Source organism: Pseudomonas sp. LB3P25, assembly GCF_054897985.1.
On record NZ_CM142711.1, the window covers coordinates 576100 to 633770 of the forward strand.

Below are 57671 nucleotides of genomic sequence, written 5' to 3' on the forward strand. Positions count from 1 at the left end.
GCAGCAGTTGAAGCTGACGGTGGACGAGCGCGGCGGTGGTTTGGGTGCCGAGGCACCGACTGTGCGGTTCGCCGTGCGCTCCATTCAATTGGTGTTCCTGGCGCGCGGGGCGGGGCCTTATACGCTCGCGCTGGGAAGTGGCACGGTGAAGGCGGCGAACCTGCCGCTGTCGACGTTGATTCCGGATTACAGCGCTACAAAGTTGGCGACGTTGGGCAAGGCAACGGTGGAGGGCGGGGCGGTGGCCACGCCGGTATCGACCGTGACAACGGCTGCGACGATCGATACAAACTGGAAGAAGTTCGGGTTGTGGGCGGTGTTGCTGCTCAGCGTTTTGGTTCTGGCCGCGATGGCGTTCAGTCTGTTGCGCAAGCCGCCGGCCAATTCCTGAGGATGGCTGGCGTTGCGCGCCATTCGCGAGCAAGCCCGCTCCCACAGATGTATGCATTCCAATGTGGGAGCGAGCCTGCTCGCGAAGGCGGTTTATCGGTCGGTAAAAAAGCCGGTTTCGAACTACGCTCAACCGGGCGCATGAACTCTATTGGGTGTAACACGTCTGATAGGAGGAAATGCGCCCCGACTCGCGTTAAACTGCGCGGGTTTTTAGCCCCCCCATTCCACCGGAGCCTTCCATGTCCCGCGTTACCCTGAGTCGCTATTTGATTGAGCAGACCCGTAGCAACAACACCCCTGCCGATCTGCGTTTCCTGATCGAAGTGGTGGCGCGCGCCTGCAAGGAAATCAGCCACGCCGTGTCCAAAGGCGCCCTCGGTGGTGTTCTGGGCAGCATGGGCACCGAAAACGTCCAAGGCGAAGTGCAGAAGAAACTCGACGTGATCTCCAACGAGATCCTGCTCGAAGCCAACGAATGGGGCGGTCACCTGGCCGGCATGGCGTCCGAAGAAATGGACAATGCCTACCAGATCCCGGGCAAATACCCGAAAGGCGCCTACCTGTTGGTATTCGACCCACTGGACGGTTCGTCGAACATCGATATCAACGCACCGGTCGGTACTATCTTCTCGGTGCTGCGTTGCCCGAACGAACACCTGAGCCAGAACGAAGCCTTGAACGAAAAGGCCTTCCTGCAGCCAGGCACCGAGCAGGTAGCCGCCGGTTATGCCATCTACGGCCCGCAGACCATGCTGGTGCTGACCCTGGGTGATGGCGTGAAAGGCTTTACCCTGGACCGTGAAATGGGCAGCTTCGTGCTGACCCATGAAGACATCAAGATTCCGGAGTCCACTCAGGAATTCGCGATCAACGCGTCCAACCAGCGTCACTGGGAAGCCCCGGTACAACGCTACGTCGGCGAATTGCTGGCGGGCGATGAAGGTCCGCTGAAAAAGAACTACAACATGCGCTGGGTCGCCGCGATGGTCGCGGACGTGCACCGCATCCTGACCCGTGGTGGCTTGTTCATGTACCCACGCGACAGCCGCGAGCCGTCCAAGCCGGGCAAGTTGCGTCTGATGTACGAAGCCAACCCGATGTCGTTCCTGGTTGAACAGGCTGGCGGTGCTTCCACCGATGGCCATCAGCGCATCCTCGACATTAAGCCTGACGGCTTGCACCAGCGTGTCGCGGTGTTCCTCGGTTCGAAAGAAGAAGTCGAACGCGTCACGGCTTACCACAAGGAATAAACCATGACCGCGCCCTGGCAGCCGTTGCTCGAATGGTGGTTCGGCTCTCTCGAATCCCCCAACGAAATAGCGGCTGACAAGGGCAAGTTATGGTTTGGCAAGCGCGACAGCCAGGACCTCGAAGCGCGCACGCGTTTCGGGGACTGGGTCGAGCAGGCACTGGCCGGCGGATTGACCGAATGGGCGCAACGCCCCGAAGGTTGGCTGGCTCTGGTGTTGTTACTCGACCAACTTCCGCGAATGATCTTTCGCGACACTCCCAAATCCTTTTCAGGCGATCTCAGGGCTCAGGCACTGGTGGCGCAAGGCATCGCTGCGGATTTCGATCGGCAGTTACGGCCGATCCAGCGGGTATTCATCTACCTGGTGTTTGAGCACTGCGAGAATCTGGCGGTGCAGAACGAAGCGGTTTCGCGGTTTATCGAGCTGGTGGCGCAGCAGCCTGAGGCTGATCGGGCGGTGTTTGCCAATAACCTGGATTATGCCGAGCGGCATCAGAAAGTGATTGCGCGGTTTGGACGGTTTCCGCATCGCAATGCGGTGTTGGGAAGGGAGTCTACGGCCGAGGAGTTGGAGTTTCTTTCGGGACCTGGTTCAAGGTTCTAAATCTTCATCGCGGCTGATGCCGCCTTCGCGAGCAGGCTCGCTCCCACAGGGGATTTGTGAACGACACAGATCAAATGTGGGAGCGTGCCTGCTCGCGAAGGGGCCAGAGAGTTCACTTAGATCCGGAAACTACCCACCAACTGTTTCAACCGCGCCGCCTGCTGCTCAAGATCCGCACACGCGCGCAAGGTCGACTGCAAGTTCTCCACGCCTTCCTGATTCAGCGTGTTGATTTCGGTAATGTCGACATTGATCGACTCCACCACCGCCGTCTGCTCTTCCGTCGCAGTAGCCACCGACTGGTTCATCCCGTCGATCTCACCAATACGCTGAGTCACGCTGCCCAGACGTTCGCCCGCCTGGTTGGCGATGCCGACGCTGCTTTCGCTCTGGCGCTGGCTGTCGGTCATGGTGCTCACGGCTTCCCGGGCGCCGACTTGCAGTTCCTCGATCATCTTCTGCACTTGCTGCGCCGAATCCTGAGTACGGTGCGCGAGGTTACGCACTTCGTCTGCCACCACGGCAAAACCACGACCGGCTTCACCGGCACGGGCCGCTTCGATGGCGGCGTTGAGTGCCAGCAGGTTGGTCTGCTGGGAGATGCTGGTGATCACTTCCAGAATCTGCCCGATGTTGACCGTGTTGCTGTTGAGCGTTTCGATGTTGCCGCACGAATCGCTGATCTTCGCCGAGAGCTGCTGCATCGCCGCGATGGTTTTATCCACGACTTGCTGACCGTCCTCGGCCAATGCGCGAGCATCGCTCGAATGCTGAGAGGCGAGGGCGGCGTTCTGAGCAATTTCCTGTGCGGCGGCGCCCAGTTCGTTGATGGCGGCGGCCACGCTGCTGGTGCGCGAGGCTTGCTGGTCGGAGTTGAACATCGACGAGTTCGACGCGGCAACCACACGCAAGGCGACTTCGTTGACCTGGCCGGTGGCCGAGGACACCTCGCGAATCGACGTGTGAATACGCTCCACAAAGCGGTTGAACGAAGTGCCCAAGGCACCGAATTCGTCCTGGCCGTGGATGGTCAGGCGTTTGGTCAGGTCACCTTCACCTTCGGCGATGTCATGCATGGCGCGGCCCATGGTTAACAGCGGCTGCATCAAGAAGCTGATCAGCATGCCCAGCAACGCGATGATGATCACCACGGCAATGACCATGGCGATGATCGCCGAGGTGCGGAATTCGCTGAGCATCGAGAACGCGGTGTCCTGATCCAGCACCAGCGCCACGTACCAGTCTGCCGAGGGCACACCATTGACGTGTGTAAAGGAGATGAATTGGGTCTTGCCGTCGAGTTCAACTTCTTTCATGCCCGGACTGACTTTCGGCGCGCCGTTCGGGTAGGCGTCGGTCAGGCTCTTGAGTACGAGTTTGCTGTCCGGGTGGATCAGGATCTTGCCCTCGCTGCTGACGATAAAGGCATGGCCGTGGCCGCCGAAGTTCAGCGAGTTGATGATCGCGCTGACACTGGACAGGTCAATGTCTGCCCCGGCGACGCCGATCATTTGACTCTGATATTTCACAGGCGTGGCGACAGTGATCACCAGTTTGCCCGACGACGCGGCGATGTAAGGTTCGGTGACGATGGTCTGTTGCGCGCTGTTGGCCGCCTTGTACCAGCCACGGGCGCGAGGGTCGTAATCCGCCGCACGATTGCCGGCCGGGACCGAGAACATCACGCCGTCGGTGCCACCGAAGTAGCTCAGCTGAAAATTACTGGTGTAGGCGGGCAGGTCGATGGCGCGCTTGAGGTTGGCCTGGGCGCTGCCGTCCACCGCGATCTGCTGGGACAGCGATTGCAGCAACTGAATGCGGCTTTCCAGCCACGTCTGGATGTTGCTGGTGGTCAGGCTGCCGAGTTCCTGCATCGAGGATTCGGTACTGCTGCGCAGGGTTTGCCGCTGGCGGTAGTCGTTGAAGAGGATGAAACAAGCGAATGCAACGGCCACCACGAGGGCGGCAGCCAGCAAGATCTTGTGGCTGAACTTCATGTTTCTGGTCATTAAATGAGCTACCGCGGAGGGGGCTGGTCAAAAAGGGCGTTTTGCGTTGCTTTTATGTCGACCAGCCGGCGCCAAAGATTAGGCGGATTTTGTGAAAATCGACGAAATGCTCAATAGCGAAAGAAAGTTGCTGATTTTTCGAAAAACGGCAGACGAGCGGCCTAATAAATAGCCGGCCGACTCGGGAACCAGAAAGGGGTTTTCTCTTCTAAGCTTCAGCTTGGCAGCCATGCCATTCCCCTTCGCCCCAGGAGCTACACCATGTCGCTGCGTTCTATCGCCCTGCTTTCGTTCTGCGTGTTGTTGGCCGCTTGCAGCAAGATCAATCAGGAAAACTACTCGAAGCTGTCGTCAGGCATGCCCAAGGCCGAGGTAGAAACCTTGCTGGGTAAACCCGCCGATTGCTCGGGCGCGCTTGGCATGTCCAGTTGCACCTGGGGCGACAAGAACAGCTTTATCAGCGTGCAGTACGCCGGTGACAAAGTGCTGATGTTTTCCGGCCAAGGCCTGAAGTAATCCGGGGCTATGCGCCCACGGGAGAAAAACAATGAAACAGTTACTGATAGTCCTTTTAGCCGGCCTGGTATTGGCCGGCTGCGCCACTTCCGGCGTAGATCCTTTGGCACCGAAAACTGTCAACAGCGTCAATCTTAAGAAGTACCAAGGGACCTGGTACGAATTGGCTCGTCTGCCGATGTATTTCCAGCGCAACTGCGCGCAATCCGAAGCCCATTACACGCTCAAGCCTGACGGCAAGGTGTTGGTGCTCAATCGCTGCCTGACGGCGGACTGGCAATGGGAAGAGGCCAAAGGCACGGCTTGGCCGCAAGTGCCGGGCAGAACCGACAAATTGTGGGTCGAGTTCGACACCTGGTTTTCGCGGTTGATACCGGGTACGGCGAAGGGAGAGTACTGGGTGTTGTATGTCAGCGATGACTACAAGACCGCCATTGTTGGCGATCCGAGCCGCAAGTATCTGTGGCTGCTGTCACGGACCCCGACGGTCAATGGCGTAGTGCGTGAAGAACTGCTGAGCAAGGCGCGTCAGCAGGGCTACGACACCACGCGGCTGATCTGGCGCGCGACAGACACGCAGATGGCCAAGACTTCGAACTGACGGTCACTGAAGATCCAATGTGGGAGCGAGCCTGCTCGCGAAAGCGGACTGTCAGTCAACATCTGTGTTGAATTAGACGGCCCCTTCGCGAGCAGGCTCGCTCCCACATTTTTTTGCGTCAGCCCAGGAGGTCGCGCAGGACTTGGGTGAACGCGCGGTTACTTTCTTCTTCACCCGCATGACGCCCGTTGCGCACAACCCACTGGCCATTGACCAGCACATCCCGCACCTGGCGATCGCCACCGGCAAACAACCAACGATTGAGAATCCCGTCGCCACTGGCCGTCGCCAGGTACGGATCGTTGCCATCCAGCACCAGCCAATCCGCACGTTTGCCAACTTCCAGCGCACCAATCGGCTGACCCAGCGCCTGAGCCCCGCCATCCAGCGCTGCGTCGTACAGCGTGCGGCCAACCATCGGCTGATCCGCGCCATACAAACGATTACGTCGTTGATCGCGCAGACGCTGGCCGTATTCCAGCCAACGCAATTCTTCCACCACGCTCAATGACACATGGCTGTCGGAACCGATGCCCATGCGCCCGCCCTGAGCGAGGAAATCCACCGCCGGGAAGATCCCGTCGCCGAGGTTGGCTTCGGTGGTCAGGCACAAACCGGCGATGGCGCGACTCTTGGCCATCAGCGTGACTTCTTCCGGGTTGGCGTGGGTTGCGTGAACCAGGCACCAGCGCTGATCGACCTCGGTGTTTTCGTACAGCCATTGCAGCGGACGGCGGCCGCTCCAGCTCAGGCAGTCGTCGACTTCCTTCTGCTGTTCGGCGATGTGAATGTGCACCGGGCACTGCTGGTCGCTGGCGGCCAGCACTTCGCTGATCTGCTGCGGTGTTACCGCGCGCAACGAGTGGAAACACAAACCCAGCGACTGCGCCGGTTGCTGCGCCAGGATTGGCTGCAAGCGCGATTGAAGCTTGAGGTAGTTTTCAGTGCTGTTGATAAAGCGGCGCTGGCCTTCGTTCGGGGCCTGGCCGCCGAAACCGGAATGGCTGTAGAGCACCGGCAGCAGGGTCAAGCCGATCCCGGCGGAACTGGCAGCCTGGCTGATGCGCAGCGCCAGTTCGGCCGGGTCCGCGTAAGGCTGGCCGTTGGTGTCGTGGTGTACGTAGTGAAATTCCGCGACCGAGGTGTAACCGGCCTTGAGCATTTCGATGTACAGCTGACGGGCGATGACGCCGAGTTGATCCGGGCTGATTTTTCCGACGAGGCGATACATCAAATCGCGCCAGGTCCAGAAACTGTCATTCGGATTACCCGCCACTTCCGCCAGCCCGGCCATGGCCCGCTGGAAGGCGTGGGAGTGTAAATTCGGCATACCCGGCAGCAGCGGACCGCTCAGCCGTTCAGCGCTATCTGCGTTGGAATCGGCCTGGATATGGGTCAACACGCCATCGGCGCTGACCTCAAGACGTACATTGTTGGCCCATCCACTAGGCAGCAGCGCGCGTTCGGCAAAGAAGGCGGACATGGTTCAGCACCCCATCGTGTGTTATTTGTATATACATATACAGACGTTTGCCTGCTCGGTAAACTCCGGCAAGCTAGCAATCTCTAACTGATGATCAAGGATTAACCGTGCCGACTCCGCCCCAAGTGTCACCGTTGGCCGCGAACATGGGCGACAGTCCGGCGCCCTTGTACGCCCGCGTCAAACAGATGATCACCCAGCAAATCGACAGTGGAAACTGGCCGCCGCACTACCGCGTTCCGTCGGAAAGCGAGCTGGTCAACCAGTTGGGTTTCAGCCGCATGACCATCAACCGCGCCCTGCGCGAGATGACCGCCGACGGTCTGCTGGTGCGCATGCAGGGTGTCGGCACGTTCGTCGCCGAGCCGAAAAGTCAGTCCGCGCTGTTTGAAGTCCACAACATCGCCGACGAAATCGCCTCGCGTGGCCATCGCCACACCTGCAAGGTCATCACCCTCGAGGAAGAGGCGGCAGGTTCCGAGCGCGCACTGGCCCTGGACATGCGCGAAGGCCAGAAAGTCTTTCACTCGCTGATCGTGCATTTCGAAAATGATATCCCGGTGCAAATTGAAGACCGTTTCGTCAACGCACTCGTGGCGCCGGACTACCTCAAGCAGGACTTCACCCTGCAAACGCCATACGCCTATCTGAACCAGGTCGCGCCGCTGACCGAAGGCGAACACGTGGTCGAGGCGATTCTGGCGGAGGCCAGCGAGTGCAAGTTGCTGCAGATTGAAAAGGGCGAGCCGTGCCTGCTGATTCGTCGCCGCACCTGGTCCGGCCGTCAGCCAGTGACCGCCGCCCGTTTGATCCACCCCGGTTCCCGTCATCGTCTGGAAGGACGCTTTCATAAATGAATGAGTTGAAGGTTTTACGCGCCGTTGATTACCCGCGCATGCCGTGGAAAAACGGCGGCGGCAGTACCGAAGAAATCACCCGCGATGCGGGCACCGGCCTTGATGGATTTGGCTGGCGCCTGTCGATTGCCGATATTGGCGAGTCGGGCGGGTTTTCCACTTTTGCCGGTTACGAGCGGGTGATCACCGTATTGCAAGGCGACGGTATGACCTTGCGGGTTGATGGTCAGGACACTCGGCCATTGTTACCGCTGGACCCGTTTTCCTTCAGTGGTGAGAGCCAGGTCTCGTGCACCTTGCTCGGCGGACCGATTCGCGATTTCAACCTGATTTATGCGCCACAGCGTTATAGCGCGCGGTTGCAGTGGCTGGACGGCGAGCAGCGATTTTTCAGTTCGGCTGGTACCGTGCTCGTGTTCAGTGTCACCGACGAGCTTGAAGTGAAGGTCGGTAACAGCGCCTCACAACTGGGTCGCCATGATTGCCTGCAGCTCGACGGTAACGCCGGCCTGCTGGAAGTCTCGAGCAATGGCCCATGCTGCGTGATTGAGCTGACTGCACGCTGATTAACTGCTGAACAAATCTAATGTGGCGAGGGGATTTATCCCCGTTGGGTCGCGAAGCGGCCCCAAAAAAGGTCTGCTGCGCAGCCCAACGGGGATAAATCCCCTCACCACAAAAGCAGCCACCTATCCCTGTTCCCCAAAGCGCACCACTTTGTTACCGAACGCCCCAGCGTGGCGCAAAACCTCGCTCAAGTAACAGCTGTAATCCCCCTCGCAAAATCCCCCCGAAAAATTTCATCTTTGCCAGAACCCTTGATCCAGGCGCTCTCCAGCCCTTTCAAAACTTTTCTTGAACACTCATCCAACAAGTTGGCCGCTTGATTGCATATGCTTGTATGTACAAGTAAAGACGTATGCGTATGAGTCGATCGAGACTCCTCGCAACGTCCACTGATTCGCTTGTGTCGCTTTGACGCGCACAGGCTGGCTTACCCACCGCCAGGGTTGGTTTGGATTGATCGCTGAGGAGTCTTTTTCGTGACTGACAATACCCAGAAACCTACTACCGCCTCTTTTACAAAAAGACGTGATGTTGAAATTCGTGCGCAGCGCGGTAACAAGCTGACCGCCAAGAGCTGGCTGACTGAAGCGCCGCTGCGCATGTTGATGAACAACCTCGACCCGGAAGTCGCCGAGAACCCTAAAGAACTGGTGGTTTACGGTGGTATCGGTCGTGCGGCACGTAACTGGGAATGCTACGACAAGATCGTCGAAAGCCTGACCAACCTGAACGACGACGAGACCCTGCTGGTGCAATCCGGCAAGCCGGTCGGCGTGTTCAAGACCCACAGCAACGCCCCGCGCGTACTGATCGCCAACTCCAACCTGGTACCGCACTGGGCGAGCTGGGAACACTTCAACGAACTCGACGCCAAAGGCCTGGCCATGTACGGCCAGATGACCGCCGGCAGCTGGATCTACATCGGTAGCCAGGGCATCGTTCAAGGCACCTACGAAACCTTCGTCGAAGCCGGTCGCCAACACTACAACGATGACCTGACAGGTCGTTGGGTCCTGACCGCAGGCCTCGGCGGCATGGGCGGCGCTCAGCCTCTGGCCGCGACCCTGGCCGGCGCTTGCTCGCTGAACATCGAATGCCAGCAGGTCAGCATCGATTTCCGCCTGAACAGCCGTTATGTCGATGAGCAAGCCACCGACCTCGACGACGCGCTGGCCCGCATCGCCAAATACACCAAGGAAGGCAAAGCGATTTCCATCGCCCTGCTCGGCAACGCGGCTGAAATCCTGCCGGAACTGGTCAAGCGCGGCGTGCGCCCGGACATGGTCACCGACCAGACCAGCGCCCACGACCCGCTCAACGGTTACCTGCCGGCCGGCTGGACCTGGGAAGAGTATCGCGCTCGCGCCAAGACCGAGCCAGCCGCTGTCGTCAAAGCCGCCAAGCAATCCATGGCCGTGCACGTTAAAGCGATGCTGGACTTCCAGAAAATGGGCATTCCGACCTTCGACTACGGCAACAACATCCGTCAGATGGCCCAAGAAGAAGGCGTGGAAAACGCGTTCGACTTCCCAGGCTTCGTACCCGCTTACATCCGTCCGCTGTTCTGCCGTGGTATCGGCCCGTTCCGTTGGGCTGCACTGTCGGGCGATCCGCAAGACATCTACAAAACCGACGCCAAAGTAAAAGAGCTGATCCCGGACGACGCCCACCTGCACAACTGGCTGGACATGGCGCGCGAGCGCATCAGCTTCCAGGGGCTGCCGGCACGTATCTGCTGGGTGGGTCTGGGCCTGCGCGCCAAGCTCGGTCTGGCGTTCAACGAAATGGTGCGCAGTGGTGAATTGTCCGCGCCAATCGTGATCGGTCGCGACCACCTGGACTCCGGTTCGGTAGCCAGCCCGAACCGCGAAACCGAGTCGATGCAGGACGGTTCCGATGCCGTGTCCGACTGGCCACTGCTCAACGCTTTGCTCAACACCGCGAGCGGCGCGACCTGGGTTTCCCTGCACCACGGCGGCGGCGTCGGCATGGGCTTCTCCCAGCACTCGGGCATGGTGATTGTCTGCGACGGTACTGACGAAGCGGCCGAGCGTATCGCTCGCGTCCTGCACAACGACCCGGCTACCGGTGTCATGCGTCACGCCGATGCGGGTTACCAGATCGCGATCGACTGCGCCAAGGAACAGGGTCTGAACCTGCCGATGATTACCGGTAAATAACCCAAACCCGTAGGAGCTGCCGCAGGCTGCGATCTTTTGGCGTCGTTACTGACGCCGAAGATCAAGATCAAAAGATCGCAGCCTCGTTTCACTCGACAGCTCCTACAGGGATCACCAACACCGAATAACAATCCACAGAGGTTGAATCATGGCTGTTAACAGCGATCGTGCAGGCAGTAAACCGTTGATCGAGAAACGTTCGATCGACTACATCCCGGAAGCGGAGAGACACGGTCGTCTGTTGAGCCAGTTCACCCTGTGGATGGGCGCCAACCTGCAAATCACCGCGATTGTCACCGGGGCCCTGGCCGTGGTGCTGGGCGGTGACGTGTTCTGGTCGTTGATCGGTCTGTTGATCGGTCAACTGCTCGGCGGTGGCGTAATGGCGCTGCATGCGGCGCAAGGGCCCAAGCTTGGCCTGCCGCAGATGATCTCCAGCCGGGTACAGTTCGGCGTGTATGGCGCGGCCATCCCGATCGTGCTGGTCTGTCTGATGTACCTCGGTTTCACCGCAACGGGCACCGTGCTTTCCGGCCAGGCGCTGGGCCAGTTGTTTGGCGTCAGCGACAGCGTCGGTATCCTCATCTTCGCCAGTGTCATCGTGCTGGTCACGGTGCTCGGTTATCGGGTGATCCATTTCATTGGCCGTGTCGCCAGCGTCATTGGTGTGATTGCCTTTGTTTACCTGTTCAGCCGTCTGATGAGCCAGACTGACGTTGGCGCACTCCTGCAAATCCGTCACTTCAGCTGGACCAGCTTCCTGCTCGCGGTATCGCTCGCGGCGTCCTGGCAGATCGCCTTCGGCCCCTACGTGGCTGACTATTCACGCTACCTGCCGAGCAAGACTTCCTCGGTGAAAACCTTCTTCGCCGCTGGCGCAGGTTCGGTCATTGGCGCACAGGTGGCGATGATCCTCGGCGTGCTTGCCGCCGCCTCGGCCAACGGGCAGTTTGCCGGCCACGAAGTGGCCTACATCGTGGGTCTGGGCGGTACCGGTGCCACCGCTGCGCTGCTGTACTTCAGCATCGCGTTCGGCAAGGTCACCATCTCCACGCTGAACTCCTACGGCAGCTTCATGTGCATTGCGACCGTCATCAGCGGTTTCCGTGGTGACCTGCGGGTAACGCGCTTGCAGCGTCTGGTCTTCGTGCTGGTCATCGTCGGCACTGCGACCCTGATCGCGTTGCTCGGTCAGCACTCGTTCCTCGGTGCGTTCAAGTCCTTCATCCTGTTTTTGCTGGCTTTTTTCACGCCATGGAGCGCGATCAACCTGGTGGACTACTACTGCATCACTCGCGAGCGCTATGACGTGCCGGCGCTGGCCGATCCGCACGGTCGCTACGGCCGTTGGAACCCCCTCGGTATCAGCGTCTATGTCTTCGGTGTGCTGGTGCAACTGCCGTTTATCTCTACCAAGTTCTACACCGGTCCGCTGGTGGACGCTCTGGGTGGTGTGGATATTTCCTGGATCATCGGTCTGGTGCTTCCCGCAGCCCTGTATTACGTGTGCGCGAAAAAATGGCACAGCGCAGTACCCGATCACCTGATCCTGCCGGTCGAGCAGGACAGCGATGCAGCACCTATAACAAGCGGGGCCGGTCGCGCTGCGGCGCAGGCCTGATTGGACGTGGACAGGGCTGGATGCCTCTTGACTGCCGTAAGCCAACTTATGATTAGGAGCGTCACTACAATGAAATCGAACAAGACCCTGCTGACCACATTGCTTTCCATGGGCCTGCTGGCCAGTGCCGGCGCCACTCAGGCGGCGGGTTGGTGCGAGTCGGGAAAACCGGTGAAATTTGCCGGCCTGAACTGGGAAAGCGCCATGCTGCTGACCGACGTGCTGCAAGTCGTGTTGGAAAAAGGCTACGACTGCAAGACCGACAGCCTGCCGGGCAACTCCATCACTATGGAAAACGCCCTGAGCAGCAACGATATTCAAATCTTCGCCGAAGAATGGGTCGGCCGTAGCGAAGTCTGGAACAAGGCTGAGAAGGCCGGCAAAGTTGTCGGTGTCGGCGCGCCTGTCGTGGGTGCTGTCGAAGGCTGGTACGTGCCGCGTTACGTGATCGAAGGCGACGCCAAGCGCAAGCTGGAGCCTAAAGCTCCGGACCTGAAAGCGATCGCCGATCTGGGCAAATACGCTGCAGTGTTCAAGGATCAGGAAGAGCCATCCAAGGGCCGTTTCTACAACTGCCCGGCGGGCTGGACCTGTGAGCTGGACAACAGCGAAATGCTGAAAAGCTACGGCCTGGAAAGCACCTACACCAACTTCCGTCCGGGCACCGGCCCGGCGCTGGATGCCGCGGTGCTGTCGAGCTACAAGCGTGGCGAGCCGATCCTGTTCTACTACTGGTCGCCAACCCCGCTGATGGGCCAGGTGGACCTGGTCAAACTCGAAGAGAAACCAGGCGTGAACAAGGAAGTGACCATCAAGGTCGGCCTGTCCAAGACTTTCCACGAGCAAGCCCCGGAACTGGTGGCGGTGCTGGAGAAGGTCAACCTGCCAATCGACCTGCTCAACCAGAACCTCGGGCGCATGGCCAAAGAGCGGATCGAGTCACCAAAACTGGCGAAAATCTTCCTCAAGGAACATCCTGAAGTCTGGCACGCATGGGTGAGCGAAGACGCAGCCAAAAAGATCGACGCGGCCTTGTAGGTTGAGCCTCTCCGACTGCCCTGAGCGGCAGTCGGATGCTTGATCGCAACCCCTTGATTGAGAGTCTCTTATGTTTCCCGAAAGCTTTACCTTTTCCATCGCCGACTGGGTCAACAGTTGGGTCGATACGCTGGTCACCAACTACGGCGACGTGTTCCGGCAGATCTCTGACACGCTGCTGTGGGCCATCGTCAACCTTGAAGGCCTGCTGCGTGCGGCACCCTGGTGGTTGATGCTCGCCATCGTCGCGGGCGTTGCCTGGCACGCGACCCGCAAGGTCGTGACCACCGCCGTGATAGTCGGCTTGTTGTTCCTGGTGGGTGCGGTCGGCCTCTGGGACAAGCTGATGCAAACCCTGGCGCTGATGATGGTGGCGACGATCATTTCGGTGCTGATCGGCATTCCGCTGGGCATTCTCTCGGCGCGTAGCAATCGCCTGCGTTCGATATTGATGCCGCTGCTGGACATCATGCAGACCATGCCGAGTTTCGTGTACCTGATCCCGGTGCTGATGCTGTTCGGCCTGGGCAAGGTCCCGGCTATTTTCGCCACCGTGATCTACGCCGCACCACCGCTGATCCGCCTGACAGATCTGGGTATCCGCCAGGTCGACGGCGAAGTGATGGAAGCGATCAATGCCTTCGGTGCCAACCGTTGGCAGCAACTGTTTGGTGTGCAACTTCCGCTGGCCCTGCCGAGCATCATGGCCGGGATTAACCAGACCACCATGATGGCCCTGTCGATGGTAGTGATTGCCTCGATGATCGGTGCCCGTGGCCTGGGTGAAGACGTGTTGGTGGGGATTCAGACCCTCAACGTCGGACGTGGTCTTGAGGCCGGTCTGGCGATCGTGATTCTGGCAGTGGTTATCGACCGTATTACTCAGGCGTATGGTCGGGCACGGCATGAGGTGAGCAAATGAACAACGAAGCCATCAGCAAGATCGAAGTCAAAAACGTCTTCAAGATTTTCGGCAACCGTTCCAAGGATGCGCTGGCCATGATCGGCCAGGGCAAAACCAAGGATCAGGTGCTGTCCGAAACCGGCTGTGTGGTCGGCGTGAACGACTTGTCCCTGAGCATCGGTACCGGCGAGATCTTCGTGATCATGGGCCTGTCGGGTTCCGGCAAGTCGACGCTGGTGCGCCACTTCAATCGCCTGATCGACCCGACCAGCGGCGCGATCCTGGTGGACGGCGTGGACATCCTGCAATACGACATGGAAGCCTTGCGCGAATTTCGCCGGCACAAGATCAGCATGGTGTTCCAGAGCTTTGGCCTGCTGCCGCACAAGACCGTGGTGGATAACGTCGCCTACGGCCTGAAAGTGCGTGGCGAGACCAAGCAAATGTGCTCCGAGCGCGCGCTGCACTGGATCAACACCGTGGGCCTCAAGGGCTACGAAAACAAATACCCGCATCAGCTTTCGGGCGGCATGCGTCAGCGTGTGGGCCTGGCCCGCGCCTTGGCGGCAGACACCGACATCATCCTGATGGACGAAGCCTTCAGTGCTCTCGATCCGCTGATCCGCGCGGAAATGCAGGACCAATTGCTGGAACTGCAAAAGACCCTGCACAAGACCATCGTCTTCATCACCCACGACCTCGATGAGGCCGTCCGTATCGGCAACCGCATTGCGATTCTCAAGGATGGCCGCCTGATTCAGGTCGGCACGCCAAGAGAGATCCTGCATTCGCCGGCGGATGAGTATGTGGACCGGTTCGTACAGCGTCGGGCGGCGGTGGTTTAAGACTGACCGCGTTTGTGGCGAGGGGATTTATCCCCGTTCGACTGCGTAGCAGTCGTAAAACCATTACACGCGTTATGCCTGAGAAACTGTGGTGTTAGGTTTTGGGGCCGCTTCGCTGCCCAACGGGGTGGTGCGGCATTCCGATAAATCCCCTCGCCACAGGGTTTCAGTAGTCAACAGAATTTGTATGAGGCTCCAGATGTCCCAGGCTGAAAAAATCGTTATCGCCGACGCCCCGTTGCGTTGGCAGGATGTGGTCGCCGTAGCCCGCCATGGCGCACAGCTTGAGCTGTCGCCACAGACCTGGGCACGGATCGAAAATGCCCAGGCGATCGTCCAGCGCATCGTCGTCAGCGGCGAGCGCGCCTATGGCGTCAACACCGGCCTCGGCGCGCTGTGCAATGTCTCGCTCAAAGACGAGCAACTCAGCCAGCTGTCGCGTAACACCCTGCTCAGCCACGCCTGTGGCGTTGGCGCACCATTGGCCGACGAACAGACCCGCGCGATCATCTGTGCGGCAATCCGGAATTACAGCCACGGCAAATCCGGCATTCATCGCCGGGTGGTCGAAGCCCTGTTGGCGCTGCTCAATCGCGGCATCACCCCGCAAGTACCGTCCCAGGGATCGGTGGGTTACCTGACTCACATGGCCCACATCAGCATCGCGCTGCTGGGTGTCGGCAATGTCAGCTATCGCGGGCAAATCGTTTCCGCGCAGCAAGCCCTGGCCGAAGAAGGTCTGCAACCGGTTCAGCTCGGTGCCAAAGATGGTTTGTGCCTGGTGAACGGCACGCCGTGCATGACCGGTCTCAGCTGTTTGGCACTCGCCGACGCCACGCGTCTGGTGCAATGGGCCGATGTGATCGGCGCCATGAGCTTCGAGGCCCAGCGCGGTCAGATTGCCGCGTTCGATGCCGAGATCATCGCGCTCAAGCCTCACCCGGGCATGCAGCAAGTCGGCATCAACCTGCGTGCGTTGCTCGATGGCAGTGAAGTGATTGCCAGCAGCAAAGGCATTCGTACTCAGGATGCATTGAGCATCCGCTCGATTCCGCAAGTTCACGGCGCCGCTCGCGATCAGCTTGAACACGCGAAAAAGCAGATCGAAACCGAACTCAACTCGGTCACCGACAACCCGATGCTGCTGGGCACGCCGGACGACTTCCGGGTGGTGTCCCAAGCCAACCCGCATGGCCAGTCGGTCGCGATGGCGGCGGACTTGCTGGCGATTGCCATGGCGGAAATCGGCTCCATCGCCGAGCGTCGTCTGGACCGCCTGATCAACCCTCACGTCAGCGGTCTGCCGGCGTTTCTGGTGGCCAACCCGGGGGTGAACTCCGGGATGATGATCGTCCAGTACGTCGCCGCTTCGCTATGTGCCGAAAACCGTCAGTTGGCGCAACCGGCGGTGCTCGACAACTACGTCACCTCGGGCCTGCAGGAAGACCATCTGAGCCTGGGCACCAACGCCGCGCTGAAACTGCATCGTGCCCTGGAAAACTGCACACAGATCCTTGCCATCGAGTACTTGCTGGCGGCTCAGGCGTTTGAATTCTTGAAAGAGCAACGCTTCGGCGCTGGCACCGATGCCGCCTGGCGTCTGCTGCGTGAGCGAGTCCCGGCCTACGATCAGGACCGCTGGCTGGCACCCGACATCGCCGCCGCTGCCGGTGTGTTGAAAGACCCGATTTTGCTGCACAAGGCTTTACCCAACCTGAACTGATTTCCACCACACCAGCGTGCCAAGGCGCAGCCCCCCAAAAGGCGGGAAGCGACGGACAACGGACATCTCCGGAGCGTCTGGTGAGTTAATGACAAACTCTCAAAAGGAGCACGAAATGACTGCGCTAAACCTGATTCCCGGCCAACTGAGCCTTGCCCAACTGCGTGATGTTTATCAGCAACCGGTCAAAATCACCCTCGACAACAGTGCCTCGGGCCAGATCGAAGCCAGCGTTGCCTGCGTGGAACAGATCCTCGCCGAGAACCGCACCGCTTATGGCATCAACACCGGTTTCGGCCTGCTGGCTTCGACTCGTATCGCCAGCGAAGACCTGGAAAACCTGCAGCGCTCGCTGGTGCTGTCCCACGCCGCTGGTGTCGGCGAGCCGATCAGCGACGCGCTGGTTCGGCTGGTCATGGTGCTCAAGGTCAACAGCCTGAGCCGTGGTTTCTCCGGCATTCGTCGCAAGGTCATCGACGCGCTGATCGCGCTGATCAATGCCGAGGTTTACCCGCACATTCCCTTGAAAGGTTCGGTCGGTGCCTCCGGTGACTTGGCGCCTCTGGCCCATATGTCCCTGGTGCTGCTGGGCGAAGGCAAGGCGCGCTACAAAGGCGAGTGGATGGAAGCAACCGAAGCGCTGAAAGTCGCCGGTCTGACTCCATTGACCCTGGCCGCGAAAGAAGGTCTGGCGCTGCTCAACGGCACTCAGGTTTCTACCGCTTATGCATTGCGCGGTTTGTTCGAAGGCGAAGACCTGTTTGCTGGCGCCCTGGCCATTGGTGGTATGACTGTTGAAGCCGTGCTGGGCTCGCGCTCGCCGTTCGACGCACGCATCCACGCCGCTCGTGGCCAGAAAGGCCAGATCGACGCCGCTGCCGCTTACCGCGACCTGCTGGGTGAGCGCAGCGAAGTGTCCGACTCGCACCAGAACTGCGAAAAGGTTCAGGACCCGTACTCCCTGCGCTGCCAGCCGCAAGTCATGGGCGCCTGCCTGACCCAGTTCCGTCAGGCCGCCGAAGTACTCGCCATCGAAGCCAACGCCGTTTCGGACAACCCGCTGGTATTCGCCGCTGAAGGCGACGTGATCTCCGGCGGTAACTTCCACGCCGAACCGGTGGCCATGGCTGCCGACAACATGGCCTTGGCCATCGCTGAAATCGGCTCCCTGAGCGAACGTCGTATCTCGCTGATGATGGACAAGCACATGTCGCAACTGCCGCCGTTCCTGGTGGCCAATGGCGGCGTGAACTCCGGCTTCATGATCGCCCAGGTGACGGCGGCGGCACTGGCCAGCGAGAACAAGGCGTTGTCCCATCCGCACTCGGTGGACAGCCTGCCGACTTCCGCGAACCAGGAAGACCACGTTTCCATGGCCCCGGCTGCCGGCAAGCGCCTGTGGGAAATGGCCGAAAACACCCGTGGTGTTCTGGCGGTTGAATGGTTGGCGGCCTGCCAGGGTCTGGATTTGCGCGATGGCTTGAAGACCTCGACGAAGCTGGAAAAGGCTCGCGCCATCCTGCGTGCGCAAGTGCCGTTCTATGAGAAGGACCGGTTCTTTGCACCGGATATCAATGCTGCTAGCGAGCTTCTGGCGACTCGTTGCCTGAACGACCTGGTTTCGGCGAAGTTGTTGCCTAGCCTGTAATGGCCTCTTTGCGAGCAGGCTCGCTCCCACAGGGTTTATGCAATCCAATGTGGGAGCGACGGTGCGACGATTCGACCTGCTCGCGATTCGATCATTTGCGCCCATAAAAATAATAAGGACGAGCAATGCAACAGCCAGAAAAGGGTTTGAAACGCGGGCTCTCTGCCCGACATATTCGCTTCATGGCACTGGGGTCGGCGATCGGCACCGGGCTGTTTTACGGTTCTGCCTCGGCCATTCAAATGGCCGGGCCTGCGGTACTGCTCGCTTACCTGATTGGTGGCGCGGCGGTGTTCATGGTCATGCGCGCCCTCGGTGAAATGGCGGTGCACAACCCGGTGGCCGGCTCTTTCGGCCACTACGCCAGCACCTACCTAGGACCGATGGCGGGCTTCATCCTCGGTTGGACCTACGCATTTGAAATGGTCATCGTCGGTATGGCCGACGTCACCGCCTTCGGAATTTACATGGGCTTCTGGTTTCCGGAAGTCGCCCGCTGGATCTGGGTACTGGGCATCGTTTCGGTGGTCGGCGGCTTGAACCTGTGCAACGTCAAAGTCTTTGGTGAAATGGAGTTCTGGCTGTCGTTGCTCAAGGTCGCGGCCATCGTCGCGATGATCCTGGGTGGCTTCGGCATCATGCTGTTCGGTATCAGCACGGCGCCCGGCGCCCAAGCGACCGACATCAGCAATCTCTGGAGCCATGGCGGCTTCATGCCCAATGGCGTGGGCGGCCTGATCGCTTCGTTCGCGGTGGTGATGTTTGCTTTCGGCGGCATTGAAATCATCGGCGTGACCGCTGGTGAAGCCAAAGACCCGCAGCACGTGCTGCCCAGGGCGATCAATGCCGTACCGTTGCGTATCCTGCTGTTCTACGTGCTGACGATGTTCGTACTGATGTCGATTTTTCCATGGCAGCAGATCGGCAGCCAAGGCAGCCCATTCGTGCAGATTTTTGACAACCTGGGGATCAGCTCGGCGGCGACCATTCTCAATATCGTGGTGATCTCGGCGGCGGTGTCGGCGATCAACAGTGACATCTTCGGCGCGGGCCGCATGATGTACGGTCTGGCCCAGCAAGGGCATGCGCCCAAGGGCTTCGCCCGCTTGTCGCGCAACGGCGTGCCATGGATGACCGTGGTGGTCATGAGTGCCGCGCTGCTGTTGGGCGTGCTGCTGAACTACCTGATTCCGGAGAACGTATTTCTGTTGATCGCCTCCATCGCCACCTTTGCGACGGTGTGGGTCTGGTTGATGATTCTGTTCACCCAAGTGGCCATGCGTCGCTCCATGAGTGCCGAGCAGGTCGCCCAACTGAAATTCCCGGTACCGTTCTGGCCATATGCGCCGATGGCGGCGATTGCCTTCATGCTGTTCATCTTTGGCGTGCTGGGCTATTTCCCGGACACCCAGGCGGCTCTGATCGTCGGCGTGGTCTGGATTGTATTGCTGGTGCTGGCCTACCTGACGTGGGTGAAACCGGCGGCAGGGAAGGCAGTACCGGTGGAGCGGGAACCTTCTTTTTCTCATCGATAACCTAACGGAGGCCACGGATGAAAACTCTCTGGCAACACTGCCACGTCGCAACCATGGCGCAAGGCGTCTACTCGATCATCGAGGATGCGGCCATCGTGACGTCAGGAGCGCACATTGAGTGGATCGGCCCACGCGCTGAACTGCCGTCGGGCGAATACCCGGCAGTCAATGATCTTAAAGGGGCCTGGGTGACGCCGGGCCTGATCGACTGCCACACCCACACGGTGTTCGGCGGTAACCGCAGCGGTGAATTCGAACAGCGTCTGCAAGGCGTCAGCTATGCAGAAATCGCAGCGGCCGGTGGTGGCATCGCCAGCACCGTGCGCGCCACTCGTGCGGCCACTGAAGATGAACTGTTCGCCAGCGCCGCCAAGCGTCTGAAGAGCCTGATGCGCGACGGCGTGACCACCGTCGAGATGAAATCCGGCTACGGCCTGGACCTGGCCAGCGAACGCAAGATCCTGCGGGTCATCCGCCGTCTTGGCGCCGAGCTCCCGGTCAGCGTGCGCAGCACTTGCCTGGCCGCTCACGCCTTGCCGCCGGAATACGCGGAGCGTGCCGACGACTACATCGATCACATCTGCGCCGAGATGCTCCCGGCCCTGGCCGCCGAAGGGCTGGTGGATGCGGTGGACGCGTTCTGCGAATACCTGGCGTTTTCGCCGGCGCAGGTCGAGCGGGTGTTCATCGCCGCACAACAACTTGGTCTGCCGGTGAAGCTGCACGCCGAACAGTTGTCGTCGTTGCATGGCTCGAGTCTGGCGGCGCGTTACCACGCACTGTCGGCCGATCACCTGGAATTCATGACCGAAGACGACGCCATCGCCATGGCCAAGTCCGGCACCGTCGCGGTGTTGCTGCCCGGCGCGTTCTACTTTCTGCGGGAAACCCAATTGCCGCCGATGGAAGCTTTGCGCAAACACGGCGTGAAAATCGCCATCGCCACCGACCTCAACCCAGGCACCTCACCGGCACTGTCGTTGCGTTTGATGTTGAACATGGCGTGCACCTGTTTCCGCATGACCCCGGAAGAAGCGCTGGCCGGTGCAACGATTCATGCCGCCACGGCGCTGGGCATGGCCCAGACTCATGGCTCGCTGGAAGTCGGCAAGTTCGCGGATTTCGTCGCCTGGCAAATCGATCGTCCGGCCGACTTGTCGTACTGGCTGAGCGGCGACCTGGAAAAACGCGTCGTGCGTCACGGCGTTGAAGTGAGCATTTAGGAGAACAGTTGTGGATAAGGTTCTGAACTTCAAACAAGGTCGCGTGCCGCTGCTGATCAGCATGCCCCACGCCGGCCTGCGCCTGACCCCGACGGTCGAAGCCGGGTTAATCCCCGACGCGAAAAGCCTGCCGGACACCGATTGGCATATCCCGCAGCTTTACGAATTTGCTGCCGAACTGGGCGCCAGCACCTTGGCCGCCGAGTACTCGCGTTTTGTCATCGACCTGAATCGACCGTCTGACGACAAGCCTTTGTATGTCGGTGCGACCACCGGTCTGTACCCGGCAACACTGTTCGACGGTATTCCATTGTTCCGTGAGGGCATGGAGCCGTCAGGGGCGGAACGAGCGACTTATCTGGAGCAGATCTGGACGCCGTACCACAGCACTTTGCAGAACGAGTTGGCGCGACTGAAGGCCGAGTTCGGCTACGCGCTGTTGTTCGATGCGCACTCGATCCGTTCCGTGATCCCGCACCTGTTCGACGGCAAGCTGCCGGACTTCAACCTCGGGACCTTCAACGGCGCCAGTTGCGATCCACAGTTGGCCACTCAGCTGGAAGCCATCTGCGCGCGCCACGGCGATTACAGCCACGTGCTGAACGGTCGCTTCAAGGGCGGCCACATCACCCGGCATTACGGCAATCCGGCCGAGAACATCCATGCGGTGCAACTGGAGTTGGGCCAGTGCACCTACATGGAAGAGTTCGAGCCGTTCCGTTATCGCCCGGACCTGGCGGCACCGACTCAGGTGGTGCTCAAGGAATTGCTGCAAGGGCTGCTGGCCTGGGGCCAAAAGCACTACAGCGCATAACCCTGTGGGAGCGAGCCTGCTCGCGATGAGGTCATAACATTCAATATCTATGTTGACTGTTACACCGCAATCGCGAGCAGGCTCGCTCCCACAGTTCGGGGTTCTTCTCGATACCTTTCTGGAACTGTCGCCACCGTGCAAATCTCGGTCGCTACAGTTCGCTTTTACCCTCTCGACGCTGCGTAATGTTCTGGGCACGGTGCACGAAGACACCGGTCCTCACAATAATCTGCCGCACGAGATCATCCCCAATGAAAAGACTGTTTACCCGCTGTCTCTCAATCCTCTGCGGCACCGCTCTTTTGAGCACCAACGTCCTGGCCAGTGACGACGCTTCCTGCAAGGCCGTGCGCATGGGCGTGGTCAACTGGACCGACGTGATCGCCACCAGCGGCATGGCCGATGTGTTGCTCAACGGCCTCGGCTACGAAAGCAAGCAAACCAGCGCCGTGCAGCAAATCATCTTCGCCGGCATCCGCGACAAGCGTCTCGATATCTTCCTGGGTTACTGGAAACCGGCGATGGACAAAAATATCGCCCCGTTTGTGGCCGCCAATCAGGTGAAGGTCATGGACAAACCGAGCCTGGCCGACGCCCAGGCAACCCTCGCCGTACCGGAGTACGTCGCCGAAGCGGGCCTGAAAACCTTCGCCGACATCGCCAAATTCAAGGATCAACTCGGCGGCAAGATCTACGGCATCGAGCCCGGCAGTGGCGCCAACACCACCATCAAAACCATGATCGAGACCAATCAATTTGGCTTGAAGGATTTCAAGCTGATCGAGTCGGGTGAGGCCGGCATGCTTGCCGCCGTTCAGCGGGCGGTGAATCGCAAGGAATTCGTGGTGTTCGTCGGCTGGACCCCGCACCCGATGAACATCAACATGAAAATCGCCTACTTGACCGGCAGTGAAGACGTTTACGGCCCGAACGAGGGCGCCGCCACCGTCTCCACCGTGACCGCCCCGGACTACGCCCAGCGCTGCCCGAACGTAAACCGTCTGTTGGAAAACCTGACCTTCACCGCGGCCCAGGAAAGCCAGTTGATGGTGCCGATCATGGAGCGCAAGACGCCTCAGGACGTTGCCAAACAATGGCTGCGCGACCATCCGGACGATCTTCAGCGCTGGTTGGCAGGTGTCAGCAGTTTCGATGGCAAGGATGGCATAACCACCGTTCAGGCCAGTTTGAAACCTTGATGAGTTCCTATCCGTTATCCGAGCAAATGGCGGCATTCGTCGAGAAAACCGTCAGCTTCAACAGCACCGACAGCAGCCTCACTGGTTTGCGTCAGGCCTACAGCGGGATGTGCCGGGCGTTTACCCCGCCGCGTCCCGCCGGGCTTTATGTGGTGGATTTTGAATTGGCCGGCGTGCCGGTGCGGTCTTATCAGCCGCCGGTTTCGCCACCGACCAGCGGTTGCCCGTGCATCGTGTATCTGCACGGCGGCGGTTGGGTGGTGGGGGATCTGGATTCCCACGACTTCATCTGCGCCGAACTGGCGTCGACGCTCGGTGTGCTGGTGATCGCTGTCGATTATCGGTTGGCGCCGGAGCATCCGTTTCCGGCGGCGTTCGAGGATTGTCTGGGTGTCTGGCGCGCGTTACGGGCCGGGCCATTGCGGCTCGATCCCGAGCGAACGCTGGTGGCCGGGGACAGCGCCGGTGGCAACCTTGCGGCTGCGTTGTGTCTGGCGTTGCGCGATGCGGGCGAGCCATTGCCGGCTGCGCAGGTGCTGATTTATCCGGGGCTGGGCGGTGATCACCGATTGCCGTCGCGCAGCGAATGCGTCGATGCTCCCTTGCTCAGCAGCAGTGATCTGGATTGTTATCATGCCCTGTACTTGCGCGGCACTGGACAGCCAGGTGCCTACGCGATGCCGTTGCTCGCCGAGGATTTCAGTGGTTTGCCGCCGGCCTTGATCGCAGTGGCGCAATTCGACCCGCTGCGCGATGACGGCGTGCTCTACGCCGAGCGACTGAACGCAGCAGATGTGGCAGCGACGCTTTACTACGGCGAGGGGTTGGTCCACGGCTGTCTGCGGGCTCGGGGGCAGGTCGCCGAGGTCGACGCACTCTATGAAACGCTGCTCGGCTATTTGTCTGAAAAAACGGGCTGAACAACTCTGGCTCTGCAAGGCATGCTCATTGGCGTAATTCGGGTTTATGATGCCGGACGGCAGAATAATAGAAGTCCCCCCAGGGATGACCTCGACCCCTTACGGAGCGCGCAATGCAGACTTTGTACCCGCAGATCAAACCCCACGCCCGGCACGATCTGGCCGTCGATGAAACCCACACACTGTATGTCGACGAAAGCGGTTCACCGGAAGGCTTGCCGGTGGTGTTCATCCACGGCGGCCCCGGCGCCGGGTGTGATGCCCAGAGTCGTCGGTTTTTCGATCCAAACCTGTATCGCATTGTGACCTTCGACCAGCGCGGTTGCGGTCGTTCAACGCCCCACGCCAGCCTGGAAAACAACACCACCTGGGATCTGGTCGCCGACCTTGAGCGGATTCGCCAGCACCTTGGCATCGATAAATGGGTGTTGTTCGGCGGTTCATGGGGCTCAACCCTGGCGCTGGCCTACGCGCAAACCCACCCGGAGCGCGTGCACGGTCTGATTCTGCGCGGGATTTTTCTCTGCCGTCCGCAGGAAATCGAGTGGTTCTACCAGTGTGGCGCCAGTCGTCTGTTCCCCGATTACTGGCAGGACTACATCGCGCCGATCCCCCTGGACGAACGCGAAGACTTGCTCTCGGCTTTCCACAAGCGCCTGATCGGCAACGATCAGATTGCCCAGATGCACGCGGCCAAGGCCTGGTCCACCTGGGAAGGGCGGACTGCCACCCTGCGCCCGAACCCGATGGTGGTCGATCGTTTCTCCGAACCACAGCGCGCGTTGTCCATCGCCCGCATCGAATGTCACTACTTCACCAACAATGCGTTCCTTGAACCCAACCAGTTGATCCGCGACATGGGCAAGATCGCCCATTTGCCTGGCGTGATCGTCCACGGTCGCTACGACGTGATCTGCCCGCTGGATAACGCCTGGGAACTGCATCAGAACTGGCCCAACAGTGAATTGCAGGTGATCCGTGACGCCGGCCATGCCGCCTCCGAATCAGGGATTACTGATGCACTGGTTCGCGCCGCCGGTCTGATGGCCCGTCGTTTGCTCGACCTGGCCCCTGAAGAAGCATGAAGGGCCTGCTGCAACGCGTGCGTGGCGCGCGAGTCGAGGTAGCGGGGGAGGTGGTTGGCGCAGTCGATCAGGGTTTGCTGGTGTTGGTGGCGGTCGAGCCCGAGGACACTCGGGCCAGCGCCGACAAACTTCTGCAGAAGCTGCTTAACTATCGTGTGTTCAGTGACGCCGAGGGCAAGATGAATCTGTCCCTGGCGGATGTAGGCGGTGGGTTGCTGCTGGTCTCACAGTTCACCCTGGCTGCCGATACCAAGAGCGGGTTGCGTCCGAGTTTTTCGACCGCTGCCCCTCCGGCCCTGGGCGAGGAGCTTTTCGACTATCTATTAGGTAAGGCGAAACAGGTGCATGGCACTGTGGCATCAGGTAGATTCGGCGCGGATATGCAGGTGTACCTGGTCAACGACGGCCCGGTAACCTTCCTGTTACAGACCTGAAAGCACTTGAAACATGTTTTTAAGGGCTTTTCGACTGAAAACAGGCGTTTTTCGCGATAAATACTTTGTTACCCCTGATGCGTTGTAACGCGGCCTACTAGATAATCGCGCGCTACGGGGATCAGCGTTCGTTGGTCCATTTTGACTTAGGTAGAGACTTGTCCTGGACCTGTTGGGGAATCATTTAGCCCCATAGGAGTCGGAACAATGCTCGCCAACTTGGCAAGAGTGGTCTGTGGGGTCGGTTTTTCCATGCCGTATTCCTCACAGGCACTTTAACTGGCCGTTGGTTTTTTGATCTGTTTTCGGCGAGGGTTGCTCGTGATTGTTAGTCCCTGTAATGCAAAATTGTCTGCCAAACGGTTACGAAGCGCTCTGGTAGCGGGCTCTGCACTGCTCTGCCTGCTCAGCGCCGGTCAGCTTTGGGCATTCAATCTGGATGATGTATCGGTCAAGGCAAAAGAGCTGGCCGGGCAGAAATACGAAGCTCCGCGCAGTAACCTGCCGAACGAGTTCCGCGAGATGAAATTCGCGGACTATCAAAAAATTCGCTTCCTGACCGAAAAAGCCGAGTGGGCCGATCAGAAAACCCCGTTCAAGCTGTCGTTCTATCACCAGGGTATGCATTTCGATACGCCGGTGAAAATCAATGAAATCACCGCTAACACCGTCGAAGAGATCAAGTACGACCCAAGTCGTTTCGATTTCGGCGACGTGAAGTTCGATCCTAAAGCCACCGAGCAACTGGGTTATGCCGGTTTCCGTGTGCTGTACCCGATCAACAAGGCCGACAAGCAAGACGAAATCATGACCATGCTCGGCGCGAGTTACTTCCGCGTTGTCGGCAAGGGTCACACCTATGGCTTGTCCGCTCGCGGCATGGCCATCGATACCGCGTTGCCGTCCGGCGAAGAATTCCCGCGTTTCACCGAGTTCTGGATTCAACAGCCAAAACCGGGTGACAAGCACCTGGTGATCTTCGCCCTGCTGGATTCGCCACGCGCTACCGGTGCCTATCGCCTGACCCTGCGTCCGGGCAGCGACACCGTTGTCGACGTCAAGGCCAAGATGTTCCTGCGTGACAAGGTCACCAAGCTTGGCGTTGCGCCGCTGACCAGCATGTTCCTGTTCGGCGCCAATCAGCCGTCGAAAGTGCTGAACTACCGTCGCGAACTGCACGACTCCAGCGGTCTGTCGATCCATGCCGGCAATGGCGAGTGGATCTGGCGCCCACTGAACAACCCGAAACACCTGGCGGTGAGCAACTTCTCGATCGAGAACCCGCGCGGTTTCGGCCTGCTGCAACGTGGCCGCGACTTCAGCCACTACGAAGACCTCGACGACCGCTACGACAAACGCCCAAGTGCCTGGATCGAGCCAAAAGGCGATTGGGGCAAGGGCTCCGTCGATCTGGTAGAGATTCCGACTGCGGACGAAACCAACGACAATATCGTTGCGTTCTGGAGCCCGGAGAAATTGCCTGAGCCGGGCCAGCCGCTGGACGTCGCTTATCGCATGCACTGGACCATCGACGAAGCCGCACTTCACGCGCCGGACAGCGCTTGGGTTCAACAGACCCTGCGTTCCACAGGTGACGTGAAACAGTCCAACCTGATCCGTCAGCCGGACGGCAGCGTCGCTTATCTGGTGGACTTCGAAGGCCCGTCCCTTGCGGTATTGCCGGAAGATACGGATGTTCGCAGCCAGGTCAGCGTTGGCGAGAATGCCGAGCTGGTCGAGAATAGCGTGCGCTACAACCCTGATACCAAGGGCTGGCGTCTGACGCTGCGCATGAAGATCAAGGACCCGGGCAAGCCCACCGAAATGCGGGCTGCACTGGTCAAAAACGCCGTGACTGCCGACCTGGCCAAAACATCGGTACCCGCGTCCAATTCTTCCGTCGCCAAGGCCGACAAGATTGCCGCCCGGCAGCAGGAGAAGCTGGACAAGGAAGCCAAGGAAACCAAGCAAGCTGAGGCCAAGCAGGTTGAAGCCAAACAGGTCGAAGCCAAGCCAGCCGCAGATTCCAAGGACAAGGACAACAAAGACGCCAAGCAGCCAGTCGCTGCCGACGCGGCCCCAGCCACACCGGAATCGGCACCGACTGAAGAAGTCCTGACCGAGACCTGGAGCTATCAGTTGCCTGCCGATGAGTAATTCTCAAGTACAGCCAGAGACTCTTGCCGAGTATCTGGCGCATCTACCGATGACCGACGAGCAGCGCGCGGAACTCGCGGGCTGCAAGTCTTTCAGCGAATTGCATGAGCGCCTGTCGTCCTCGACGTTCGACGCGCCGACCGAGGCTGCTCAAGCTTCGGTGGGCCGGCGCCTGACCCTGAACACTGCCGAAGAACTGGCAGACGCTGAAATGCTGGTGCTCGACGCCAGCGGCCGGGTCTGTCTGCGGGCTACCCCGCCGATTCGTCGAACCAAAGTCGTGCCGGAGCCGTGGCGCACCAACATTCTGGTGCGTGGCTGGCGTCGTCTGACCGGTCGCACCAATCCGCCGGCCCCGCCGAAGGATGAGCGTGTGCTGCCGGCTGCTCGCTGGCGCACCGTCGGTTCGATCCGCCGCTACATTCTGCTGGTGCTGATGCTCGGCCAGACCATCGTCGCCGGCTGGTACATGAAAGGCATCATGCCGTACCAAGGCTGGTCGTTCGTCGACCTGAACGAAGTGCTGCATCAACCGCTGTCGCAAACGGCCACGCAAGTGCTGCCGTATGCACTGCAAACCAGCATCCTGATTTTGTTCGGGATTCTGTTCTGCTGGGTGTCGGCCGGTTTCTGGACCGCGTTGATGGGCTTCCTCGAGTTGCTCACCGGTCACGACAAATACCGCATTTCCGGTAAAAGCGCCGGCAACGAGGCAATTCCCAAAGACGCACGCACCGCACTGGTGATGCCGATCTGCAACGAAGACGTGCCACGGGTGTTTGCCGGTCTGCGTGCGACCTTCGAGTCGGTCGCGGCCACGGGTGACCTGGATCGCTTCGACTTCTTTGTCCTCAGCGACAGTAACGAAGCCGATATCTGCGTCGCCGAGCAGCAAGCCTGGCTGGACGTCTGCCGTGAAGCCAAGGGCTTCGGCAAGATCTTCTATCGCCGCCGTCGCCGTCGCGTTAAACGTAAAAGCGGCAACCTCGACGACTTCTGCCGTCGCTGGGGCGGTGATTACAAATACATGGTCGTGCTCGATGCGGACTCCGTGATGAGCGGCGAATGCCTGACCAGTCTGGTGCGCTTGATGGAAGCCACCCCGGACGCCGGGATCATCCAGACCGCGCCGCGCGCGTCTGGCATGGACACGCTGTATGCGCGCATGCAGCAGTTCGCCACCCGCGTGTACGGTCCGCTGTTTACCGCCGGTCTGCACTTCTGGCAGTTGGGAGAATCCCACTACTGGGGCCACAACGCGATCATCCGCATGAAGCCGTTCATCGAGCACTGCGCCCTGGCGCCGTTGCCCGGTAAAGGCGCGTTCGCCGGTGCAATTCTGTCCCACGACTTCGTTGAAGCGGCGCTGATGCGCCGTGCCGGCTGGGGCGTGTGGATTGCCTACGATTTGCCGGGCAGCTACGAAGAATTGCCGCCGAACCTGCTGGACGAACTCAAGCGTGACCGTCGCTGGTGCCACGGCAACCTGATGAACTTCCGGCTGTTCCTGGTCAAGGGCATGCACCCGGTGCACCGTGCAGTGTTCCTGACGGGCGTGATGTCATATCTGTCGGCGCCGTTGTGGTTCTTCTTCCTTGTGCTATCGACGGCGCTGCTGGCGGTCAACACGCTGATGGAGCCGCAGTACTTCCTTGAGCCACGTCAGCTCTATCCGCTGTGGCCACAATGGCACCCGGACAAGGCGATTGCGCTGTTCTCGACCACCGTCGTGCTGCTGTTCCTGCCGAAGTTGTTGAGCATCATCCTGATCTGGGCCAAGGGCGCGAAAGAGTTCGGTGGCAAGTTCAAGGTGACCCTGTCGATGCTGCTGGAGATGCTGTTCTCCATGCTGCTGGCGCCGGTGCGGATGATTTTCCACACCCGTTTCGTACTCGCCGCGTTCCTCGGCTGGGCCGCGACCTGGAACTCGCCGCAACGTGACGACGACTCCACACCATGGAGCGAAGCGGTCAAACGCCACGGTCCGCAAACCTTGCTGGGCTTCTTCTGGGCCCTGCTGGTGATCTGGCTGAACCCGAGCTTTCTCTGGTGGCTGGTGCCGATCGTCGGTTCGTTGATGCTGTCGATTCCGGTGTCGGTGATCTCCAGTCGAGTCGGCCTGGGCCTCAAGTCCCGTGACGAAAGCCTGTTCCTGATCCCTGAGGAATACAATCCGCCACAGGCGTTGCTGGCAACCGACCAGTACACCCACGAAAACCGTTGGCATGCGCTGAACGACGGCTTCATCCGGGCAGTGGTCGATCCACAGCAGAACGCCTTGGCGTGCTCGCTGGCGACGTCTCGCCACCGTGAGGCCGAACCGATCGAGTGGCTGCGGATCGAACGGGTTCGTCATGCGCTGAAAGCCGGGCCTGAGGGTCTGAACAACAATGAGCGCGTGCAACTGCTCAGTGATCCGGTAGCACTGGGTCGTCTGCATGAGCAGATCTGGAACGAAGGTCACCCCGAGTGGCTGGAGGCGTGGCGTACATCGGTGAAAGCCGATCCCCATGCGCCGCTGTTGCCGCTCAAGCCGCTGAGTGCGCAGCCTCAGTTGGCATAAAGAAAAGCCCCGCTAAATTAGCGGGGTTTTTTGTTTGTGGTGGGGCTGGAATTTAGATCGACCTTCAGATCCACCCCTCACCCTAACCCTCCCGAAACGTCGGACCGCCCCAGAGGGTAGAGGGGACTGACCGAGGTGTTCTTTAGAGCTACATCGACCTGGAACATCGAGTCGAGCTCAGGTTTTGAAACGTCCCCGATCGGCTCCCTTTCCCCCTCTCCCCCGTGGGGAGAGGGCTGGGGTGAGGGGTGGCTCTTGAATTCACAACAAATCCCAACCAAACCCTTGTGCAAACGAACGAGTGCGTTAGGATCCGTCCCCGAATTGGTGCGCCCGGACAACTTTCTGTTCGTATCTGCCGGTTTCCTAAGGGAAATCAGCCGTTTGCGCGCCTCACAACGCGATGGTTTTGGGGACTTGATGATGAAGAAGTATCTCTCGATGCTGCTGGTTGGCGTCACGGCATTGGTTGCAGTCAACGCGGCGCAGGCTGGTGCCATCGATGACGCGGTCAAGCGCGGCACGCTGAAAGTCGGCATGGACCCGACCTACATGCCGTTCGAAATGACCAACAAGCGCGGCGAGATCATCGGCTTCGAAGTCGACATCCTCAAAGCCATGACCAAGGCCATGGGCGTCAAGCTGGAGATGGTTTCCACCGGCTACGACGGCATCATCCCGGCCTTGCTCACCGACAAGTTCGACATGATCGGCAGCGGCATGACCCTGACTCAGGAACGCAACCTGCGCCTGAACTTCAGCGAACCGTTCATTGTGGTGGGCCAGACCCTGCTGATCCGCAAGGAACTGGAAGGCACCATCAAATCCTATAAAGACCTGAACACCGCCGACTACCGCATCACTTCCAAGCTCGGCACCACCGGCGAGATGGTCGCCAAAAAGCTTATCTCCAAAGCCAACTACCACGGCTACGACAACGAGCAGGAAGCCGTGCTCGACGTGGTCAACGGCAAGGCCGACGCCTTCATCTACGACGCGCCTTACAACGTCGTGGCCGTGAACAAGGTCGGTGCCGGCAAACTGGTGTTCCTCGACAAGCCGTTCACCTACGAACCGCTGGCCTTCGGTCTGAAGAAGGGTGACTACGACAGCCTCAACTTCATCAACAACTTCCTGCGCCAGATCCACGAAGACGGCACCTACGATCGCATCCATGACAAGTGGTTTAAAGAAACCGCCTGGCTCAAGGACATGGAATAAGGCTCGGTCAGTTAGACCGCGTCGCTCCATTCGCGAGCAGGCTCGCTCCCACAATTGACCGCGTACATGCTGACGACTCGGTCCACTGTGGGAGCGAGCCTGCTCGCGAAGACGGCCTCCCTGGCGATACAGAATTCGGAACCTGATTACCCAATGAAACAGAAAAAAGCCCAATGGCCGTGGCACGTGTTAACCGTGCTGGTGCTGATCGGCCTGGCCGGCGCGTTGTATTACGCCACCTCGCTGATGTCTTACGAATGGCGCTGGAACCGCGTGCCGCAATACTTCGCCTACCACGCCGAAGAATCCCAGCGCGCCGCCGACATCTCCACCGTCAGCGAACTGGTGCGCAAGGTCGACAAGGCTGAAGTCACCCTGCGCAATGATGCCGGCGTCGAGCAGCACCTGACTGTCGACAACAACAGCCTGCAAGTCGCCCAAGGTGATGACGTGGCCGAAGGCGATGTGATCGGCGTGACCCGCCATTGGGCCGCCGGACCGCTGATGTGGGGGCTCTGGACCACCTTGTGGCTGTCCGGGGTTTCAGGCGTGCTCGGTCTGCTGATCGGCCTCGCCACGGGCCTGTGCCGACTGTCGAACAACCCGACCCTGCGCGATCTCTCGACGATCTACGTCGAACTGGTCCGCGGTACGCCGCTGCTGGTGCAAATCTTCATTTTTTACTTCTTCATCGGCACCGTGATGAACCTGTCCCGGGAGTTCGCCGGGATCGCCGCGCTGTCGCTGTTCACCGGTGCTTATGTGGCGGAAATCATCCGTTCCGGCGTGCAATCCATCGCCCGTGGCCAGAACGAAGCCGCGCGCTCCCTGGGCCTGAGCGCTGGTCAGTCGATGCGCCACGTAGTGCTGCCGCAAGCGTTCAAACGGGTGCTGCCACCGCTGGCCGGTCAATTCATCAGTCTGGTCAAGGACACCTCGCTGGTGTCGGTGATCGCCATTACCGAGCTGCTCAAAAGCGGTCGCGAAGTCATCACCACCTCGTTCTCGCCGTTCGAAATCCTGTTCTGCGTGGCCGGTCTGTACCTGTTGATCAACCTGCCGCTGTCGAAAATCGCCAGCCGGCTTGAGCGGAGGCTCGCGCAAAGTGATTGAAGTCCGCGATCTGGTAAAAGTTTTCGACACCCGCGGCCACGTGGTTCGCGCGGTGGATAACGTTTCGACGCACGTGGCCAAGGGCGAAGTGCTGGTGGTGATCGGCCCGTCCGGTTCCGGCAAGTCGACTTTCCTGCGCTGCCTCAACGGCCTGGAAGCGTTCGACTCGGGCTCTGTGAGCATCGACGGCCTGCAACTGGCCGACCCGAAAACCGATGTGAATGCCTACCGCCGTGAAGTCGGCATGGTGTTCCAGCATTTCAACCTGTTCCCGCACATGACCGTGCTGGAAAACCTCTGCCTGGCCCAGAAAGTCGTGCGCAAGCGCGGCAAGAAGGAGCGCGAGGCCAAGGCGTTGGCGTTGCTGGAGAAGGTTGGTATTGCGCAGAAGGCCAACGAGTTTCCGTCGCGCCTGTCCGGCGGTCAGCAACAGCGCGTGGCCATCGCCCGGGCATTGGCCATGGAACCGAAGGTCATGCTGTTCGATGAACCGACCTCGGCGCTCGATCCGGAAATGGTCGGTGAAGTGCTGGATGTGATGAAAGCGTTAGCCGTGGAAGGCATGACCATGGTCTGCGTCACCCACGAAATGGGCTTCGCGCGGGAAGTGGCGGATCGGGTGCTGTTCTTCGATCACGGCAAATTGCTCGAAGACGCCTCACCGGCCGAATTCTTCGATGCGCCGAAGGATCCGCGGGCTCAGGCCTTCTTGCGGCAGGTCCTCTAACTTCAGCGCCTGACGAACCGCATTCGCGAGCAGGCTCGCTCCCACATTGACCGGCGGCGCACACAAAACTTGTGTCCGACGCCTAACCCCTGTGGGAGCGAGCCTGCTCGCAAATGCATCACCTCGGTCCCGAGCGAACCGAGGTTATTGAATCACCTCAAACCTTAAACCGTCCCACCAGCATCTGTAGATGCGTCCCCAGCCGCGCCAGCTCGACGCTGGAAGCCGCGGTCTCTTCACTGGCTGCCGAGGTTTGCTCGGACACGTCGCGCACGTTCAGCACGCTACGGTTGATCTCTTCAGCCACCGCGCTTTGCTGTTCTGCCGCTGCGGCAATCTGCTGGTTCATCGACTGAATCGCCGAGACGGTGCGGGTAATACTTTCCAGCGAGCCACCGGCGCGGCGGGTCAGTTCGACGCTGCTGTCGGTCAGGCTGCGGCTATTGTCCATGATGGTCGCCACTTGCTGAGTGCCGGTTTGCAGGCCGACGATCAGCTCTTCGATTTCTTCGGTGGACTTCTGGGTACGCTGGGCCAGGCTGCGGACTTCGTCGGCGACCACCGCAAAACCACGTCCGGCCTCACCGGCACGGGCGGCCTCGATGGCGGCGTTGAGGGCCAGCAGGTTGGTTTGCTGGGCCACGGATTTGATCACGTCGAGCACGCTGCCGATCTTGTCGCTTTCGCGTTTGAGATGACCCATGGCCTCGGTGGAGTTGCCGACTTCTTTGGCCAGGCGCTCGATTTGGGCGATGGCTTCGCCGACCACTTTGTCACCTTCGCGGGCCTGCTGGTCAGCGGCGACGGCGGCTTCGGACGCTTCTTCGGCGTTACGCGCGACTTCCTGCACGGTAGCGGTCATTTCGTTCATGGCGGTGGCCACCTGGTCGGTCTCGACCTTCTGGCTGTTGACCCCGGCGCTGGTCTGCTCAGTGACTGCCGACAGCTCCTCGGCGGCACTGGCGATTTGCGTGACGCCGTCACTGATACCGCCGATCAACTCGCGCAGGCCCAGGGTCATGCTTTGCATGGCGCGCTGTAGCTGACCGAGTTCGTCCTGACGCTCAGAGATAAGGTTTTGGGTCAGGTCGCCGGCAGCAACACGCTCCGCCACTTTGAGGGTCTGGCTCAGGGGGATCACGATCTGGCGAGTGATGGCCCACGCGGCAAGCATGCCGAAGGCGAGCGCCAGGACGGTGGCCAGCAGCAGCAGGTTTTTGGCGTGCGCGGCGTCAGTGTCACGGACGATGGTTTGCGACACGGTGAGTTTTTTGCTGACGTCGAGCAGGATGTCGCCTTGTACGGCCATGCGTTTGAGCGCGGCAGCGCTGGCAACCTGAGAGTCACGGAACTGGCTGACGGCCGCGCGATAGGCCTTGAGCGAGTCAGTGGCCTGTTGCAGGTTGGCGATGTGCTGTTCCGGCAGTTTGGAGGGCAGGCTCTCGAGGTTTTTCAACGCGTTGTCGATGGCGTCCAGAGCCGGTTGCTCGGCCTCGGTTTTGCCGCTGTAGGTATAACCGCGCACCTGGAAGCGCGCTTGCTGGATCAGTTTGCTCAGGTCGATCACGCTATTGAAATCGGCGACGCTGTCACCTTGCAGCATGGATTTCTCGACTTCGGCGACACGGGCCACGGCGTTGTCGGCGGTGGCGCCGAGTTTGCCGCGGGCGTCTTCGCGGGTGGCGCCGGCCTGGGTCATGGCAGTGAAGGCTTGTTTGTACTCACTGACGGCGGCCAGTTGCTGGTCGATCATGGCCACGTCGGCCGGTTGTTCAATCAACGTGCGCGCGGTTTTCAGGCCGGTATCGAGTTGACCGAGCAGGTCGTTGACCGCGCCGGGGCCTTGTTCGCCGCGACGCATTTCGTATTCCAGGCGGGCCACGCGCAGGTCTTTGGTCAGGTCATTGAGGCTGGCAATAAACCCCAGCTTATCGCCACGGCTCATCACACCGCTCAGGCCGGTCCAACCGGTGAAGGTGATCAACAAGGTAAGCAGCAGTACCAGACCGAAGCCGACACCCAGTTTGCGGTTGACGCTGACGTTCCCCAGTTTCTCGGCTAGCCATCGGTACATGCTGCTACTCCCTCGAACCATTTGTTGGTTTTATGGGGACTGTATCGGCAGGCAGCCGGGAATCTGAAGGTGCAGCAAGATGCTCAGGGGAGTAAATACCTGTGGCGAGGGGATTTATCCCCGTTGGGCTGCGAAGCGGCCCCCAGCGTCTTTTCAGACAAACCAAGTTGTCTGGATTTACGACTGCTTCGCAGCCGAACGGGGATAAATCCCCTCGCCACAGTGGAGCGTGTTTGACCTTAGAAAAGGCGTGCGAGAAGCGCAGTGACGGCGGTTTCGACCCGCAGGATGCGGTCGCCGAGCTGCACCGGTTGCAGGCCGGCCTTGCCCAGCAGGTCGATTTCGTAAGGAATCCAGCCGCCTTCGGGGCCGATGGCCAGGGTCACCGGTTCGTCCAGGCCACGGGGGCAGGGCGGGTAATGGCCGGGGTGGCCAACGAGGCCGAGGGTGCCGTCGGTGATCGCCGGCAGACGGTCCTCGACGAACGGCTTGAAGCGCTTTTCGATGACGATTTCCGGCAGCACGCTGTCCCGGGCCTGTTCGAGGCCGAGGATCAGTTGCTCACGAATCGCCTCGGGCTCCAGGAACGGCGTTTGCCAGAAGCTCTTCTCGACGCGATAGCTGTTCACCAGAATGATTCGTGGCACACCCATGGCCGCCACGGTCTGAAACACCCTACGCAGCATTTTCGGCCGCGGCAGGGCCAGCACCAGGGTCAGCGGCAGCTTGGCCGGGGGTGGCTGGTCGAGGGTGACGCGCAATTCGGCTTCATCGGCGTCCAGGCGCAGCAGTTCGGCCGACCCCATCAGCCCGCCGATGCGCCCGACCCGCAGGCTGTCGCCGACAATGGAACGGTGGACTTCTTGCATGTGCGTCAACCGGCGATCACGCAGGATCGCCCGGTCGGCCGCAATGAAATCGGCCTCTTCGAGCAGCAGCAGGTTCACGGTTGAGTCGCTGGCGGCTGGTCGTTGTGATCGTCGGCCGGTTGGTCGTCCGGGTGCTCGCCGCGCTTGCTGATCAGGCTGCCGAACAGGATGCCGATTTCAAACAGCAGCCACATCGGTACGGCCAACAGTGTCTGCGAGAAGATGTCCGGTGGCGTCAGGATCATGCCGACCACGAAGCAGCCAATGACCACGTACGGGCGGATTTTCTTCAGGTATTTGACGTCGACCACGCCGATCCACACCAGCAGCACCACAGCCACCGGGATCTCGAACGCCACGCCGAAGGCGAAGAACAGCGTCATCACGAAATCGAGGTAGCTGGTGATGTCGGTCATCATTTCCACGCCGACCGGGGTGGCGGCGGCGAAGAATTTGAAGATCAATGGGAACACCAGGTAATAGGCGAACGCCATGCCGGTGTAGAACAGCACGATGCTGGACATCAGCAATGGCACCGCGATGCGCTTCTCATGCTTGTACAGGCCCGGTGCGATGAAGCCCCAGATCTGATGCAGGATCACCGGAATCGCCAGGAACAGCGAAACCATCATGGTCAACTTCAGCGGCGTCAGGAACGGCGACGACACATCGGTGGCGATCATCGTCGCGCCGGCCGGCAGGTACGCGCGCAGCGGCGTGGAGACGAAGGTGTATATCTGCTGGGTGAAGGCAAACAACCCGGCGAAGATGATGAAGATCGCCGCTACACAACGCAGCAGACGGGTACGCAACTCGGTGAGGTGCGAAACCAGCGGCATGTGCTGGTCGTTTTCAGGGAGATCGCTCATGAGACTCGCGGCGGCAATGTTGGGTCATGTGGGGTCGGCGCAACAGGCGCAGCCGCAGGCGTAACGGGTTCAACCGGGGGCGCTGCAACAACGGGCGCGGATTCGACAGCCGCTACCACAGGTGCTGGCTCGGCGACTGGAGCATGAATCGTCTGCTCCGCCACCGGTTCAACCGGCTGAACCGGTGTGGCCTCCTGCTGAGTCGGCGTGAAAATCTTCCGCGCCTCCTGCTCCAGCGACAGAATGTGCTCGTTGTGCAGTTGCCGACGAATCTCGTCGGCACCGATTTCACGTTCAACTTCCTGTTTGATCGCGTTGAAGCTGCGCTTCAGACGCCCGACCCACAGGCCGGCGGTGCGCGCAGCACCCGGCAGACGCTCGGGGCCCAGCACCAGCAGGGCCACGAGGCCGACGAGCAGCAGTTCAGAGAAGCTGATACCAAACATTAGTCAGTGCTCACACGTCTTTGCGGATCGGCTCTTCGACTTTTTGCGCCTGCACATCGATGGTGTGCGGCTGGTTCACGGACTGCGTGGTCTGTGGCTGAACCGGTGGAACCGGTTGTGCCGGGGTAACGGTCGGATCGGCCGGTTTTTCGTCATCGTTCATGGCTTTCTTGAAACCCTTGATCGACTCGCCCACGTCAGTGCCGAGATTTTTCAGTTTCTTGGTGCCGAACACCAATACGACAACAACCAGGATGACGATCCAGTGTTTCCAGTCAAAAATGCCCATGTTGCTGCTCCTCTCTAATAATTGTTCAGGCGGACGGGCGCGAGGCTTTCTCGGCGTGTCCGGACAGACCGAAACGACGGTCCAGTTCATCGAGTACAGCCTGTGGATGCTGCCCCAATTGGGCGAGCATGACCATGCTGTGGAACCACAAATCGGCGGTTTCGTAGATCACATCGCTGCAGTCACCGCTGATGGCGGCATCCTTGGCGGCAATGATGGTTTCGACCGACTCTTCGCCGACTTTTTCCAGAATCTTGTTCAAACCCTTGTGATACAGGCTGGCGACATACGAGCTGTCGGCGGCGGCGCCTTTGCGCTCTTCCAGCACTTGGGCCAGACGGGTCAGAGTGTCACTCATGTGTGTGTCCTGCGGAATAGATTGCGTGCGGGTCTTTGAGTACCGGGTCGACGGTTTTCCAGTCGCCGTTCTCGAAGGCGCGGTAGAAGCAGCTCTGACGGCCGGTATGGCAAGCGATGTCGCCGATCTGCTCGACCATCAGGATGATCACGTCGGCGTCACAGTCCAGGCGCATCTCATGCAGGGTTTGCACGTGGCCGGACTCTTCGCCCTTGCGCCACAGCTTACCGCGAGAGCGTGACCAGTAAATGGCGCGGTTCTCGGCAGCGGTCAGTTCCAGCGCTTCACGGTTCATCCAGGCCATCATCAGGACTCGCCCGGTCTTGTGATCCTGGGCAATCGCCGGCACCAGGCCATCGGCGTCCCACTTGATCTCGTCCAGCCAGTTTTTCATCTTCGACTCCGACAGCGGGTTCCACACCTCATGAGTAGAACCCAAGCGTTGAAACAGTGTGCCAGCGTGCGGGGGCGCTGGCTATCGGCGAACGACCAGATACAAACCGACCGCCACCATGATGCCGGCCGGCCAATGCCCCAGTTCGTTCAACGGCCCACCGGCAGCGAGTATGGTGCCGCCGGCCAGGTGCGCACAGCCGAGCAGTCGCAGCAGCCAATCGTCCTTGCGCTGATGCCATGGTGGCGGCGGGTCGTAGGCGTGAGGCTGGGACATGCGCTCGAGCAGGTCGCGGGCCATGTTGGCCAGGTGCGGCAGCTGTTCGAACTGGCTCTGCACGTTGCCGATCAAGGCTTTGGGGCTGACGCGCTCACGCATCCAGCGCTCGAGGAACGGCTGGGCGGTGTTCCACAAATCGAGGTCCGGGTACAACTGACGACCCAGGCCTTCGATGTTCAACAGGGTTTTTTGCAGCAGCACGAGCTGCGGCTGCACTTCCATGTTGAAGCGCCGGGCGGTCTGGAACAGGCGCATCAGCACCTGGCCGAAGGAAATATCTTTTAACGGTTTTTCGAAGATCGGCTCGCACACGGTGCGGATCGCCGCCTCGAATTCGTTGAGTTTGGTTTCCGCCGGCACCCAGCCCGAGTCGATGTGCAGCTGCGCGACACGACGGTAATCACGCTTGAAAAACGCGAACAGGTTGCGCGCCAGGTAGTCCTGGTCTTCCGGGGTCAGGCTGCCGACGATACCGCAGTCGATCGCGATGTACTGCGGGCTCCATGGCTGCACGGTGCTGACGAAGATGTTGCCGGGGTGCATGTCGGCGTGGAAGAAGCTGTCGCGGAATACCTGGGTGAAGAAGATCTCGACGCCGCGCTCGGCGAGCATTTTCATGTCGGTGCGCTGGTCGGCCAGGGTTGCGAGGTCAGTGACCTGAATGCCGTAGATGCGCTCCATCACCAGCACTTTCGGCCGGCACCAGTCCCAATAGACTTGCGGCACGTAGAGCAGCGGCGAGCCGTCGAAGTTACGCCGCAACTGGCTGGCGTTGGCCGCCTCACGCAGCAGGTCGAGTTCGTCGTAGATGGTTTTTTCGTAGTCCTGGACCACGTCCACCGGGTGCAGCAGGCGCGCGTCAGCCGAGAGCTTTTCGGCGGCGCGGGCGAGGATGAACAGCCACGCCAGGTCCTGCGCGATGATCGGTTTGAGGCCCGGGCGGATGACCTTGACCACCACTTCTTCGCCGGTTTTCAGCTGCGCGGCATGCACCTGCGCCACCGAGGCCGAGGCCAGTGGTTCGACGTCGAAGCGGCTGAAGACTTCACTGATCTTTTTGCCGAGCTGTTCTTCGATCAGATTGACCGACACTTGCGAGTCGAACGGCGGCACGCGGTCCTGCAGCTTCATCAGCTCATCGGCGATGTCTTCCGGCAGCAAGTCGCGGCGGGTGGACAGGATTTGCCCGAACTTGATGAAAATCGGTCCCAGGTCCTGCAATGCCAGACGCAATCGCGCACCACGGCTCAGGTCCAGCGTCTTGCGCGGGAACCAGCGCCACGGCAAGGCGTAGCGCAGCGCCAACAGAAACCACGGCAGTGGCAGGGCGAACAACAGGTCATCGAGGCGGTAGCGAATCACAACGCGCTGGATGCGCAACAAACGGCGGACGGCAAGCAGCTTCATGCGTTATCGCTTGGGTCGAGGGATCGGGAGAGGCGCTCGAAACGCGCCTCGAGACGTTCCAGATCGAGTTTGATCTGGTCCAGTTCACTGAAACGGGCTTCGGCTTCGCGTTGACCGACGAGGGTGCGCGATTCTTCGGCCAGGTATTCGCCAAGATTCTGATTCAGGCTGGCGAACCCTTGCTGATAAAAGCGTGCGCGGCTGCGCAGATGACCGCCGAGCAGGTGCGTGGCGACAGGTCCCAACCAGCGCGAGAGTTCGTACTCCCAGTCCAGCTCAAGGTCCTGAAGGATCGCCGCCAGTTCCAGCAGCACGCCGCTGTCGCCGTCGAGTTCGACTTCAGGGCTGTGCAGGACAGAGGCCTTGTCCTTGCTTGTCGCCAGTTTCAGCAGGCTTGAGGCCGGTGCGCGCAAGGTGCAGTCGGCGCCGGTTTCCCAGTGGGAAGCCAGCATCAAGCCTTCGTCGCTGGGCAGGATGAACACTTGCAGCGCCGGGCTGCGGCAGTCGACGGCAATCACCTTGCCACTCAAATGCGCCAGCCGCGGCAGCGCCGTGCTGTCGAGACGCAGTACCCGGTTCAGGCCGAGTTCAACGCTGGCGAGCAGGCCGGCCAGCAACATCAGGGTTTGATGCCGCGGTGCAGGGCGACGATGCCCGCAGTCATGTTGTGGTAGGTCACGCGGTCGAAACCGGCCTCGACCATCATCGACTTCAGGGTTTCCTGATTCGGGTGCATGCGGATCGATTCGGCCAGGTAGCGATAGCTTTCCGAGTCGTTGGTGATCAGCTTGCCCATCAGCGGCATGAAGGCGAACGAGTAGGCGTCGTAGGCTTTGGACATCAGCGCATTGGTCGGCTTGGAGAACTCCAGCACCAGCAAACGGCCGCCCGGTTTCAGCACGCGCAGCATCGAGCGCAGGGCGTCTTCTTTGTGCGTGACGTTGCGCAAGCCGAAAGCGATGCTCACGCAGTCGAAATGGTTGTCCGGGAACGGCAGCTTTTCAGCATCGGCCTGAACGAATTCGACGTTGCCGGCGACACCCAGATCCAGCAGGCGGTCACGACCGACCTTGAGCATGGATTCGTTGATGTCGGCCAACACCACCTGGCCAGTCGGGCCAACGAGGTGCGAGAACTTCTTGGTCAGATCGCCCGTGCCGCCGGCGATGTCCAGCACGCGGTTACCGGTGCGAACGCCCGACAGCTCGATCGCAAAACGCTTCCACAGACGGTGCATGCCGCCCGACAGGAGGTCGTTCATCAAGTCGTACTTGGCGGCTACCGAGTGGAAAACTTCAGCGACTTTTTCCGCTTTCTGGCTTTCCGGAACGTTTTTGAAGCCGAAGTGAGTGGTGGGTTCGGCATCGCTGCCTTTGCGCTGATCAGTCATATCGCTGTCACCAAAAGAGAATGCGGGACATTCTAATCCCGGTGGCCTGCTTTGTCTTGGCAAGGCTGCAGGTAAGATAGGTAACCACCGGGACGTTTTGCCGCAGCAGCGGTCAGGATGCTTCGGGAAAGTATTCATAAAGCAGGAGTCATTCGATGGCCCGTATTAGTGTTGAGCGTTCCCACGGCCTGGGTAAGGAAGCGGCCCGCGAGAAGGCCGACAAGTTGGCGCAGAAACTGTCCGAGCAATATGGCCTGGAGCCGCAATGGTCCGGCGACACCCTGAACCTCAAACGTTCCGGTGTGAAAGGTGCGGTGTATGTGGGCGAGGATTCGATCAAGGTCGATGTCGAACTGGGCCTGTTGATGTCGGCCATGAGCGGCACCATCAAATCGGAAATCGAAAAGGCCCTCGATAAAGCGTTGGCTTAACTCGATCTTGTTTTGGAATGCGATCACTGTGGGAGCGAGCCTGCTCGCGAAAGCGGTCATTCAGTTGACAGCAATGTTGAATGTGCCGGCCTCTTCGCGAGCGGGCTCGCTCCCACATTTGTTTTGTGGTGTGCCCAAGGTTTTATGTCAGTTGTTAGGGTGCCGTTTCTAATTATTCTCCCTACTTTGTGCCTGAGCCCGACTCTTTCGCGGGCAGTTCCTCAAACCTTCTGCGCGTGAGGTGCACCATGGCCAAAGTTATTTTGAAGAAAAAAATCGACGCTTCGACGACTGCTCTGAGCGACGTTAAATCGTATGCCCGCAAGATCTGGCTGGCAGGCCTGGGTGCCTACACCAAGGTCGGCCAAGAGGGCAATGAGTACTTCCAAGAGTTGATCAAAGCTGGTCAAGACGTTGAAAAGAAAGGCAAAAAAGTAGTTGCCGAGAAACTTGAAGCGGCCAATGCCGAGATCGATGAAGCCAAGAGTGAAGTGAGCACTTTCAAAGGCAAAGTCGAACTTCAACTCGACAAGGTCGAGAAGGCTTTTGACTCGCGTGTCGCAAGTACCTTGAATCGTATCGGCATTCCGTCTAAACATGACGTTGAGACACTCTCTGCCAAGCTCGATGAGCTGACGGCATTGCTCGAACGCGTCGCGCGTAAATCTTAAGGAGAACGGGATGGCTGGCAAAAAGAATACTGAAAAAGAAGGCAGCTCGTGGATCGGGAAAGTCGAAGACTACTCCCGCAAAATCTGGCTGGCTGGTTTAGGCGTGTACTCGAAGATCGACACTGACGGCAGCAAACTCTTCGATACATTGGTTAAAGACGGCGAGAAAGCCGAGAAGCTCACCAAGAGCGCTGTCGGCAAGAAAGTCGATGCTGCCAAGGACTCTGCTTCGTCGGCCAAGTCGCGCATCAGCGGCGTGAAAGATCGCGCACTGGGCAAGTGGGATGAGCTGGAAGGGGCTTTCGACAAGCGTCTGAACAGCGCCATTTCGCGCTTGGGTGTACCGAGCCGCAATGAAGTCAAAGCGCTGCACAGCAAGGTCGATACCCTGACCAAGCAAATCGAAAGACTCACCGGTGCCAAGGTGGCGCCTGTTGCGGCGAAAACCGCGGCGGCCAAACCTGCGGCGAAGTCCGCTGCCAAACCACTGGCTAAGGCTGCCGCTAAACCGGCTGCCAAAACTGCCGCAGCGAAACCTGCAGCAGCCAAGCCAGCGGTCAAGGCGGTAGCAAAACCAGCCGCTAAACCGGCTGCCAAAACTGCAGCGGCCAAATCAGCAACCAAGCCAGCGGCAAAACCTGCCGCAGCGAAGAAGCCCGCGGTGAAAAAGCCGGCAGCTCCGAAAGCGGCTGCACCAAAACCAGCAGTGGCTGCCGCCAAACCGGCAACCCCGGTCAGCGCATCGAACTCCGCTGCTGCACCGACCCCTGCTGTAACCCCGACTGTCGCGCCAGCTCCTTCGACGCCAACCAGTCAGTCCTGATTTTCAGGGCTCAAGAAAACGCCCGGCCTGCAAAGGTCGGGCGTTTTTTGTTTGGGTAGTCGGCAGGGGAATAAGGTGAATTCCAGAGCCACCCCTCACCCCAGCCCTCCCGAAACGTCGGACCGCCCCAGTGGGGAGAGGGGGAAAGGGAGCCAATTGGGGATAATTCCAGACCTGAGTTCGACTCGGTAATTCAGGTCGATGTAGCTCCAAGAACACCTCGGTCAGTCCCCTCTACCCCCTGGGGAGAGGGTTAGGGTGAGGGGTGGTTCCAACTGATTCACTCGTGTTCTTCCAGGTATTGAAGCGCCATCTGCTCGGTCGCGACCTTGATCGGCGGCAACAAATGCGGCGCCACCAGCATCATGATCTGGTACACCACCAATCTCACCTCACCCTCGCGATCAAGAATCCGCTGATAGTCCAGCGAGAACAGCAGCGTCATGGTGATCTGCTCCACCAGTTGTCCCAGTGCCTGGGTCTCGCTGACCAATTGCCCCTGAGCCTTCAATCGAGCGAGCAACGAAGCCAGCGTGCGCTTCAACGCATTGAGCAGGTTGCGTATGCCCTTGGCCAGTTTCGGCAAGCGCCCGGCGAGATTCGACAGGTCCTGGAACAGAAACCGGTAATGGGCCAGGCGTTCGACGATCAGGTGCAGGAACAGCCAGTAATCTTCCGGTGCAAGTTCCACGTCGGCCGGCGGATCGAGCAGGGGCGTCAGTTCGGCCTGGAAGCGCTCGAACAGTCCGAGAATCAGAGGCTCCTTGCCGTGGAAATGGTAGTAGAGGTTGCCCGGGCTGATGCCCATTTCGTTGGCAACCTCCATGGTGGAGACGTTCGGTTCGCCCTTCTGATTGAACAACTGCAAAGCACATTCGAGAATCCGGTCGCGGGTTTTCATCCAGTCTTCTTAATGGTTCGTTGAACGTCAGCGCACACGCACGTAAGTACCGGGTGCTGCCTCCATCGGTGGATAGTTCTGGTTGCCGAGCGCCATGTGGGTTTCTTTTTGCGCACCTGAACGTTCTTGAATCCAACCCAGCCATTGGGTCCACCAACTGCCGTCTACTTGCTTGGCGTCGTAATACCAGGCCCGTGGGTCACTACTCAGCTTCGTGCTTTCGACGAAATTGGCTTTCGGTTTGGAGGGTGGGTTGAGAATGCTTTGTACATGCCCGCTGTTGGACAGCACGAAGCGCCGCTCGCCACCCAGCAGCAAGGTCGAGCGATACACTGCATCCCACGGGGTGATGTGGTCATTGATGCCCGCCACGCTGAAGCTGTCGACGGTGACTTTCTGCAAGTCGATCGGCGTGCCGCACACCTCCAGACCACCCGGATGACTCAGCGGGTTGTGTTTGAAGAAGTCCAGCAAATCGCCATGCAAGGCTGCCGGCAAACGTGTGTTGTCGTTGTTCCAGTAGAGGATGTCGAACGCCGGCGGCTCCTTTCCCAACAGGTAGTTGTTGACGAAGTAACTCCAGATCAAATCGTTGGGGCGCATCCAGGCGAAGACCCTGGCCATGTCGCGACCCTCCAGCACGCCTTTCTGATAGGAGCGACGCTTGGCTGCCTCGAGGGTCTGTTCGTCGGCAAAGAGGGTCGCAGGCGTGTCCATCTGACTGTCGAGCAGGCTCACCAGGTACGTTGCGCTAGACACCCGCCGCAGTTGCCGCTTGGCCTGTAAGTGACCTTGCAGGGCGGCGATGGTCAGCCCGCCCGCGCAGGCGCCCATCAGGTTGACCTCACGAGCACCGGTGATTTCCCGGCACACATTCATCGCTTCTTCCACGGCTTCGACGTACGTCGACAGCCCCCATTCGCGATGACGCACATCCGGGTTGCGCCAACTGATCATGAAGGTTTGCAGGCCGTTCTTCAGGGCGAACTGGACGAAGCTGTTGTGCGGGCTCAGGTCGAAAATGTAGTACTTGTTGATCTGTGGCGGCACCACCAGCAGCGGTTTGGAATACTGCTTTTCGCTCATTGGCTTGTACTGGATCAACTCCAGCAGCTCATTGCGAAACACCACGGAGCCCGTGGTGGTGGCGACCGTTTTGCCGACCTCGAAAGCTTGCTTGGTGACTTGTCTGGGCAGGCCGTCGTTGTGCAGGAAGTCGTCGACCAGGTGGCTGATACCTCGCACCAGGCTGTTGCCGCCGGAGTTGAAAATCTCCTTGATCGCCAGCGGATTAAGCAAGCTGTTGGACGGTGCCATGGCATCGTTGAGCAAGGCGAACGCGAAGTGCGCGCGGGCGCGATCGTCCGGGCTCATGCTGCTCTCGTCGATCCAGTGTTTGACCTGCTTCTGCCAGCTCAGGTAGGCCTGCAAACTGCGGCGATAAAAAGGGTTGAGGCTCCACGCCGGGTCGGCAAAGCGATTGTCCTGCGGGTTGGTCGGGTGCAGGGTTTCGCCCAGCAGCACGCGGCCCAGTTGACCGCCCAGTTTCAAGGCGTGGCGGGCGCTGTGCACCGGGTGGCGCAAGCCATGGGCGGCAACGCTGCGCAGGGTGGAAAACAGATCCCGACCACGCAGGCCGGTAATCGCACTCTGTGCGTTGATGAACGCGGCGGGAGTGGGCAAAAATTCCCTCGCTGGTTTTTCGCGCATGAATCAACACTCCTTCGTCTTCAGGCCAAATACAGATACACCGAACCAGAACACCATAGACGTTGTTACGGGTTGTTGCGCGGCGCGGTGTCCTGCCGCCCCCTTTTTGTTAACAAAAGCCGGGGCCGATTAGCCGCCCAATGGCGCCGGATGCGGATGCATCACGGCACGCTGACGTTCTTCCTCGAGAAACTTCATGATGATCGGTGCCACCGCTTCGGCCCTGGTAATCAAAAACAGATGCCCGTCATCGATGATGTGCAACTGGGCGTTGGGAATCCGCCAGGCCAGTAACCGCATGTTGACCAACGGGATCAGTGGATCGTCGTCACCGGCCAGTACCAAGGTTGGCTGGTGGATCTTGTGCAACCAGTGAATGCTGGTCCAGCCGAGGCCGGCGAACAGCTGCCAGTAGTAACCGAGTTTGCCGGCCGAGCGGACCTTCGCCGCATGGCTCGCGGCCAGGGTCGGATCGCGACGGAACGCACCGCCATAGATCATCGGCGCAATGCGAATCACGTGAGACGGCTGGATATAGCGTCGTGGGCTGGCCATCATCCACAGGACTCTCGGCTTGCCTGGCACCATCACAGTGCCAGCCGCCGTAGCCGCCAGAACGAGTTTCTTGCAGCGCTCGGGATAGTCGTAAGCGAACTGCTGGGCGAGGGCGCCCCCCCAGGAAACGCCGATTACGTTCACTTGCCCGTAGTCGAGATAGTCGAGCATCCGCGCTGTGAGTTTTGCCAGGCCCGGAAAGCGATACGGTCGCCTTGGCGTCGACGAACCGCCGACCCCGGGGACGTCGAAAGCGATGACTTCCAGGTCCGGGTCCAGCGCGTCGACAAACGGAAACACCAGCTCCAGGTTGGCGCCAATGCCGTTGAAAATCAGCAAGGGCGTCAAGTGAGGCTTGCCGGGGCGTACCGCCGTGCGGAGGGTCTGGCCATCCAGGTCGACGGTACGAAATATGAACGGTTGCGGCATGCTTCAAGCCCTGTGGGTCGCTCTCTCAAATTCATCCTCGATCCCCTGTAGGAGCTGAGCTTGTGTGGCGAGGGGATTTATCCCCGTTCGACTGCGAAGCAGTCGTAAAACCAATGCACTCGGTGTACCTGATACTCCGAGGTTGCTAGGTTTCGGGGCGGCTTCGCCACCCAACGGGGATAAATCCCCTCACCACAAAGCTCGCTCCCACAGTGGGGTGAGGTGTTTCAGTTACCGCTCATGCACATAGGTGCCCGGCGCAGCTTCGCCTACCGGATAAGCCTTGTTGCCCAGACTGCCCGGAGCCTTCTTCAGCTTGCCCGAACGCTCGGCTTGCCATGCCTGCCAGTGCAGCCACCAGGAATCGGTGTGCTTGGTGGAGTTTTCTTGCCACTCCTCAGCCTTGACCGGCATCTCGGTGCTGGTCATGTAGCGCGATTTCGGATTGCCCGGCGGGTTCAGAATGCTCTGGATATGCCCGCTGCTGGACAGCACGAATTCAACCTTGCCACCGAACAGTTGGGCCGACTTGTAGCAGGATTTCCACGGGGTGATGTGGTCGTTGGTGCCGGCCAGGGAGAAGATGTCGGCAGTGACCTGCTTCAGGTTGATCGGCGTGCCGCACACTTCCAGTGCATCGGGGCGGATCAGTGGGTTGGTTTTGAACATCTCGATCAGGTCGCCGTGGAACGCTGCGGGCAACCGTGTGGTGTCGTTGTTCCAGAACAGGATGTCGAACACCGGTGGCTCGTTGCCCAGCAGGTAGTTGTTGACCCAGTAGTTCCAGATGAGGTCGTTGGGGCGCATCCAGGCGAAGATTTTCGCCATGTCCCGGCCTTCCAGCACGCCGGCCTGATAGGAGTGGCGCTTGGCGGCCTCGAGGGTCTGTTCGTCGACGAACAGTGCCACGTCGCTTTCCAGGGTGGTGTCCAGCACGCTGACCAGCAGCGTCAGGGCGTTGACCTTGTTCTCACCGATCGCGGCGTAGTGGCCCAGCAGGGCGGTGCAGGTGATGCCGCCGGAGCAGGCGCCGAGCATGTTTATATCTTTGCTGCCGGTGATTGCGGTGACCACGTCGACCGCTTCCTTGAGCGCTTCGATGTAGGTCGACAGACCCCACTCGCGTTGCTCCTTGGTCGGGTTGCGCCAGCTGACGATGAAGGTCTGCACATTGTTGCGCAGGCAGAAGCGCGCCAGGCTCTTGTCCGGGCTCAAGTCGAAAACATAGAACTTGTTGATCTGCGGTGGCACCACCAACAGTGGGCGCTCGTGCACCTGCTCGGTGGTCGGCCGGTACTGGATCAGCTCCAGTACATCATTGCGAAAGACCACCGCGCCTTCGGTGACGCCCAGGGTCTTGCCGACCTCGAACGCGCCCATGTTGACCTGGCTCGGCATGCCGCCGTTGTGCACCAGATCCTTGGCCAGATGGGAGAGGCCGTCGAGCAGGCTTTTGCCGCCGGTTTCGAAGAAGCGTTTGACCGCCGCCGGGTTGGCCGCACTGTTGGTCGGGGCCATGGCTTCGGTCATGAGATTGATCACGAAATGCCCGCGTGCGACGTCCTTGGGCGAGAGGTTGCTGTCGCCGATCCAGTCGTGAAGCTCCTTGCGCCATGCCAGGTAAGTTTGCAAATAACGTTTGTAGAGCGGGTTCTGGCTCCAGGCCGGATCGGCGAAGCGACGGTCATCGCTTGTCGGTAGAAGCTCGGATTTGCCGAACAACACGTTTTTCAGTTCAAGGCCGAAATGCGCAACATGCCTGGCACTGTGAATCGGTTGCTTGATGGCCTGTCTCAGCACCATGCGAGCAGAAGCCAGTAAATCCTTTCCACGCAGCCCAACGACAGGATTCAGCCCCAAGGTGTTTTCCGAGGCCTGATACTTCAAGTCATCGTTATTCTTGTTACTCATCTACGACGCTCCATTGTCCTGAGACGAGTACCTGAGCCCAGCGGTGCATTCACACAGCCAATGCCAGGTACTACTGCTCGGGTGACCGTTAATTCTGCATCGCTGCTTTTTAGTTCAGAGAGCACTGCAGGTACCTTGCCAGCTCCATTGGTTACCCGAGTTTAATTTTTTTCGCAAGCAGGCTAATCGTTTGCCCGGACGCGGAGCATTCAAACAGATGGAATTAGAAAATGCCCTCTAATGAGCGAAAGGCCTGAGCTAGAGCATCAGCTTGACGATGGATTCGTTCGGATCGCGGGTCTTTCCGGCGGCTTTGAGTTCGGCAAGATAATCGTTCCAGAGATCCTCTTGGCGCACCCCCAGCTGGTACAGATATTCCCAGGTGAACAGGCCGCTGTCGTGGCCGTCATCGAAGGTCAATTTCAGTGCGTACTGACCGGCCGGTTCGACCTTGGTCAGGCCTACGCCGATCTTGCCAAATTGCAGGATAGGTTTGCCGTGGCCCTGGACCTCGGCGGAAGGAGAGTGCACGCGCAGGAACTCGGCGGGCAGGTGATGTTCCTCGCCGGACGCGTATTTCAGCGACAGGGTTTTCGAGGCTTTGTGCAGTTTGATATCGGTGGGGAGTTGGGTCGTCATGGGGCCGGTCGTCCGTCTTAATGGAGGCCCTGTGTCGGCGAGTGATTCTGTGGCGAGGGAGCTTGCTCCCGCTCGGCTGCGCAGCAGTCGTAAATCCGGCGAATGGGTCTTGCTGATAATCCGCATTCGCCGATTTTGGGGCCGCTTCGCGACCCAGCGGGAGCAAGCTCCCTCGCCACAGAAGCCCGCTCACACAGAATGTGACCTACAGGATATAACGGGACAGGTCTTCGTTCTGCGCCAATTCGCCCAAGTGGCTGTTGACGTAATCGGCGTCAATCAGGATCGCCTTGTCGTCGTGGGCACTGGCCAGATCACCGGCGCTGAACGACACCTCTTCAAGCAGACGCTCAAGCAGCGTGTGCAGGCGACGGGCACCGATGTTCTCGGTCTTCTCGTTGACCTGCCAGGCGATCTCGGCAATACGCTTGATACCGTCTGGCTGGAACTCGATCACCAAGCCTTCGGTTTTCAGCAAGGCACAATACTGCTCGGTGAGCGAGGCATGCGGTTCGCTGAGAATGCGTTCGAAATCTTCAGGCGTCAGCGCCTTGAGTTCGACACGAATCGGCAGACGACCTTGCAACTCAGGCACCAGATCGCTCGGCTTGCTCAGGTGGAACGCACCGGACGCAATGAACAGGATATGGTCGGTCTTGACCATGCCCAGTTTGGTGTTGACGGTGCAGCCTTCGATCAGCGGCAGCAAGTCGCGCTGCACGCCTTCACGGGAGACGTCGATGCCACCGGAGTTGCCGCGCTTGGCGACCTTGTCGATTTCGTCGATGAACACGATGCCGTGCTGCTCGACGGCTTCCAGCGCCTTGGCCTTCAGCTCTTCTTCGTTGACCAGGCGACCGGCTTCTTCGTCACGCACCAGTCTCAGCGCTTCCTTGACCTTGATCTTGCGGCTCTTGCGTTTGCCCTTGCCCATGTTGGCGAACAGGCTCTGCAGCTGGTTGGTCATCTCTTCCATGCCCGGTGGCGCGGAGATATCGACACCGGTCACTTCGGCAACTTCGATTTCGATCTCTTTGTCATCCAGCTGACCTTCGCGCAGGCGCTTGCGGAACAGCTGACGGGTGTTGGAGTCGGCCGACGGTGCGGCGTCTTCGTTGCTGAAGCCCATGCGTGCCGGTGGCAGCAGGGCGTCGAGGATGCGCTCTTCGGCGGCGTCTTCGGCGCGGTGGCGAACCTTGGTCATTTCCTGTTCGCGCAGCAGCTTGATCGCCGCGTCGGCCAGGTCACGAATGATTGATTCAACGTCGCGGCCGACATAGCCGACTTCGGTGAACTTGGTCGCTTCGACCTTGATGAACGGCGCGTTGGCCAGTTTCGCCAGACGACGAGCAATCTCGGTTTTACCGACACCGGTCGGGCCGATCATCAGGATGTTCTTTGGCGTGACTTCAACGCGCAGCTCTTCGGGCAGCTGCATCCGGCGCCAGCGGTTACGCAAGGCGATGGCGACGGCGCGCTTGGCATCGTCCTGGCCGATGATATGGCGATTGAGTTCGTGGACGATTTCACGGGGAGTCATGGACATAGTAATTGGCGGTCCTCAGGTAAAAGTGAGCCGTGGCGTGGTGGCCAAAACAGGCTTACTCAGCGAGGTCCTGCTCCTCAATGGTGAAGGTGTGGTTGGTGAATACACAGATGTCGCCGGCGATGCCGAGGGCGGTTTCGACGATTTCCCGGGCCGACAGATCGGTTTTCTTCAGCAGTGCGCTGGCGGCGGCCTGGGCGTAACCGCCGCCGGAGCCCATGGCGATCAGACCTTCTTCGGGTTCGACCACGTCGCCGTTGCCGGTGATGATCAGAGAGGCGTCTTTGTTCGCGACCGCGAGCATGGCTTCGAGGCGGCTGAGGGAGCGGTCAGTGCGCCATTCTTTGGCGAGTTCGACAGCGGCGCGAACCAGGTGACCTTGATGTTTCTCAAGCTGGCCTTCGAAACGCTCGAAGAGGGTGAAGGCGTCAGCGGTGGCCCCGGCAAAACCGGCGATCACCTGGCCGTGGTACAGGCGACGAACTTTCTTCGCGTTGCCTTTCATCACGGTATTGCCGAGAGAAACCTGGCCGTCGCCGCCCATGACGACTTTGCCGTGGCGGCGAACTGAAACGATGGTGGTCAAGGGAGAGTCTCCACGCAGCGGGGCGAAAATGCCTTATGCCAACTCATATGGGGGTGGTGGCGCGTATTTCAACTGCGGGATGGGAGAGGGGACGAGCGGTGTGTCGTTCGCGAAGGAGGATGTAAGTGAATCGCCTGTGGCGAGGGAGCTTGCTCCCGTTCGGCTGCGAAGCAGTCGTAAATCCGGGCGTCGCGGTTTGTCTGGCATACCGCGATGGCCGGATTGGGAGCGCTTCGCACTGGAGCGCCAGCCCGGTCCCGCGGGAGCAAGCTCCCTCGCCACAGAGGAAGGTCAGCGGCTCTGGCGTTGTTGTAACAACAGGTTGCTGAACCCGCTGCCGGCCAGTTGTTTCTGGGCCGTGGTCAGCTGTTCGCGGTTGCTGAACGGTCCGACCAACACCCGATACCAGGTCTCGTCTTTCACGGTGCCGGATTCAACCGCCACGGCTTGTCCCAGCAAAATAATCTGCGCTCGAACCTTGTCCGCGTCAGCTTCCTTGCGGAACGAACCGGCTTGCAGGAAGAACTTGGTGACGGGTGCTGCTTTGGACACCGGTGGCGCTGGCGGCGGAGTAATCCCGGCCAGTGCGGCCTGAGCCCGTGCGGTATCGATCTTCGCCGCTTGCTCTGGCGTGACCGGCGTTGTCGGAATCGTCGGCACTTGTGGCGTCGGCAGGGTTTTCTCCGGCACGGCATCCGGCGGCACGATGACTTCCGATTCCGGCAACAGGGTGTAGAAGTCGTACTTCGGCTTCACCGGTTGCGTCGGGCTCGGCGGGGTCTTGTTGGCCTCGGCGATCTTGGTGGCTTTCTGCTGCTCGATCTTCTCGCGCTTGACGCTCTCGCTGCCCTTGCCCGGTTCCAGCTTCATCAGGAAAACGACGAACGCACCGACTGTCAGGCCGATGGCCATCCACAGCCAACCCGGGATCGGTTGCTTTGCAGGAGCTTGGTAACGGCTGGCGCCACGCTTGGGTGCAGGTTTTTTCTTGGCAGCCAACTTACATACGCTCCAGAGTTTCCAGACCCAAGAGTTCCAGGCCTTGCTTGAGAGTGCGGCCGGTCAGCGCGGCGAGGCGCAGACGGCTCTGCATTTGCGCCGGGGTGTCCGCGCTGAGGATCGGGCAGTTCTCGTAGAAGCTGGAGAACAGGCCGGCAACATCGTACAGGTAGGTGCACAGGATGTGCGGCGTGCCTTTGTCGGAAACGTTGTTCAGCACTTCGCCGAACTGCGCGAGCTTCGCCGCCAATTCGTGTTCGTGCGCCGCTTCGAGGACGATCTGGCCTTCGACTTCGCTGAAGTCCTTGCCGAGTTTGCGGAACACGCCGGCCACGCGGGTGTAGGCGTACAGCAGGTACGGCGCGGTGTTGCCTTCGAAGTTCAGCATCAGGTCGAAGTTGAAGCTGTAGTCGCTGGTGCGGTGCTTGGACAGGTCGGCGTATTTCACCGCGCCAATGCCCACGACCTTGGCGATGTTGCGCAGTTCGTCTTCAGCCAGTTCCGGGTTCTTGTCCTTCACCAGGGTGTAGGCACGTTCCTGGGCTTCGGTCAGCAGGTCGATCAGTTTCACGGTGCCGCCGTCTCGCGTCTTGAACGGACGGCCGTCGGCGCCGTTCATGGTGCCGAAGCCCATGTGTTCCATGTCCATCGGGTGCGTCACAAAACCGGCCAGGCGCGCGACCTGGAACACTTGCTGGAAGTGCAGGGCTTGACGCTGGTCGACGAAGTACAGCGCGCGATCAGCCTTCAACTTGCCGCTGCGATAACGCACGGCCGCCAGGTCGGTGGTGGCGTAGAGGTAGCCGCCGTCAGCCTTGACGATAATCACCGGCAGCGGGTCGCCGTCGGCGTTCTTGAATTCGTCGAGGAACACGCACTGCGCGCCGTTGCTCTCGACCAGCATGCCCGCTGCCTTGAGGTCGTTGACCACGTTGATCAGGTCGTCGTTGTAGGCGCTTTCGCCCATCACGTCGGCCATGGTCAGTTTGACGTTCAGCAGTTCGTAGATTTTCTGGCAGTGGGACAGCGAGATGTCTTTGAACTTGGTCCACAACGCCAGGCAGTCCGGGTCGCCGGCTTGTAGCTTGACCACCAGGCCACGGGCGCGGTCAGCGAACTCTTCGGATTCGTCGAAGCGTTGCTTGGCGGCGCGGTAGAAGTTTTCCAGGTCCGACAGCTCGTCGCTGGTGATCGGGTTTTCCTGAAGGTAAGCCATCAGCATGCCGAACTGGGTGCCCCAGTCGCCGACGTGGTTCTGCCGGATCACTTCGTCGCCGAGGAATTCCAGTACGCGCGCCACGCCATCACCGATGATGGTCGAGCGCAAGTGGCCGACGTGCATCTCTTTGGCCAGGTTTGGTGCCGACAGATCAACCACGGTGCGCTGCACCGGGCCGGCCTTGCGCACGCCGATGTGGGCGTCGGCCAGGGCGGCGTCCAGGCGAGAGGCCAGGGCCTGGGTGTTCTGGAAGAAGTTCAGGAAGCCGGGACCGGCGATTTCGGTCTTGGTGACGTTTTCGTCGGCCGGCAGCGCGGCGATGATTTTCTCTGCCAGATCGCGCGGCTTCATGCCGGCCGGTTTGGCCAGCATCATCGCGATGTTGCTGGCGAAGTCACCGTGAGTCTTGTCACGGGAGTTTTCCACCTGGATCGCCGGCGACAGGCCTTCAGGCAACACACCTTCGTTGACGAGTTGGGTGATGGCTTGTTGGATCAGCTGGCGAATGGTGTCTTTCATGGTGTTCTCTTTCGACCGCAAGCGCGGCGGCGCTTCGATGCGCTAGTGGAAAAACTGGGCATTATCCGTGGCGAAGACGGGCTTGCCAACTATAGCGGGCAGGTTATGGATATGTGGTGACTAATCAACCGCCTTCGCGAGCAGGCTCGCTCCCACATTGACGGGGTGAGCGCCGCAGATCCCCCGTGGGAGCGAGCCTGCTCGCGAAAGCGATCTCAAAATCAATACAAATCCACTGGATCGACATCCAGCGACCAACGCACCGCCCGCCCGCTCGGCATCTGCTCCAGCGCCAGCAACCAACTGCTCAACAACCGATGCAGCGGCGCCCGAGCCGTCGCTTGCAGCAACAGCTGCGCACGATAACGCCCGGCGCGGCGTTCCATCGGCGCCGGCACCGGCCCCAGCAATTCGATCCCGGTCAGGTTCTGTTCGGCCAGCAAACGCTCAGCCTCACTGCACGCCTCATCAAGAAAACCTTCGGCTTGCCCCGGCTTGTGCGCTTCAGCCCGCAGCAGCGCCAGGTGCGCAAACGGCGGTAGACCCGCCGAGCGCCGTTCGCTCAACGCCTGTTCGGCAAAGGCGAAATAGCCCTGTTCAGTCAATTGCACCAGCAGCGGATGGTCGGCCAAGTGGGTCTGGATGATCACTTTGCCCGGCTCCTCAGCCCGGCCCGCGCGTCCGGCAACCTGGACGATCAGCTGCGCCATGCGCTCGCTGGCGCGAAAATCGCCGGAGAACAGCCCGCCATCGGCATCGAGAATCGACACCAGGGTCACCCGTGGGAAGTGATGCCCTTTGGCAAGCATTTGTGTGCCCACCAGAATGCACGGTTGGCCCTTCTGGATGGTCGCGAACAATTGATTCATCGCGTCCTTGCGCGAAGTGCTATCGCGGTCGACCCGCAGCACCGGGACGTCCGGGAATAGAATCCCCAGCCGTTCCTCGGCGCGCTCGGTGCCGGCGCCGACTGGCCGCAAATCGACTTTGCCGCACTTCGGACAATGCCGAGGGACGCGTTCGACGTAGCCGCAATGGTGGCAGCGCAGTTCGCCGGAGCGCTGGTGCACGGTCATGCGCGCATCGCAGCGCTGGCACTCGGACATCCAGCCGCAGTCGTGACACAGCAAGGTCGGCGCAAAACCGCGGCGGTTGAGGAACACCAAAACTTGTTGGCCAGCGGCCAGCGTCTGACCGATGGCCTGCTGCATCGGCCCGGAAATGCCGCTGTCCAGCGGACGGCTTTTCACGTCCAAGCGCAGGAAGCGCGGTTGCTTGGCGCCACCGGCCCGCTCGTTCAGGCGTAAGAGCCCGTATCGACCGGTGTAGGCGTTGTGCAGGCTTTCCAGCGAAGGTGTGGCGGATCCGAGGACAATCGGGATATTTTCCTGGCGTGCGCGGACCAATGCCAGGTCGCGGGCGTGATAGCGCAGGCCTTCCTGCTGTTTATAGGAGCCGTCGTGCTCTTCATCGATGATGATCAGGCCGGGGTTCTTCATCGGCGTGAACAGCGCCGAGCGGGTGCCGATGATGATGTCGGCGTCACCGTCGCGGGCGGCGAGCCAGGCTTCGAGGCGCTCGCGGTCGTTGACCGCCGAGTGGATCAGCGCGATGCGTGCATTGAAGCGCTGCTCGAAGCGCGCCAGGGTCTGCGGGCCGAGGTTGATCTCCGGGATCAGCACCAGCGCCTGCTTGCCGGCCTCAAGGGTTTCGCGGATCAGTTGCAAATAGACTTCGGTCTTACCGCTGCCGGTGACGCCGGCCAGAAGGAACGCGTGATAACTGTCGAAGCCGGCGCGAATCGCCTCATAGGCCGCACGCTGCTCCGGGTTGAGCGGCAATTCCGGCTGCGCCAGCCAGTGTTCGTGGCGGGCGCCGGGGGCGTGCTTGCGGATTTCGACTTGCACCAGATTCTTGGCCAGCAGCAAATCCAGGCTGTCCTTGCTCAGCATCAGTTTGCTCAACAACTGATGGGCGACGCCGTGGGGATGTTGGGCCAGGGTCGCCAGGGCGTCCCGTTGACGCGGCGCGCGAGCGATGCGCGGGTCATCAAGGCTGGCGCCGGGCGCGGCGGACCAGAAACGTTCCTGTCGTGCTTCGGCCAGTTCGCCCTGGCGCAGCAACACCGGCAGCGCCCAGCTCAAGGTGTCGCCCAGGCTGTGCTGGTAATACTGGGACGTCCACAGGCACAGTTTGAACAGCGCTGGCGGCAAAGGAGGCGTGGCATCAAGCAGGGCCAGGGCGGGCTTGAGTTTTTCCACCGGGACTTCGCTGGTGTCGGTGACCTCCACCAGAATCCCGATCATCTCCCTCCGGCCGAACGGCACCCGCAAGCGCATGCCGGGGTGCAACTGGGCGCGCAGGACACCGGCCGGGGCACGGTAATCGAACAGGCGGCGCAGTGGCGAGGGCAGGGCGAGGCGCAAAATGGCGTCGGGCACGCGGGGGGATCTCGATCAGCGGGAAATAAACAGCAGGGCCATGACCTGTGGGAGCGAGCCTGTGTGGCGAGGGGATTTATTCCCGTTCGGCTGCGAAGCAGTCGCAAACCAGGTGAATACGGTTTTTCTGAAACACCGTAATCACAGGTTCAGGGCCGCTTCGCGACCCAACGGGGATGAATCCCCTCGCCACAGTTCGCTCCCACAGGGACGGCGCTTTGGGTCGGGAGCCTAGCAGACGGCCGGTGTAAGGGACAGCTTGCGTGATCAGCATTGTCTGGTAGAATCCGCGGCCTAATTACGTGCGGTATTCAACAATGGTGTTGAGTGGCGGCACGCTAGCCTGAGGAATCACCATGAAAGCCGATATCCATCCAACATACGAAATCACCGCAGTTACCTGCAGCTGTGGCAACAAGTTCGAAACTCGTTCGAACCTGGCCAAGCCTCTGGCGATCGACGTATGCAATGAGTGCCACCCGTTCTACACCGGTAAGCAGAAGACTCTGGATACTGGCGGCCGTGTACAGCGCTTCGCAGACCGTTTCGGTGCTTTTGGCAAAGCCAAAGCTCCTGCTGCTGCAGAGTAAGGTTGCAAAGCCCCATGGGCTTTACCTTGCTGATGAAAAAGGCGTCCCTTGCGGGCGCCTTTTTTGTGTCTGCGATTTGGCTTTCCGCTGCCCA

At 60.1% G+C, this 57671-nt stretch carries 53 protein-coding genes and 2 pseudogenes (2 of these 55 only partly in view); 31 read left to right on the forward strand and 24 right to left on the reverse strand.

Going from position 1 to position 57671, the window contains the following annotated elements; translation table 11 throughout:
* The 3 genes from ACYZTW_RS02590 to ACYZTW_RS02600 form a co-directional block, all read left to right on the forward strand.
* Positions 1-391, forward strand: partial view of a DUF3999 domain-containing protein gene (locus ACYZTW_RS02590; RefSeq protein WP_462003615.1) — the end only. Its footprint begins 983 nt before the window's first position; 391 of the gene's 1374 nt are visible here — the last part of the coding sequence; the start codon falls outside the window, past its left edge; its stop codon occupies positions 389-391.
* Positions 392-632: 241 nt separating this feature from the next.
* Complete coding sequence (locus ACYZTW_RS02595) at positions 633-1643, forward strand: class 1 fructose-bisphosphatase (RefSeq protein WP_462003616.1); 1011 nt, start codon at positions 633-635, stop codon at positions 1641-1643.
* Positions 1644-1646: 3 nt separating this feature from the next.
* A complete protein-coding gene (locus tag ACYZTW_RS02600) occupies positions 1647-2249 on the forward strand; it encodes a DUF924 family protein (protein WP_462003617.1) in 603 nt (200 codons plus the stop codon).
* Between the two features lie 116 nt (positions 2250-2365).
* On the opposite strand, the gene ACYZTW_RS02605 is transcribed toward ACYZTW_RS02600, so the two are convergent.
* Both ACYZTW_RS02605 and ACYZTW_RS02610 read right to left on the reverse strand, forming a co-directional pair.
* On the reverse strand, positions 2366-3130 hold the full coding sequence (locus ACYZTW_RS02605) for a methyl-accepting chemotaxis protein (protein ID WP_370694726.1): 765 nt from the start codon (positions 3128-3130) through the stop codon (positions 2366-2368).
* Between the two features lie 93 nt (positions 3131-3223).
* Positions 3224-4258 (reverse strand): annotated as a pseudogene (locus tag ACYZTW_RS02610) (HAMP domain-containing protein); the annotation flags it as partial.
* A gap of 261 nt (positions 4259-4519) precedes the next feature.
* Between ACYZTW_RS02610 and ACYZTW_RS02615 the strand changes: the two are divergent.
* The gene (locus tag ACYZTW_RS02615) at positions 4520-4774 is read left to right on the forward strand and encodes a lipoprotein (protein WP_033055306.1); all 255 of its coding nucleotides are present in this window, start codon (positions 4520-4522) and stop codon (positions 4772-4774) included.
* A 31-nt stretch (positions 4775-4805) separates the two neighbouring features.
* The gene (locus ACYZTW_RS02620) at positions 4806-5375 is read left to right on the forward strand and encodes a lipocalin family protein (protein WP_462003618.1); all 570 of its coding nucleotides are present in this window, start codon (positions 4806-4808) and stop codon (positions 5373-5375) included.
* A 118-nt stretch (positions 5376-5493) separates the two neighbouring features.
* Here ACYZTW_RS02620 and ACYZTW_RS02625 read toward each other — a convergent pair whose 3' ends face one another.
* Positions 5494-6858 (reverse strand): formimidoylglutamate deiminase, encoded by a 1365-nt coding sequence (locus tag ACYZTW_RS02625; protein WP_462003619.1) that lies wholly within the window; start codon positions 6856-6858, stop codon positions 5494-5496.
* A gap of 146 nt (positions 6859-7004) precedes the next feature.
* On the opposite strand from ACYZTW_RS02625, the gene hutC reads away from it, so the two are divergent.
* The 21 genes from hutC to ACYZTW_RS02730 all read left to right on the forward strand — a co-directional run bounded on the left by hutC (position 7005) and on the right by ACYZTW_RS02730 (position 33232).
* A complete protein-coding gene (gene hutC, locus ACYZTW_RS02630; RefSeq protein WP_177326944.1) occupies positions 7005-7715 on the forward strand; it encodes a histidine utilization repressor in 711 nt (236 codons plus the stop codon).
* A complete protein-coding gene (locus tag ACYZTW_RS02635) occupies positions 7712-8281 on the forward strand; it encodes a HutD/Ves family protein (protein ID WP_462003620.1) in 570 nt (189 codons plus the stop codon). Before hutC ends, ACYZTW_RS02635 begins: the two co-directional genes overlap by 4 nt.
* Positions 8282-8758: 477 nt before the next feature.
* Positions 8759-10462 (forward strand): urocanate hydratase, encoded by a 1704-nt coding sequence (gene hutU, locus ACYZTW_RS02640; RefSeq protein WP_462003621.1) that lies wholly within the window; start codon positions 8759-8761, stop codon positions 10460-10462.
* 148 nt (positions 10463-10610) lie between these two features.
* A complete protein-coding gene (locus ACYZTW_RS02645) occupies positions 10611-12083 on the forward strand; it encodes a purine-cytosine permease family protein (RefSeq protein ID WP_462003622.1) in 1473 nt (490 codons plus the stop codon).
* A 69-nt stretch (positions 12084-12152) separates the two neighbouring features.
* Positions 12153-13121, forward strand: coding sequence for an ABC transporter substrate-binding protein (locus ACYZTW_RS02650; protein ID WP_123361141.1), 969 nt, complete (start codon positions 12153-12155; stop codon positions 13119-13121).
* Positions 13122-13191: 70 nt separating this feature from the next.
* On the forward strand, positions 13192-14043 hold the full coding sequence (locus ACYZTW_RS02655; protein ID WP_095127535.1) for an ABC transporter permease: 852 nt from the start codon (positions 13192-13194) through the stop codon (positions 14041-14043).
* Entirely contained in the window at positions 14040-14870 is an 831-nt protein-coding gene (locus ACYZTW_RS02660; RefSeq protein ID WP_008149478.1) for a quaternary amine ABC transporter ATP-binding protein, read from the forward strand. Before ACYZTW_RS02655 ends, ACYZTW_RS02660 begins: the two co-directional genes overlap by 4 nt.
* Positions 14871-15069: 199 nt before the next feature.
* Positions 15070-16593 (forward strand): histidine ammonia-lyase, encoded by a 1524-nt coding sequence (gene hutH, locus ACYZTW_RS02665; protein ID WP_462003623.1) that lies wholly within the window; start codon positions 15070-15072, stop codon positions 16591-16593.
* 115 nt (positions 16594-16708) lie between these two features.
* The gene (gene hutH / locus ACYZTW_RS02670; protein WP_462003624.1) at positions 16709-18241 is read left to right on the forward strand and encodes a histidine ammonia-lyase; all 1533 of its coding nucleotides are present in this window, start codon (positions 16709-16711) and stop codon (positions 18239-18241) included.
* A gap of 125 nt (positions 18242-18366) precedes the next feature.
* A complete protein-coding gene (locus tag ACYZTW_RS02675; protein ID WP_462003625.1) occupies positions 18367-19776 on the forward strand; it encodes an amino acid permease in 1410 nt (469 codons plus the stop codon).
* A gap of 17 nt (positions 19777-19793) precedes the next feature.
* The gene (hutI, locus tag ACYZTW_RS02680) at positions 19794-20999 is read left to right on the forward strand and encodes an imidazolonepropionase (protein WP_462003626.1); all 1206 of its coding nucleotides are present in this window, start codon (positions 19794-19796) and stop codon (positions 20997-20999) included.
* A gap of 10 nt (positions 21000-21009) precedes the next feature.
* Positions 21010-21813: an N-formylglutamate deformylase gene (hutG, locus tag ACYZTW_RS02685; RefSeq protein WP_462003627.1), complete on the forward strand. Its 804-nt coding sequence runs from the start codon at positions 21010-21012 to the stop codon at positions 21811-21813.
* Between the two features lie 251 nt (positions 21814-22064).
* Entirely contained in the window at positions 22065-23012 is a 948-nt protein-coding gene (locus tag ACYZTW_RS02690; RefSeq protein WP_462003628.1) for a choline ABC transporter substrate-binding protein, read from the forward strand.
* A complete protein-coding gene (locus ACYZTW_RS02695) occupies positions 23012-23932 on the forward strand; it encodes an alpha/beta hydrolase (protein WP_462003629.1) in 921 nt (306 codons plus the stop codon). The genes ACYZTW_RS02690 and ACYZTW_RS02695 overlap by 1 nt, the downstream gene beginning before the upstream one ends.
* A gap of 113 nt (positions 23933-24045) precedes the next feature.
* Positions 24046-25017, forward strand: coding sequence for a prolyl aminopeptidase (pip, locus tag ACYZTW_RS02700; RefSeq protein ID WP_462003630.1), 972 nt, complete (start codon positions 24046-24048; stop codon positions 25015-25017).
* Positions 25014-25451 carry a D-aminoacyl-tRNA deacylase gene (gene dtd, locus ACYZTW_RS02705; RefSeq protein WP_462003631.1) on the forward strand — a complete coding sequence of 146 codons (438 nt, stop codon included), beginning with the start codon at positions 25014-25016 and terminating at the stop codon, positions 25449-25451. Before pip ends, dtd begins: the two co-directional genes overlap by 4 nt.
* Before the next feature lie 321 nt (positions 25452-25772).
* Positions 25773-27608 carry a glucan biosynthesis protein G gene (locus tag ACYZTW_RS02710; protein WP_462003632.1) on the forward strand — a complete coding sequence of 612 codons (1836 nt, stop codon included), beginning with the start codon at positions 25773-25775 and terminating at the stop codon, positions 27606-27608.
* Entirely contained in the window at positions 27601-30171 is a 2571-nt protein-coding gene (mdoH, locus tag ACYZTW_RS02715; RefSeq protein ID WP_462003633.1) for a glucans biosynthesis glucosyltransferase MdoH, read from the forward strand. The genes ACYZTW_RS02710 and mdoH overlap by 8 nt, the downstream gene beginning before the upstream one ends.
* Positions 30172-30594: 423 nt before the next feature.
* Positions 30595-31392, forward strand: coding sequence for a transporter substrate-binding domain-containing protein (locus ACYZTW_RS02720; protein ID WP_462005690.1), 798 nt, complete (start codon positions 30595-30597; stop codon positions 31390-31392).
* Between the two features lie 153 nt (positions 31393-31545).
* Positions 31546-32505, forward strand: a complete 960-nt coding sequence (locus ACYZTW_RS02725; RefSeq protein ID WP_462003634.1) for an amino acid ABC transporter permease — start codon at positions 31546-31548, stop codon at positions 32503-32505.
* A complete protein-coding gene (locus ACYZTW_RS02730) occupies positions 32498-33232 on the forward strand; it encodes an amino acid ABC transporter ATP-binding protein (protein ID WP_462003635.1) in 735 nt (244 codons plus the stop codon). Before ACYZTW_RS02725 ends, ACYZTW_RS02730 begins: the two co-directional genes overlap by 8 nt.
* Positions 33233-33389: 157 nt before the next feature.
* Here the strand turns inward: ACYZTW_RS02730 and ACYZTW_RS02735 are convergent, their stop codons facing one another.
* The 11 genes and pseudogenes from ACYZTW_RS02735 to ubiE all read right to left on the reverse strand — a co-directional run bounded on the left by ACYZTW_RS02735 (position 33390) and on the right by ubiE (position 41607).
* On the reverse strand, positions 33390-34262 hold the full coding sequence (locus ACYZTW_RS02735) for a methyl-accepting chemotaxis protein (RefSeq protein WP_375154712.1): 873 nt from the start codon (positions 34260-34262) through the stop codon (positions 33390-33392).
* Positions 34248-35327 (reverse strand): annotated as a pseudogene (locus tag ACYZTW_RS02740) (methyl-accepting chemotaxis protein); the annotation flags it as partial. The pseudogene ACYZTW_RS02740 and the gene ACYZTW_RS02735, both read right to left, overlap by 15 nt.
* Positions 35328-35545: 218 nt before the next feature.
* Complete coding sequence (locus ACYZTW_RS02745; RefSeq protein WP_462003636.1) at positions 35546-36253, reverse strand: 16S rRNA (uracil(1498)-N(3))-methyltransferase; 708 nt, start codon at positions 36251-36253, stop codon at positions 35546-35548.
* Entirely contained in the window at positions 36250-37044 is a 795-nt protein-coding gene (gene tatC, locus ACYZTW_RS02750) for a twin-arginine translocase subunit TatC (protein ID WP_462003637.1), read from the reverse strand. The genes ACYZTW_RS02745 and tatC overlap by 4 nt, the downstream gene beginning before the upstream one ends.
* Entirely contained in the window at positions 37041-37490 is a 450-nt protein-coding gene (gene tatB / locus ACYZTW_RS02755; RefSeq protein WP_462003638.1) for a Sec-independent protein translocase protein TatB, read from the reverse strand. The genes tatC and tatB overlap by 4 nt, the downstream gene beginning before the upstream one ends.
* A 10-nt stretch (positions 37491-37500) precedes the next feature.
* Complete coding sequence (locus tag ACYZTW_RS02760) at positions 37501-37779, reverse strand: twin-arginine translocase TatA/TatE family subunit (protein ID WP_010464483.1); 279 nt, start codon at positions 37777-37779, stop codon at positions 37501-37503.
* Between the two features lie 25 nt (positions 37780-37804).
* Positions 37805-38137 (reverse strand): phosphoribosyl-ATP diphosphatase, encoded by a 333-nt coding sequence (locus ACYZTW_RS02765; protein ID WP_007899279.1) that lies wholly within the window; start codon positions 38135-38137, stop codon positions 37805-37807.
* Entirely contained in the window at positions 38130-38531 is a 402-nt protein-coding gene (hisI, locus tag ACYZTW_RS02770) for a phosphoribosyl-AMP cyclohydrolase (RefSeq protein ID WP_462003639.1), read from the reverse strand. Before hisI ends, ACYZTW_RS02765 begins: the two co-directional genes overlap by 8 nt.
* A gap of 81 nt (positions 38532-38612) precedes the next feature.
* Positions 38613-40217 (reverse strand): ubiquinone biosynthesis regulatory protein kinase UbiB, encoded by a 1605-nt coding sequence (ubiB, locus tag ACYZTW_RS02775; RefSeq protein ID WP_462003640.1) that lies wholly within the window; start codon positions 40215-40217, stop codon positions 38613-38615.
* Positions 40214-40837 carry a ubiquinone biosynthesis accessory factor UbiJ gene (locus ACYZTW_RS02780; protein ID WP_462003641.1) on the reverse strand — a complete coding sequence of 208 codons (624 nt, stop codon included), beginning with the start codon at positions 40835-40837 and terminating at the stop codon, positions 40214-40216. Before ACYZTW_RS02780 ends, ubiB begins: the two co-directional genes overlap by 4 nt.
* Entirely contained in the window at positions 40837-41607 is a 771-nt protein-coding gene (ubiE, locus tag ACYZTW_RS02785) for a bifunctional demethylmenaquinone methyltransferase/2-methoxy-6-polyprenyl-1,4-benzoquinol methylase UbiE (protein ID WP_462003642.1), read from the reverse strand. The genes ACYZTW_RS02780 and ubiE overlap by 1 nt, the downstream gene beginning before the upstream one ends.
* Before the next feature lie 155 nt (positions 41608-41762).
* Between ubiE and ACYZTW_RS02790 the strand changes: the two genes are divergently transcribed.
* The 3 genes from ACYZTW_RS02790 (at position 41763) to ACYZTW_RS02800 (ending at position 43532) form a co-directional block, all read left to right on the forward strand.
* Positions 41763-42038, forward strand: coding sequence for a polyhydroxyalkanoic acid system family protein (locus tag ACYZTW_RS02790; protein WP_415766244.1), 276 nt, complete (start codon positions 41763-41765; stop codon positions 42036-42038).
* A 248-nt stretch (positions 42039-42286) separates the two neighbouring features.
* Positions 42287-42709, forward strand: coding sequence for a phasin family protein (locus ACYZTW_RS02795; RefSeq protein ID WP_462003643.1), 423 nt, complete (start codon positions 42287-42289; stop codon positions 42707-42709).
* Positions 42710-42719: 10 nt separating this feature from the next.
* Positions 42720-43532, forward strand: a complete 813-nt coding sequence (locus ACYZTW_RS02800) for a phasin family protein (protein WP_462003644.1) — start codon at positions 42720-42722, stop codon at positions 43530-43532.
* Between the two features lie 280 nt (positions 43533-43812).
* Here ACYZTW_RS02800 and ACYZTW_RS02805 read toward each other — a convergent pair whose 3' ends face one another.
* From ACYZTW_RS02805 to ACYZTW_RS02850, 10 genes are all read right to left on the reverse strand, one after another.
* Positions 43813-44433: a TetR/AcrR family transcriptional regulator gene (locus ACYZTW_RS02805; protein WP_462003645.1), complete on the reverse strand. Its 621-nt coding sequence runs from the start codon at positions 44431-44433 to the stop codon at positions 43813-43815.
* A gap of 27 nt (positions 44434-44460) precedes the next feature.
* Positions 44461-46143, reverse strand: coding sequence for a class II poly(R)-hydroxyalkanoic acid synthase (gene phaC / locus ACYZTW_RS02810; RefSeq protein WP_462003646.1), 1683 nt, complete (start codon positions 46141-46143; stop codon positions 44461-44463).
* Positions 46144-46272: 129 nt separating this feature from the next.
* Positions 46273-47127: a poly(3-hydroxyalkanoate) depolymerase gene (phaZ, locus tag ACYZTW_RS02815; RefSeq protein ID WP_462003647.1), complete on the reverse strand. Its 855-nt coding sequence runs from the start codon at positions 47125-47127 to the stop codon at positions 46273-46275.
* Between the two features lie 231 nt (positions 47128-47358).
* Positions 47359-49038, reverse strand: a complete 1680-nt coding sequence (gene phaC, locus ACYZTW_RS02820) for a class II poly(R)-hydroxyalkanoic acid synthase (RefSeq protein ID WP_462003648.1) — start codon at positions 49036-49038, stop codon at positions 47359-47361.
* A gap of 258 nt (positions 49039-49296) precedes the next feature.
* Entirely contained in the window at positions 49297-49677 is a 381-nt protein-coding gene (locus tag ACYZTW_RS02825; RefSeq protein ID WP_033055352.1) for a gamma-butyrobetaine hydroxylase family protein, read from the reverse strand.
* A 205-nt stretch (positions 49678-49882) separates the two neighbouring features.
* Positions 49883-51223 (reverse strand): ATP-dependent protease ATPase subunit HslU, encoded by a 1341-nt coding sequence (hslU, locus tag ACYZTW_RS02830; protein WP_462003649.1) that lies wholly within the window; start codon positions 51221-51223, stop codon positions 49883-49885.
* A gap of 55 nt (positions 51224-51278) precedes the next feature.
* Entirely contained in the window at positions 51279-51809 is a 531-nt protein-coding gene (hslV, locus tag ACYZTW_RS02835; protein ID WP_007899242.1) for an ATP-dependent protease subunit HslV, read from the reverse strand.
* 291 nt (positions 51810-52100) lie between these two features.
* Positions 52101-52808, reverse strand: a complete 708-nt coding sequence (locus ACYZTW_RS02840; protein ID WP_462003650.1) for an SPOR domain-containing protein — start codon at positions 52806-52808, stop codon at positions 52101-52103.
* A gap of 1 nt (position 52809) precedes the next feature.
* Positions 52810-54546, reverse strand: a complete 1737-nt coding sequence (gene argS / locus ACYZTW_RS02845) for an arginine--tRNA ligase (protein WP_462003651.1) — start codon at positions 54544-54546, stop codon at positions 52810-52812.
* Positions 54547-54767: 221 nt separating this feature from the next.
* Positions 54768-56987, reverse strand: coding sequence for a primosomal protein N' (locus ACYZTW_RS02850; protein ID WP_462003652.1), 2220 nt, complete (start codon positions 56985-56987; stop codon positions 54768-54770).
* A gap of 356 nt (positions 56988-57343) precedes the next feature.
* On the opposite strand from ACYZTW_RS02850, the gene rpmE reads away from it, so the two are divergent.
* Together rpmE and ACYZTW_RS02860 are read left to right on the forward strand one after the other, a co-directional pair.
* Positions 57344-57577 carry a 50S ribosomal protein L31 gene (gene rpmE, locus ACYZTW_RS02855; RefSeq protein ID WP_071552309.1) on the forward strand — a complete coding sequence of 78 codons (234 nt, stop codon included), beginning with the start codon at positions 57344-57346 and terminating at the stop codon, positions 57575-57577.
* A 26-nt stretch (positions 57578-57603) separates the two neighbouring features.
* A protein-coding gene (locus ACYZTW_RS02860) for a thermonuclease family protein (protein WP_462005691.1) crosses the window boundary here: on the forward strand, positions 57604-57671 show its start. 721 nt of this gene lie beyond the right edge of the window; the window shows 68 of its 789 coding nt (coding positions 1-68); it begins with the start codon at positions 57604-57606; its stop codon lies beyond the right edge, outside the window.

Coding starts and splice junctions, on each gene's coding strand:
- ACYZTW_RS02595 (WP_462003616.1), top strand. CDS start 633: ATGTCCCGCGTTACCCTGAGTCGCTATTTGATTGAGCAGACCCGTAGC.
- ACYZTW_RS02600 (WP_462003617.1), top strand. CDS start 1,647: ATGACCGCGCCCTGGCAGCCGTTGCTCGAATGGTGGTTCGGCTCTCTC.
- ACYZTW_RS02605 (WP_370694726.1), bottom strand. CDS start 3,130: ATGTTCAACTCCGACCAGCAAGCCTCGCGCACCAGCAGCGTGGCCGCC.
- ACYZTW_RS02615 (WP_033055306.1), top strand. CDS start 4,520: ATGTCGCTGCGTTCTATCGCCCTGCTTTCGTTCTGCGTGTTGTTGGCC.
- ACYZTW_RS02620 (WP_462003618.1), top strand. CDS start 4,806: ATGAAACAGTTACTGATAGTCCTTTTAGCCGGCCTGGTATTGGCCGGC.
- ACYZTW_RS02625 (WP_462003619.1), bottom strand. CDS start 6,858: ATGTCCGCCTTCTTTGCCGAACGCGCGCTGCTGCCTAGTGGATGGGCC.
- hutC (WP_177326944.1), top strand. CDS start 7,005: ATGGGCGACAGTCCGGCGCCCTTGTACGCCCGCGTCAAACAGATGATC.
- ACYZTW_RS02635 (WP_462003620.1), top strand. CDS start 7,712: ATGAATGAGTTGAAGGTTTTACGCGCCGTTGATTACCCGCGCATGCCG.
- ACYZTW_RS02645 (WP_462003622.1), top strand. CDS start 10,611: ATGGCTGTTAACAGCGATCGTGCAGGCAGTAAACCGTTGATCGAGAAA.
- ACYZTW_RS02650 (WP_123361141.1), top strand. CDS start 12,153: ATGAAATCGAACAAGACCCTGCTGACCACATTGCTTTCCATGGGCCTG.
- ACYZTW_RS02655 (WP_095127535.1), top strand. CDS start 13,192: ATGTTTCCCGAAAGCTTTACCTTTTCCATCGCCGACTGGGTCAACAGT.
- ACYZTW_RS02660 (WP_008149478.1), top strand. CDS start 14,040: ATGAACAACGAAGCCATCAGCAAGATCGAAGTCAAAAACGTCTTCAAG.
- hutH (WP_462003623.1), top strand. CDS start 15,070: ATGTCCCAGGCTGAAAAAATCGTTATCGCCGACGCCCCGTTGCGTTGG.
- hutH (WP_462003624.1), top strand. CDS start 16,709: ATGACTGCGCTAAACCTGATTCCCGGCCAACTGAGCCTTGCCCAACTG.
- ACYZTW_RS02675 (WP_462003625.1), top strand. CDS start 18,367: ATGCAACAGCCAGAAAAGGGTTTGAAACGCGGGCTCTCTGCCCGACAT.
- hutI (WP_462003626.1), top strand. CDS start 19,794: ATGAAAACTCTCTGGCAACACTGCCACGTCGCAACCATGGCGCAAGGC.
- ACYZTW_RS02690 (WP_462003628.1), top strand. CDS start 22,065: ATGAAAAGACTGTTTACCCGCTGTCTCTCAATCCTCTGCGGCACCGCT.
- ACYZTW_RS02695 (WP_462003629.1), top strand. CDS start 23,012: ATGAGTTCCTATCCGTTATCCGAGCAAATGGCGGCATTCGTCGAGAAA.
- pip (WP_462003630.1), top strand. CDS start 24,046: ATGCAGACTTTGTACCCGCAGATCAAACCCCACGCCCGGCACGATCTG.
- dtd (WP_462003631.1), top strand. CDS start 25,014: ATGAAGGGCCTGCTGCAACGCGTGCGTGGCGCGCGAGTCGAGGTAGCG.
- mdoH (WP_462003633.1), top strand. CDS start 27,601: ATGAGTAATTCTCAAGTACAGCCAGAGACTCTTGCCGAGTATCTGGCG.
- ACYZTW_RS02720 (WP_462005690.1), top strand. CDS start 30,595: ATGAAGAAGTATCTCTCGATGCTGCTGGTTGGCGTCACGGCATTGGTT.
- ACYZTW_RS02725 (WP_462003634.1), top strand. CDS start 31,546: ATGAAACAGAAAAAAGCCCAATGGCCGTGGCACGTGTTAACCGTGCTG.
- ACYZTW_RS02735 (WP_375154712.1), bottom strand. CDS start 34,262: ATGCAAAGCATGACCCTGGGCCTGCGCGAGTTGATCGGCGGTATCAGT.
- tatC (WP_462003637.1), bottom strand. CDS start 37,044: ATGAGCGATCTCCCTGAAAACGACCAGCACATGCCGCTGGTTTCGCAC.
- tatB (WP_462003638.1), bottom strand. CDS start 37,490: ATGTTTGGTATCAGCTTCTCTGAACTGCTGCTCGTCGGCCTCGTGGCC.
- ACYZTW_RS02760 (WP_010464483.1), bottom strand. CDS start 37,779: ATGGGCATTTTTGACTGGAAACACTGGATCGTCATCCTGGTTGTTGTC.
- ACYZTW_RS02765 (WP_007899279.1), bottom strand. CDS start 38,137: ATGAGTGACACTCTGACCCGTCTGGCCCAAGTGCTGGAAGAGCGCAAA.
- hisI (WP_462003639.1), bottom strand. CDS start 38,531: ATGAAAAACTGGCTGGACGAGATCAAGTGGGACGCCGATGGCCTGGTG.
- ubiB (WP_462003640.1), bottom strand. CDS start 40,217: ATGAAGCTGCTTGCCGTCCGCCGTTTGTTGCGCATCCAGCGCGTTGTG.
- ACYZTW_RS02780 (WP_462003641.1), bottom strand. CDS start 40,837: ATGTTGCTGGCCGGCCTGCTCGCCAGCGTTGAACTCGGCCTGAACCGG.
- ubiE (WP_462003642.1), bottom strand. CDS start 41,607: ATGACTGATCAGCGCAAAGGCAGCGATGCCGAACCCACCACTCACTTC.
- ACYZTW_RS02790 (WP_415766244.1), top strand. CDS start 41,763: ATGGCCCGTATTAGTGTTGAGCGTTCCCACGGCCTGGGTAAGGAAGCG.
- ACYZTW_RS02795 (WP_462003643.1), top strand. CDS start 42,287: ATGGCCAAAGTTATTTTGAAGAAAAAAATCGACGCTTCGACGACTGCT.
- ACYZTW_RS02800 (WP_462003644.1), top strand. CDS start 42,720: ATGGCTGGCAAAAAGAATACTGAAAAAGAAGGCAGCTCGTGGATCGGG.
- ACYZTW_RS02805 (WP_462003645.1), bottom strand. CDS start 44,433: ATGAAAACCCGCGACCGGATTCTCGAATGTGCTTTGCAGTTGTTCAAT.
- phaC (WP_462003646.1), bottom strand. CDS start 46,143: ATGCGCGAAAAACCAGCGAGGGAATTTTTGCCCACTCCCGCCGCGTTC.
- phaZ (WP_462003647.1), bottom strand. CDS start 47,127: ATGCCGCAACCGTTCATATTTCGTACCGTCGACCTGGATGGCCAGACC.
- phaC (WP_462003648.1), bottom strand. CDS start 49,038: ATGAGTAACAAGAATAACGATGACTTGAAGTATCAGGCCTCGGAAAAC.
- ACYZTW_RS02825 (WP_033055352.1), bottom strand. CDS start 49,677: ATGACGACCCAACTCCCCACCGATATCAAACTGCACAAAGCCTCGAAA.
- hslU (WP_462003649.1), bottom strand. CDS start 51,223: ATGTCCATGACTCCCCGTGAAATCGTCCACGAACTCAATCGCCATATC.
- argS (WP_462003651.1), bottom strand. CDS start 54,546: ATGAAAGACACCATTCGCCAGCTGATCCAACAAGCCATCACCCAACTC.
- rpmE (WP_071552309.1), top strand. CDS start 57,344: ATGAAAGCCGATATCCATCCAACATACGAAATCACCGCAGTTACCTGC.